Origin of the sequence: Uliginosibacterium flavum, assembly GCF_040566545.1 — a bacterium.
GTDB lineage: Bacteria > Pseudomonadota > Gammaproteobacteria > Burkholderiales > Rhodocyclaceae > Uliginosibacterium > Uliginosibacterium flavum.
Window position 1 is genome coordinate 57672 of the sequence record NZ_JBEWZI010000002.1, and the last position, 57671, is coordinate 115342.

Here is a 57671-nt window from a genome sequence, read left to right on the forward strand (position 1 = left end):
ATCACCGTAAAAGGCATGAAACGCGAGGAAATCATCCCGGTCGCCGAAGAGCTGCTGCGCAAGGTTGGCCTGTTTCCCAAGCGCGACAGCTATCCGGCGCGCCTGTCCGGCGGGCAGAAGCAGCGCGTGGCTATTGCCCGCGCTCTGGCCATGGAGCCGGACATCATGCTCTTCGACGAACCCACCTCGGCCCTGGACCCCGAACTCACCGGCGAGGTGCTGCGTGCCATGCGCCAACTGGCCGACGAGCACATGACAATGCTGGTTGTGACCCATGAAATGGGCTTTGCACGCGAGGTCGCCGGCAAGGTTCTGTTCATGGATCACGGCGAAATCATCGAAGCCCGTCCTGCAGCCGAACTGTTTGCCAACCCGGAGCATCCCCGCACCCGGGCATTTCTCGATAACATGCTCTAAATCCGCTGCCGGGCAGCCTTTACCCTCATCGACACCGTGGTTACTAGCGACAAGATTCCTGCACTCAAGCCCCGCTCCCTGCAACTTGCACTTGAGCCGGTCGACAACGCCCGGCTGGCCAATCTATGCGGTGCGCTTGACGCCAACCTGCGCCAGATCGAAGCAGCCTATGACATCTCGATTGCCCGGCGCGGCGAGCGCCTGACCCTGCGCGGCGAGGCCGCCCAGTTGCAGATTGCCCGCACCGCGCTGCAGGAATTCTACAAACGCGCCGGACAACACCTCACGGTGGAAGACATCCAGCTCGGCCTGATCGAGCTGAGCAAGCACCACGACGACAACCTTACCGCTCCCGTCCTGCTCACCCGCCGAACCGACCTGCACGGCCGCACCCCGCGTCAGGTCGAATACCTGCGCGCAATTCAGTCACATGACATCACTTTCGGCCTCGGCCCGGCCGGCACCGGCAAGACCTATCTGGCCGTGGCTTGTGCCGTCGATGCCTTCGAACGCGAGCAGGTCCAGCGCATCATCCTGACCCGCCCTGCAGTGGAAGCAGGCGAGCGTCTCGGCTTCCTGCCCGGAGATCTGGCCCAAAAGGTCGACCCCTATCTGCGCCCGCTCTACGACGCGCTCCACGACCTGATGGGTTTTGATCGTGTCGCCAAGATGTTCGAACGCCAGTGCATCGAAATCGCCCCGCTCGCCTTCATGCGCGGGCGCACCTTGAGCAATGCTTTCATCATTCTCGATGAAGCACAGAACACGACGCCCGAGCAGATGAAAATGTTCCTCACGCGCATCGGCATCGGCTCACGCGCGGTCGTCACCGGCGACCTGACCCAGATCGATCTGCCGCGCGGCCACAAGAGCGGCCTGCTCGACGCCGTGCGCACCCTCAGCGATGTGCGCGGCCTGGCCTACACCCGTTTCACCAAGGAAGACGTGGTGCGCCACCCATTGGTAGCGCGGATTGTCGAAGCCTATGAGCGCGCCACAGCCAATGCTGGCGGCGGCAACGAAGAGGTCTGAAACATGAAAGCCATGATCCTCGCAGCCGGCCGTGGCGAACGCATGCGCCCGCTCACCGACATCTGCCCAAAGCCGCTGCTCAGCGTCGGCGGCAAGCCGCTGATCGTGTGGCACATCGAACGTCTGGCGCGCGCCGGCATCCACGATATCGTCATCAATCACGCCTATCTCGGCCACACCATCGAGGAAACCCTTGGCCGGGGCCAGCTGTGGGGCGTGCAGATCGACTACTCGCATGAAGACGAGGCCCTGGAAACTGCCGGCGGCATCGCCAACGCACTTCCCCTGCTCGGCAACGGCCCATTCCTCGTAGTCAATGGCGATGTCTATTGTGATCTGGATTACGGCACCTTTTGTGCCCGCGCCCTGACCCGCATCGCGCAAGGCAATCACGCCCATCTGGCGATGGTGAACAACCCGGCACAGCACCCGCAAGGCGATTTCGTCCTCGACGCCAGCGGCCGCATCTCGCGCGATGGCGGCTCGCTGCTCACCTTCTCCGGCATCGGCGCCTATCGTCCGGAATTGTTCAGCAGCATTGAACCCGGCAGCAAAGCCAGGCTCGCTCCGCTACTGTTCACCGCCATGGATCAGGGGCGCGTCAGCGGCCAGCACTTCCAGGGACGATGGGAGGACGTGGGCACGCCGGAGCGTCTGCGCATGCTGGATGAAGAGCTGAAGCTCAGAACAGAGCAATGAGTGCTGAGGACTGAGGACTGAGTGCAAGACCAGGCGCCTGGTGGGCGCAATTAAAACAACCACAAGAAAATCGCCCCGATGACCTTCGACCCCAGCCCCTTCGCCGCCCGCCGCACCCGCCTCGCCGAATACATCCGCAACGCAGGCGGTGGCATTGCCCTCATTCCCTCGGCACCGGAACGCACGCGCAATCGTGACAGCGATCATCCCTATCGCCACGACAGCTACTTCTACTACCTCACCGGCTTCACCGAGCCGGAGTCGACGCTTGTGCTGATTGCCACCGACAGCGAAACACGCGCCGTGCTGTTCTGCCGCGCCAAGCATGAAGAACGCGAAATCTGGGACGGCTTCCGCTTCGGCCCAGCCGCCGCCTGCGAACGTCTCGGCTGCAACGAAGCGTTTGCCAACGAGGAACTCGCCGAACGCCTGCCCGCCCTGCTCGGCAACCAGAGCGCGCTGTGGTACTCGCTGGGTCACGACACAGCTTGGGACGCACGCATCATGGAAGCCCTGAACGCCGTTCGCGCCAGTGTGCGCAATGGCGTTGCGGCCCCCGCCGACATCCGCGATGTGCGCGGGCCACTGGACGAGATGCGCATCTTCAAAGACAAGAGCGAGATCGCCACCATGCGCCGCGCCGCCGAAATTTCATCCGGTGCGCACCGCCGCGCCATGCGCGCCTGCCGCCCCGGCATGATGGAGTATGAGATCGAAGCCGAACTGCTGCACGAGTTCCGCCGCCACGGCAGCCAACACCCGGCCTACACCTCCATCGTGGCGGGCGGAGCAAACGCCTGTGTGCTGCACTACGTCGGCAATGATCAGCCGCTCAAGGATGGCGAGCTGCTGTTGATTGATGCCGGTTGCGAACTCGATAGCTACGCCGCCGACATCACCCGGACCTTCCCGGTGAACGGCCGTTTCGAAGGCGCCGCGCGCGACGTGTATGCCCTCGTGCTCGCGTCGCAAAAAGCTGCCATCAACGAATGTCGCATCAGCCGCAATTTCAACTCGCCACACGATGTCGCGGTCCAGATCCTCGCCCAGGGCATGCTCGACCTGAAACTACTGACGGGCAGCCTGGATGAAGTCATCGAGACCGCCTCATACAAGCGCTTCTACATGCACCGTACCAGCCATTGGCTGGGGCTCGACGTACACGACGCCGGTGAATACAAACGCATGGGCCGCTGGCGCGATCTGGAACCGGGCATGGTGCTGACCATTGAGCCGGGCTGCTATATCCGCCCCGCCGATGATGTGCCCGAAGCCTTCTGGAACATCGGTGTGCGCATCGAAGACGACGTGCTGATCACCGCCGTCAGCCCGGATGTGCTGACCAGCGCCACCCCGAAATGCATCAAGGATATCGAGGCCTGCATGGCAGAAGGACGGGCATGACTGAAAAGCCCATGACATTCCGCATCCGCTTTGACGGCGAAACCATGCCCGGCGTCACGCGCGAGACCGCACTGCAGAACACCATTGAGCAACTGGCCATGGCGCCCGCGCAGGCCGAAGCGCTGTTTTCCGGGCGCAGCTTCGTACTGAAACGTGGTCTGGATGCCGAACAGATGTCGCGCTACATGGAGCGTCTGGTCAAAGCCGGCTTGCGCATTCGCAGCGAACCGGAATTCGACGAACCGGCCGCAATGCCTCCTGCAGCCTCATCCGCAGCAGCAACGCTGACGCTGGCCCCGATCGCTCCACCGGCGCAAGCCCCTGCCAACCCGCCGCCACTGACACTCGCCGCGTCGCTCGCCATCGCACCGCCGCCCCCGGAAGCCGAAGAAATCGTCTGCCCGCGCTGTCAGGAGAAACAGCCCAAACGCACCCTGTGCCGCAGTTGCTCGGCCGACATCCCGCGCTTGCTGGTCGCCCAGCAAGAGGCCGAAACTGAACGCCGCGAAGAAGCCCGGGCAGCACGCGAAGCCGCCAAAAATCCGCGTGGCCAACGGCCACGTCCCAGCCACAGCGGCAACGAGGGCGATTCGCAGCCCGCCCTGCTCGGTTTCTCCTTCAACGGTCGTCTGCGCCGGCGCGCCTTTTTTCTCGCTGGCTGCCTGCAACTCATCGTGATGATTGCGCTGCTGAATTTCGCATTGCGCGGCTTCAGCCTCGGCACGGCCGGCGCGCTCCTCATGATCTCCTCGCTGCTTCTCATGTACTGGAACCTGCGCACTGCGGCCTTGCGTTGCCACGACATCGGCTGGAGCGGCTGGCTTTCGCTGCTGCTGTTCGTGCCCGTGGCGAACTTCATCCTGACACTGATCCTGCTCTTCATGCCGGGTCAGGAGGATGACAATGAGTTTGGCGAGATGCCCTATCCAACGCCCTGGCTCAAGGTCATTGGCGCCGTGGTCCTGCTGTTCATCGGTTTTGCGACCACCGCCTCGACACTTGCACAAAAGCTGCCGGAAATGGCGATGGTCGCCAAGGGCCAGAATCCTTCGGGCGCAAGCGCCCGCCAAGCCTATTCATACAACTCCGCAAAGAATGAAGTCGTAATGTACTCACTGACGACCTGCGGCTATTGCGTGGAAAAACGCCAGCAACTCAATGCCGAAGGCATCCAGTTCACCGAAGTCTTTCTGGATCAGGATCAGAACGCCGCCAACCAATTGCATAGCCGACTGCGCAGCACCGGCTACAACGGCGGCATCGGCACCCCGTCCTTTGAAATCAACGGCGAATTCCTGCTAAACAATCCCGACATGTCAGAGATTCACGCCAGGCTGCGCAGCTGAACATGGTCCACGACGCCAGCCACGACATCGCGATCATCGGCGCCGGCCCGCTGGGCCTGAGCATCGCCTTGGCCTTGGCCCGGCGTGGCCACTCGCCGCGCCTGTTCGATGCGCGCCCGGCGGAAGCGGTGAATACGGACAACCGCATCCTCGCCCTGTCGCAGGGCAGCCGCGAGCTGCTCGAACTCCTCGGCGCCTGGCCCGCCGCCCACGCCACGCCGATCCGCCGTATCCAGATCAGCCAGCAAGGCCACTTCGGCCAGACCCACATCGACGCCACCGAGCAAGGCCTGCCCGCGCTGGGCTACGTGCTGCCCGCCCGGCAACTGGCGGCCGCCCTGCTCGCCCGCGTGCACGCAGCTGGCATTCCGCTTGAATACGATTCAAACATCACCGACACCCACGCGGACGCGGATGGCGCCACCCTAGCCATCCGCAATGCCGCAGGCGCACAGCGCAGCGCTGACGCCCGCCTGATCGTCTGCTGCGAAGGCCGGATTCCGGATGCACAGGCCACCCTCAGCCGCGACTACGACCAGCACGCCCTGCTCTGCCGCGTCACCCCGGCCGCACCGCATGCCAATCTGGCGCATGAGCGCTTCACCACCGACGGCCCCATCGCCCTGCTGCCCTTCGGCAGCGATTACGCCGTGGTGTGGACCGTGCCCAGCACCCGTGCCGACGCCTTGATGACCGCGCCAGATGCCGAATGGATAGATGCTTTGCAAGCCGCCATCGGCCCGCAAATCATTCTCGGCAACATTCAGGATCGCGCGCGCCACGCGCTGGGCCTGCGCATGCGCCGCGAGGCCACTGGCCCCCGCTGCGTGTGGTTGGGCAATGCCGCGCAAACCCTGCACCCCGTCGCCGGCCAGGGTTTCAATCTGGCGCTCCGCGATGTCTGGGAACTGGCCGACACCTTGACCGGCGCGCCCGATCCCGGCACGCCCGAACTGCTCGCCGCCTATGCGCGCAGCCGCCAACTGGATCGCCGCAGCGCCGCCCGCTTCACCGATCTGCTGGTGCGCGGCTTCTCGAATGATCAGCCGCTGCTAGCCGGACTGCGCGGCCTCGGCCTGCTCGCCCTTGAAACCCTGCCACCCTTGCGCCAGTTCGTGGCGAAGCGGATGATTTACGGGGCGCGGGCGTGGCCTTGATGGCGGGGACTGGGAACTGGGTACTCGGAACTGGATAAAACCCGTCCCGCCACGTCGCCAAGCCCCGAGTTCCCAGTCCCCAGTCCCGAATCCCCAGTTCCCAAAAAATGAACCTCCACCTCCTCCGCATCTTCGCCGCCGTCGTCGAACAGAAAAGCTTCTCGCGCGCTGCCGAGGTGCAAGGCGTGAGCCAGCCGGCGGTTTCCAAGGCTGTGCGCGAGCTGGAGGATCAGCTGGAAGTCGTGCTGTTGGAGCGTGGCGGGCGCAGCTTCCGCCCCTCCGAAGCCGGCCAGATGCTTTACAAATACGCACGCGGCATCTTCGCGATGGAGCGTGCGGCCATCGAAGCGGTGCAGGCTTACTCCGAACTGGAGCGTGGCAGCCTGACCATCGGCGCCAGCACCACCATCGCGGCCTACTGGCTGCCGCGTTACATCGCCGAGTTCTCGACCAAACATCCCGGCGTGGCCGTGCGCCTGCTCTCAGGCAATACCAAGCAGGTCGCGCAATGGCTGCTCGACTGCGATGTGGACGTGGCGCTGGTCGAAGGCTCGATTGACGACGAGCGTCTGGAAATCCGCCCCTGGCGCCGCGAGCGCATGGTCATCGTGGCCGCTGCCAAAGCCTTCCCGGCCGGGCGTAAACAGCGCGCAGCCGATCTCTCCGCCCAGCTATGGCTGCTGCGCGAGCCAGGCTCGGGTAGCCGCACCGTGGTTGAACGCGAAATGACGCGGCTGGAGATCAAGCCGACCCGCACGCTGGAAGCCGGCAGCAACGAAATCATCGTGCAGATGGCCGCCGCCGGGCTGGGCCTCGGCCTCGTCCCCGAAGTCGCCGCCGCCGACGCCATCGCGCTGGGCCGGGTGCAGATCATCGAACTCGCGGAGGGCGAAATCAGCCGAGAACTCTTCCGCCTGCGCCTGCCGCGCCGGCCGATCAGCCAGGGCGCGCTGGCCTTTGAGGCGATGATTGGGTAGAAAACTCATCCGCTTGTTGACCACAAACCCTATTCACGGACTCAGACTGCCGCTCAAAGCCTTTCCGGGCCATGACCATTTTTTTCTACACATCCTCTTTAGGACTCTAACAATGCACATCTCGCGAATTTCGAACGGCGCATGGGATGGCTTAAAGGTTTCTGTCCTCGGACTGCTGATTGGTGGCTTAGCGGTTACCGCATACTCATTCAGCCTGCTAAGTAATGGCGCATTTGGTTTTTTGTTTATGTTGGGCTGGGCAACACTGATGGTCGGTTTTGTTATTCATGTCCGTCACATGGCTCGCAGAAAAAATAAAGAGCCACGTCAGCAACCTAAATACGCTCCATTTCGTAGGTTGGAAAAGCCGTAGGCGCCTTCCGACGTTCCGGCTTGGCGTGATGTGTGACCTTTCGAAAAGCCCAATCGTCGGAAGGCGCCTACGGCTTTTCCATTGACCTACGAAAACACGCAGTTTGAAGACCCGCACCCCGCTTGTCTTTCCAGCCACCCTTGCCGGTGAGCGCCGCTGCGCGCGGCTCTTCAGACAGCTTCATGTTTCTTTACATTCCAGAGAAACGCGGGCAATCCGTGGCGCCTAAAGTTCGTCATGCCAACCCGGCAAGACCAAGGAAGCCATCATGGACAAGAACACCGACTCACCAGAATCCTCGAAATCCTGTTGCAACAGCGACAAGTCGCGTTGCGGCGGCAAACGCTGCTGCGTGGGTAAGGCGCTGGGCGCGCTCGTCGTCCTCGGACTGGTCGCCGGCATCGCCTACTGCGCTGGCACCCGCCAGGCCCCGTCCAGCGTCGGCAAGCTGCCCGGCGCTGCGCTGGCAGCCCAAGCGAGTCAAGACAACATCCCGACGCTGAAACCCTGATGACGCCATTGTCGATCTTCGGGCAACATGCTCTCCTTCGGCATCCACACACGCGAAATGAAGGCATGAGCGAACGCATCCTGATGATCGACGACGACAGCGCGCTGGCAGCGATGCTGGCGGAATATCTGGGCCAGCGCGGTCTGACGGTCAGCGTGGCCGGCAGCCTGGCGCAGGGCGAAGCGCTGCTCGCTGCGCAAAGCTTTGACGCGCTGATTCTGGACGGCATGCTGCCCGATGGCGACGGGCTCGACCTGTGTCGCAGCCTGCGTCAGCGCAGCCAGTTGCCGATCCTGATGCTGACGGCGCGCGGCGAGGAAATCGACCGCATCGTCGGGCTGGAACTCGGCGCCGACGATTACCTGCCCAAACCTTTCAACCCACGCGAGCTGCTGGCGCGCCTGCGCTCGCTGCTGCGGCGCGCGCAGATGGGCGCGGCGCCGGCCGGGGAGAGCCTGCGCTTCGGGCGCCTGGAACTGGATCGGGGCGCAGTCGAAGTACGCCTCGACGGGCGGCCACTGAACCTGACCGCGCACCAGTTTTCGCTGCTGTGGACCCTGGCCAGCCATGCCGGGCGGGTACTCAGTCGCGAGACCTTGCTGGAACTGGCGCGCGGCGATGCGCTGGAAAATTTCGACCGTTCCATCGACGTGCATATCTCGCGCATCCGTGCCGAAATTGAAGACGATCCGCGCGAGCCACGCCGCATCCTCACCGTGCGCGGTGCGGGCTATGTCTTCGCCCTGCGTCAGGATGAGGACGCATGAAGAAACCCTGGCACTGGCTGCGCAAACACTGCAACGAAAATGACACGCAGAGCCCTTGTGACTGGCGGGCACGTCATCGCGAATGGCACGAACACCGCCGGCAGCATCGCCATTACGTGCATAACCGCCTGTATCGGCAGATCTATCTGAGTTTCATGGCGGTGGTGCTGCTGGTCGGCCTGCTCGCCGCTGCAGCCGGCTGGATGGCCGGTGATCGCGGTTCGCGGCCGCTGGACCAGAACACCCGCGCCCTGCTGATCCGCCTGCTGCCCGCCGATGCTGCCCAACAGACGCTGACCGCCACGCTGGGCGAAATCGCCAGCATCATGCATGGCGCGGTCGGGCTCTACACGCCTGCCGGCGAGGCCATAGCGCGTGCTGGTGAGGGCCTGCCACAGCAGCTTGAGGCCGCACAACTTGCCACGCCCGACCTCACACTGCCTGACGGACGCCTGCTACTGCTGGAATGGGGCCAGCGCGCCCACATCCTTTTCATTGTCTGGCTGGTGGCGTGTTCGCTGCTGATCGCGCTGGCGACCTGGCCCGTGGCGCGCCGCCTCACCCGACGCATCGAACACCTGCAGCAGCAGGCAGACGTATGGGGCGAAGGCCGCCTGTCCACCCGCATGCAGATCGATGGCTGCGACGAGATTGCCGAACTGGCGATCCGCTTCAACCAGGCGGCCGAGCGCATCGAGGCGCTGGTGGACGGGCAACGCGCCATGCTGGCATCGGCCTCACACGAGTTGCGCTCGCCGCTGGCGCGGATCCGCATGGCGACCAGTCTGCTCGGCGACGAACGCCCGGATCTGCAGGATCAGATTGCCCGTGACATTGCCGAACTGGACGCCCTGATCGGCGATCTGCTGCTGGCCAGCCGCCTGTCCTGCGAGGCGCCGAGCCTGACGCGTGAATGTGTCGACCTGCTCGGCATGGCGGCCGAAGAAGCCAGCCGTGTCGGCGCCGAACTCTCCGGCGAAGCAGTCACCCTGCAGGCGGATGCCCGCCTGCTACGTCACCTGCTGCGAAATCTGCTGGAAAACGCGCGCCGGCACGGGCGTGGCTCGGCCATCCGTATCGAGCTACGCCCCGCTGCCGATCAGCTCATCCTGCGCGTCTGCGACCGTGGCCCCGGCATCCCGGAGAGCGAGCGCGAACGCGTATTCGAGCCCTTCTACCGCCTGCCCGGCAGCGCCGAGAGCGGCGAAGGCAGCGGCTACGGCCTTGCTCTGGTACGCCGCATTGCCCGCCTGCATGGCGGCGAGGTAGTGTGTCTGGCGCATGAGGGTGGCGGCGCCTGTTTCGAGACGCGGCTGCCGCTGTTGGGTGGGTCCTGAGCGCAGCGACAACCCTCCGCTGGCGTACCTAGCAAAAGATGGAGGGTTGCTGCGCGAACCGCCCTACGCAAACCCGCGCCCAGCCTGCCTCTACAGCCACCCTTGGTGATGAATGCCGCTGCACGCGGCTCTTCAGCATGCCTCCCGCTGAGCGGCTTACCCACAAGCCTGTTCGGGCAGGCTATGGTTTTCCCGCAATCGACCGTTAAGCCTGTGAGGCCTATGCTCCTGCGCAGGCCTGCAGGCCCTGCGCATCCAGAAACAAGGAGGAAACGATGGCGTTCTCGAAGAAACCGGTGGCTTACCTGACGCGCGAGCTGGCGGGCGGCAATACACCGGAGCTGATGTTCGAGGGCATCCAGGAGGCTACGCACAAACAGGGCCAGAATCTGGTCGTGTTCCGTGGCGGCCAGCTGGGCAAAGACCACGGTGCGGCCATCTACGAACTGATCAACGACAGCTATCACGGGGTGATCACCTGGGCCTCGTCGGACAATGATGATTTCACCAATCAATATTACAAACGCTACGCGCCCGTTCCCGTCGTCACCCTGACCCTGCAGATCCCGCCCTTCCCGGTGGTCACGACCGACAGCTATGCCGGCATGCGTTCGCTCGTCGAACACATGATCCAGGTCCACCACAAGAAGAAGATCGCCTTCGTGCGCGGCCCGGAGGCCCATGTACTGGCCCGGGAACGTTACCAGGCATACCTGGATGTACTGAAGGAAAACGGCCTGCCCGCCGATGATCTGCTGATCTCGCCCTGCTGCACCTGGGACAAGACCAAGGGCGGCGAGATGGTCACGCTCTTTCTGGAGGAGCGCAAACTCGTCCCCGGCAAGGACATCGACGCGCTGATCTGCGTGAACGACAACATCGCCATCGGCGCGCTGGAGGCGCTACAGAAACGCGGCCTGCGCGTGCCGGAAGATCTGGCCGTCACTGGCTGCAACGACAGCATCGACGCCAAGGCCACGATGCCGCCGATCACCACCATCGGCTTCCCCAACGACGAGCAGATTGCCACGGCGCTGGATCTGATCAATCAGACCGGCACCGGTCAAAGGCCGGTGGAGCTGACCAAACTGTCCGGCCGCATCGTCATCGGCCAGTCCTGCGGCTGCCCCTCCCACCGTGTCGGCTTGGCCGCTTCAGGCCTGAGCTCGATCGGCCAGAAAGCCAGCCTGTCGACGCGTCTCAGACAATTGCTGCGGACCTTCCTGCCGGCCAGCAGCAAGAGCATCGCCACGGCCATGAAGGCGGCGATCCTCGAACATCTGGACGCCTCCCGGCTGCGCGAAAATGAACTGCTGGCAATCGCCGAAAAAATGCTCAAGGCCTTCCGCGAGGAGCTGGGCTGGGGCAGTCATCACGGCGCCTTCAAAGCCGCGATAAGCGAGGCTGTAAAAGCCTTCAGCACGGAAAGAGTACCGATTGACTTTCTGCATGACTACATCTCGATCATGCGCCGGCGCAGCCTGCCCTCGCTGTGGCGGCGCGGCCGCCTGCTCAAGGCCGAAGATATCTGGGCGCAGGGCCGCGTCATGCTGAGTGAAGAGGCCAGCCGGCTGAGGCTGGCGGCCAACCTGAAATCCGCCGCTCAGGAGCGGGCCGTCGGCCAGCTCGGCGCCAAGCTCGTCACCACCCAAGGCACCAGCGCCATCCTGAAAATCCTCCAGCAGGATCTGCCCAAACTGGGCATTCCGCTGTTCTATCTGGCGCTGTATGAATACGAGAAGGGCGGAGATCGCAAGAAGATCTCGCCGCGCATCAAAGTGCTTACCGCCTACGACTCGACCGGCGAAATCAAGCTGGAAGGCAAGCAGGCCCTGCTTGAGGCCAGTGCCCTGATCCCGTCCATCGTATCGAAAAGTACGAGCTGTCCGTCTTTGGTAGTACAGCCCCTGCACTCCAACGAGACGCAACTGGGTTTCGCCGTCTTTGGCATAGGCCCGGCTGACGGCGCTGTGTATGACTCAATCAAGATCCAGCTGTCGAGCGCACTGTACGGCGCCTTGCTGCGCCAGACCCTGCGCAACACCCTGTCGATCATGGAAGAGAAAATCACCGAAGTCTCGGTCAATTCCGAAGAAATCAATCTGAGCGTGCAAGGCGGCTCAACCGCCATGGAAGGCATCGCCATCAGCATTCGCGAAATTTCGCACAACATCAAGGAAGTGCTGGAGGTCGTCAGCAATGCCGTCAAGCTGACGACCGAAGCCAACAGCGAGATTGCCATCCTGAACAATCAGGCCCACGAGATCAGCAAGATCCTAGGCCTGATCGGCAATATCGCCAAACGCACCAATCTGCTGGCGCTGAATGCCTCAATCGAAGCGGCCCGTGCCGGGGACGCGGGGCGCGGCTTTGCGGTAGTGGCCGACGAGGTCAAATCACTGGCGCTGACCACGGCCCAGTCCTCGGAAAGCATTCGCAGCATGATCGGCAATGTGCAGCAGAACACCAGCCTGGTGTCCTCGTCGATGGCTGGCATCAACGACATCATGAAGAACATCTCGGTGCTGTCAGAACGCATTTCGGTAGCGGTCAACGAACAGGAGGACTCGACCAACGACGTCTCCCACACCCTGATCGAATCGGCGCGTGGCACAAGCATGATCAGCGATGTGCTGGCCGAGCTGGACATGATCGGCAAGAGCGCGGCTAACATTTAAGGCCATAGCCCGCAAAGCCGCACGGGGCTTTACTCTGCAGGCATGCAGCCGCAAGAAGTCCGCTGCACGCGGCTCTCAGAGCAGGTCTCCGTGGACTTTAAGTCGTTCCCACGCTCTGCGTGGGAACGACTCCAAACGGCCTCCCCCTTTGCAAAAGGGTGATGAGGGGGGATTGGGTTTGCTGCCGCCAGTGAGGCTTCACGCGGGCTCCAGCCAATTCAAACCAATCCTCCCTCGCCCTCCTTTTGCAAAGGAGGGAATGTTCGGGCCGCATTCTTGAGGTCGGGAATTTATTACGGACAGCAGTGCGCATTCGCGGGAATGACGGAAATGTAGCCTGAATGCAGCAAAGCGGAATCCGGGGATTTTCCGCTCTGCCACGTCCTCCCCCGGATTCCGCTGCGCTGCATGCCGGGCTACGTTCGTGGGCTTACGCGCCAAAGTTCAGGCTGTCGCGCGCCTCCTTCCCGGTACAATCCGGGCATGACAAAACGCTTTCTCCGCCTCGCCCTCCCCGCACTCACCAGCCTGTCCCTCAACGCCCACGCCGCCCTGCCCGAGCCCATCGCTCGCGTCGCGCGCGAGGCTGGCCTGCCACAAGATTCAGTCAGCCTCTGGATCGCGCCCGCTGCGGGCGGCGAGCCCACGCTGCAACACAACGCCAGCCAGTCCATGAACCCGGCTTCGGTGATGAAGCTGCTCACCACTTACGCCGCGCTCGATCAGCTCGGCCCGGCCTACACCTGGAAGACCAATGCCACGCTGCGCGGCCCGCTGGTCGATGGCGTGCTCGACGGCGATCTGGCGATTGTCGGCAGCGGCGATCCTTCGCTGACCTGGGATCGGCTCGGCCAGTGGCTGCGCGACTGGCGCTCGCGCGGCCTGCGCCAGATTCGCGGCAACATCGTCATCGATCCGAGCCTCTTCGCCCAGGCGCCCGCCAACGCGCCCTTCGACGAAGCCCAGCACCGCGCCTACAACGCCCAGCCGGATGCCTTCCTCGTCAATTTCGGCGCGCTGAGCCTGCGCCTGACGCCCGGCTCCGTGAATGGCCCGGTCGAAGTCCAGCCACTCAACCCGGCCTCCCCGCTGCGCATCCTCAATCGGCTGAAGACCAGCAACGGCACCTGTGCCGACTGGCGCAACAAGCTGCGTGGAAGCTTCGTGCCCGAAAATCGCGGCATGGTTTTGACGCTCGAAGGCAGCGTCTCTGCCAGCTGCGGCGAGCGCCAGCTCAACCTCAAAGTGGACGACAGCCTGCGCTGGGCCAGCCTCGTCATCCGCGCGCAGTGGCAGGAAATGGGCGGCAGCTGGATGGGCGAAGCCGTGCGTGGCAGCGTGCCGACCGGCCTCACGCCCTTCTCCATCTGGGAATCGCAGCCCCTGCCCGAGGTGCTGCGCGATATGAACAAGTGGTCCAACAACGTCATGGCGCGACAAATTTTCCTGACGCTGGGCGCCGATGGCGGCCCGCTGTCCACCGAGAAAAGCATCGCCCGTCTGCAAGCCTGGATGCCTGCGCAGGGGCTGGACGCCACGCAATGGTTCTTCGAAAACGGCAGCGGCCTGTCGCGCAATGAGCGCACCACCGCCGCCCAGCTCGGCACGCTATTGCGCAGCGCCTGGCGCAGCCCGCGAATGCCCGAATATGTCATGGGCCTGCCGGTGATCGGCAAGGACGGCACCATGCGCTCGCGCCTGATCGACACCCCACTGGCCGGGCGTGGCTACGTCAAGACCGGCACCCTGGATGGCGTAAAAAGCGCCGCCGGCTATGTGCTGGATGCCAAAGGCAACTGGCAAGCCTTCGCCTTGATCCTGAATCATCCGAAAGCGCCGGGGGCGGAGGCGATGGTGGAAGCGGTGTTGCGCGGGATTTACGGGATGTAGGTTTCCGTCAAAAAATCACACATTTCACACATTTCACACACTGTTAAATATTTTCAGGGCAAACCCAATGCACGCTTTCCGCTCACTACTCTTCGCATTCACGCTCATGCTCCCTGTTGCGTCCTTTGGGGCCACACAAACACCAGAAGATGCCTGCCGCACCTATTACACAGCACTGCAAGAGCAGGGGCTTGGCGTCGTCCCGGAGTACATGCACCCGGACGAACTTGCCAGATTCAAATCAATGCTAATGCCTATCTTCCAGACCAAACCCAACAGCAAGGACAAAGAATTCATGGCGGCGGTTTTTGGCGCCTCAGCTACACCGACAACCGTTGCAGCACTCCCACCCGTAGAACTGATGCGTGCTGTGATGCGACTTGTGTCGAAAAAAATGGATGCCGTCAACATCAGTTTCGATTCGGTAACGATCCTGGGCTCAGTCACAGAGGGAGATCTCGCTCATGTAGTCGTCCGATCAAAGATTGGTAGTGGCGACTTCAGCATGACGAAGATGGAGGTTGTCAGCTTCAAACCAGACAATAGCGATTGGAAACTCATGCTGACGGGCGATATGGAAGGCTTGGCAAAGGCGATTCAAGCCGCGGGCAAGTAGTCGCAATTAGGTCGCGCTTATTGGGCTCGGCGCGCCAGGCTGCTGAAAGGCGCAATCAAGCCCATGAATGTAGGGCGCACTGAGCGCAGCGAACTGCGCCGAATGAAAACGGGAGGTGGCGGTGGCATGCGGTGCAATGCGCTTCGCTTCGATTGCACCCTACGAAACCTTCAACGCGTGACGCCGTCCGGCCCGCGCCATGCAATGCGCCAGCCGGTTTCGCCTTCGGCGGCACGCGCACTCGCGGCGCCACCAACGCCGCCAATCCACAGCACTTCCTCGCCACGCCAGAGCAGCGGCAATTGTGCACGCCAGGCAGCGGGAATTCCGCTTTCCTGACAGAGCTGCTTGAAGAGCCGCGTGGGGCGGCCCTCTTCGAGGCGCATGCTCACCGAGCCGCTTCGTGCCTTGATCTGCAAGACATCTGCCGCTGGATCAAGGCGCAGTGCGCCTCTTGCGGTAGAGGGTGTAAACAGCAGTTCGCCTGCGCCCCAAGGCAAGGCGGCCTCGCCACGCCACACTTGCGCTTCGGGCTGCGGCGCCTCGGCAGCTTCGCACCACAGCATTTCACGCCAGGCACAGAAGGCGTGGCCGGCGTGAACCCAGCGCACAGCGCCTTCGCCACGCACGGCCTGCAACAATTCATCCAGCCGTGCTGCATCCGGCGCCTGCGCGCCGCTCTGGGCAATCCAGTAGCGCAACAAATTACGCGCACGCGGCGCAGATAGCGCGCGCAAGCGACTGCGCGCACCGGCCTCGCCAAAGCGCACGCGTGCGGCATCTTCGGCGGCCAGTTCCTGCAACAGGTCTTCAGCTTCAGCGAAATGCCGGGTGGCGCGCAGCAGGTTGGCGGGTGCGGACGGAAAACGCGTCTTCAGCGGAGCAAGGATCTGGTGGCGCAGGAAGTTGCGGGTCAGGCGCTCGTCGGTGTTGCTGTCGTCCTCCACCCAGCGCAAGCCCTCGGCCTGCGCCCAGGCCTGCAGGGTCTGACGAGTCTCGGCAAGCAAGGGGCGCCACAGGCGGCGCTCTGCATCGCGCTCGCGCATGGCTGCCGCACCGGCCACCCCGCAGCCGCGCAGGAGTCGATGCAAGAGCGTTTCAGCCTGATCGTCAGCATGCTGAGCGAGGACGATCCAGTCGGCCGTCGTCTGCGCCAGTACGGCATGGCGGGCCGTACGCGCCGCCGCCTCCAGCCCGTGACCCTCACGCTTCACCGCCACCCGGCACACCTGTAGCGGCACGCCCAGTGCGGCGCAAATCTGCGCGCAATGCGCCGCCCAGGCGTCGGCGTGGGCGCTCAGACCGTGATGAACATGGATCGCAGAAAGCACAAAGCCCGCCTCGGGAGCGAGACGGGCCAGCAGATGAAGCAGGACGGTGGAATCAAGGCCGCCACTGTAGGCGACGGTCAGGTGACCTGGCGTTGCGGCAGGCAGGCGCGCGAATCGTTCGCGCACCCGCAGCAAAACATCAGACAGATTGCTCCTTGAACTTTCCATAGCTCAGCAAGCGCGTAAAGCGCTGATCGGTGAGTTCCTGGGGAGACAGGTCGGTGAGCTGGCGCAAGGAATCCTGCAGCGCGCGCTTGAGCGAGACGGCCATCGCGCGGTAATCGCGGTGGGCGCCGCCAATCGGCTCATTCACAACCTTGTCGATCAAGCCGAGCGACTTCAGGCGCGAGGCGGTGATGCCCATGATCTCGGCGGCTTCTGAGGCCTTGTCGGCGCTCTTCCACAGAATCGAGGCACAACCTTCGGGCGAAATCACCGAGTAGGTCGAGAATTGCAGCATGTGCACCTGATCGGCCACGGCAATTGCCAGTGCGCCGCCGGAGCCGCCTTCACCGATGATCGTGGTGATGATGGGCACGCGCAGCTCGGCCATGGCATACAGGTTGTGGCCAATGGCTTCTGACTGTCCGCGCTCTTCGGCATCGATGCCGGGATAGGCGCCGGGGGTATCCACGAAGGTGAACAGTGGAATGCCGAATTTCTCGGCCAGCTTCATCATGCGCAAGGCTTTGCGGTAACCCTCGGGGCGCGGCATGCCGAAGTTGCGGATGATTTTTTCCTTGGTGTCGCGACCCTTCTGATGGCCGATCACCATGCAGCTCTGACCATTGAAGCGGGCCAGCCCCCCCACAATGGCTTTGTCATCAGCGAAGGAACGGTCACCGTGCAGTTCTTCGAAATCCGTGAACATGTGTTCAATGTAGTCGAAGGTATAAGGCCGCTGCGGATGACGCGCCACCTGGGCGATCTGCCAGGGTGTGAGCTTGGCGTAGATGTCTTTGGTCAGCGTCTGACGCTTGACCTCGAGGCGCGAGATCTCCTCGGAGATGTCGACAGCGGAATCATCCTGCACAAAGCGGAGTTCCTCAATTTTGTTTTCCAGATCGGCGATCGGCTGCTCGAAGTCGAGAAATGTAGTCTTCACAGGAGTTCGGCTGAGTCAAAAAGGTTGAGCATTGTAACCGATCAGCAGGCGGCCGCAGCCGATGAAATAAGCCTTGCAGATCAATCGCTTGAGTTACAACACGAAATAAATGGGTGCTGAACGGGCTTCAGGCAGCCGCCAGCAGATAAGTGCGGATCTCGTGATCCACACCAAATTCGCGACCCGGCAGAGGGATCAGCTTGAGCGCCTTGTGCTGGTCAAGCAGATACAAAGGGCGTTCGCTGCGCTGCGCCGACAAAGGCAGGATCAGCCGCACCGGCGCGCCGCGCTTGATGGGATCGAGCAGCATGACGTGAATCCGGTTGGCACCGTCATCGGCCAGGGCGCTCACCGCATCGCCCAGCATCTCGATGCCGATCTGGCTCAGACCCTTACTGGAACGCCACAGGCGGCGCACTGCGCCGATGCGCCAGCGATCACCATCCGCAGAATGCATGCCGACCAGACTGCCGATCTCGACGCCATCAATATCGCCACTCGGCGCATCCACACCGATCCCCTGCAGGCTGGCATCGCGCACCGCCCAGTCACGCGGCAGCGGGGCGGAATCACCGCCACTCAGACGTGCCAACATGCGCTCCATGCCGTCCACCACGAGCAAACGCCCCGGCATGGGATGACGGCGATGACGGCGCACTGGCGCCTCGTTCGACCACAGGCGAATCATGTGCGAGAGCACGCTGACCAGATTGCTGCCATCCGCGTCGTGCTGCAGTGCAAAGCCTGGCGGCAAACTGCCCACCGAGGCCAGCTCCAGCAACTCCTGCAAGGCATTCGCCGCCACAACCCCGCCAAAGAAACGTGCCTGCGCGGCATGCCTGGGAATCTGCACCAGTCGCGCAGGTGGCAGGGAATGGGCAGAATCGATCCAGTACAAGGTTGTGGTGCTGGGTGCCGTGCTTAATTCGAGCTTGGGCAACACGTAATGCACCAGGCGAGAAGCCAACTCCAGGCGCTCGGCATCCAGTTGATCCAGACCCACGCTGTGCAGTGCAATCGCGCGCACGTATTCGCGCTCTACCGTCGAAGTCACCTCACGATCCCGGCGCAGACGAATCGGCAATTGCGCTACACCGGCCCGCGAAGCCAGACGATAGGCCTGATTCAGGCGGGTCCACACCAACTCATCAATCGGACCGTGACGGAAAGCATCCCATTTGGCGCGATTGGACGCTGCGCGCATGGCGCGCACGGCCAGTTGTGCCACCAGGCCACTATCGGAAATTTCTGGCTCAGCCGCCTGAATGGCCAGCAATTCACCATACGCATCCAGCACCATCGCCCAGTAACCATGCGTGATCGACCACAAACGACGACGCGCGGCAGGCGAATCGGTGCAGGCGCTCAGGTACAGATCAACGCAATGGCGGGCGGGCCGCTGGGAGGCTTCATCAAGAGCGAAGAGCAAACGGGCGCGCTCGGTAAAATCCAGTTCACCATTGCCGATCAATGAATCGATCCACGGCGCGATCTCGCCGATAGCCTCTTCGGGGGCGCGTCGTGCGAGATCCACAAGCACTCTTTCCAGTGCGTGTTTTGCCAGCAAGGGATGATTCTGAGCCAGTTGGGGTCGCATTTTTGCGCCTCGCGAATTTGCCATATATCTCGAATTTTAATGAATTAATCAAAAAAACCAATTGCTCAGCGACAAACGGATGCGTTCGCTTCGCATCCGAAAGCACACGAAATTCGCTATAAACCGCTAGAATTCGCCCTCCAAACAAAGGGAATGCCATGCGCCAATACCTGGATCTGATGCGTCACGTGCTTGAGCACGGGCATGACAAGACCGACCGCACCGGCACCGGCACCCGCTCGGTTTTCGGCTGGCAGATGCGCTTCAATCTGGCCGACGGCTTCCCGATGCTGACGACCAAGAAACTGCACCAGAAATCGATCATTCACGAGCTGCTGTGGTTTCTGCAGGGCTCGACGAACATCCGCTATCTTCAGGAAAACGGCGTGCGCATCTGGGACGAATGGGCGGATGAGAACGGCGATTTGGGCCCGGTCTATGGCAAACAGTGGCGCCGCTGGGAGGCTTACGTCCCGCCGCAAGAGCCGGGCGGGGAGCCGACGGTCCGCATCGTCGACCAGATCAGCCAACTGGTCGAAGGCCTGAAGAAGAACCCTGATTCGCGCCGCCATCTGGTCTGCGCCTGGAATCCCGGCGAAGTCGACAAGATGGCCTTACCGCCTTGTCACGCGCTGTTCCAGTTCTACGTGGCCGGCGGCAAGCTGTCCTGTCAGCTCTACCAGCGCAGCGCCGACATCTTCCTTGGTGTGCCCTTCAACATCGCCAGCTATGCCCTGCTGACCCTGATGCTGGCGCAGGTCTGCGGCTACGAGCCTGGCGACTTCGTGCATACCCTGGGCGACGCGCACCTGTATTCCAACCACCTCGATCAGGCGCGCCTGCAGCTTACGCGCGAGCCGCGCGCGCTGCCCACCCTGAAGATCAATCCGGCAGTGACGGATCTGTTCGCCTTCCGCTTCGAGGATTTCAGCCTCGAAGGCTACGATCCGGATCCGCATATCGCGGCCAAGGTGTCGGTGTGATGCGCAAGCCGGAAGTCGCCATCATCGTCGCCCGCGCCCGCAATGGTGTGATCGGGCGCGAAAACACCCTGCCCTGGCGTCTGCGTGAGGACCTGCAGCTGTTCAAGCAGCGCACTCTGGGATGCCCGGTGATCATGGGTCGCAAGACCTGGGAATCGCTCGGCCGACCGCTGCCGGGTCGCCTGAATATCGTGGTGAGTCGTCAGGCGGACTACCTCGCCACCGGCGCCAGCGTGGTGGCCTCGCTACCGGACGCAATTAACACCTGCGGTAACGCAGAGAAGGTTTTCATCCTTGGCGGCGCGCAGATCTATGCGCAGGCACTGGATCAGGATTTGGCGGATGTCTTGTGGATCACCGAAGTGGATGCCGATGTCGAAGGCGACACGCGCTTTCCGGACTTTGATCCGGTCTGGTTCGGTGAAATCAGCCGCGAGCACTTTGCCGCCAGCGAGCACAACCAGTTCGCATTCGACGTCGTCGAATACCGCCGCAGGACATGAAAAAGGGACGCTGCGGCGTCCCTTTTTTGAACAGCCCGGACGGAAGTTTTAAACCTCCGGGTGCCCCACTTCTTTCATGACCTCATTCACCCCGATGTGCCGTACATCGCGGCCACGCACCTGAAAGATGGTGTACTCGGAGATGTTTTTGGCATGATCACCAATGCGCTCCAGCGCCTTGGCGGCGAACACGATATCGATGCTGCGCGTAATGGTGCGCGGATCTTCAATCATGTAAGTGATCAGTTGACGCATCACGGCCTTGAACTCGTCATCCAGTTCGCGATCTTCCTTCACCACCTCGGCCGCCGCATCGATATCCAGGCGGGCAAAACCATCCAGCGCCTTGCGCAATTGCTCCACAGCCAATGAACCGATGTGCTTCATCTGCGTACGCGGGCGTCCGCCGCCATCGTCGCGGTGCAGCGCGCGTGCCACCTTGGCAATTTTCTTGGCTTCGTCACCGATCCGCTCCAGATCCGTCACGGTCTTGGAAACGCTGATGATCGCGCGTAGATCCCTTGCCGTCGGCTGACGTCGCGCGATGATCTGGGCACAAGCCTCATCCAGCTCGATTTCCAGCTCATTCACGTGCTTGTCGTTTTCAATGACGCGCTCGATCAGATTCTGGTCACCTTCCAGCAGACCCTCCATGGCCTTGACGACCTGCTGTTCGACGTAGCCGCCCATCTGCAGCACACGGGTACGTATATTCTCAAGTTCAACGTCATACTGGCGAACGGTATGGTCAGTCATCTCAACTCTCCGGATTCAGGCTGCAACAACAGGGCATTATCAGCCAAACAGATGACAGAAATATTTCAGTCACGTTCGAAGACCTGCACACCCTCAGGCGTACCCAGCAACAATACCTCGGCCGGGCGTACGGCAAACAGACCATTGGTCACCACGCCAACAATCTGATTGATCTCGGCCTCCAGCCTTGCCGGCTCGGCAATCGCCAGACCATGCACATCCAGAATGATGTTGCCGTTGTCGGTCACCACGCCTTCGCGCCACACCGGACGTCCCCCCAGCGCAGTCAAGGCTCGCGCTACATGGGCACGCGCCAGCGGAATCACCTCGACCGGCAGGGGAAATTTACCGAGTACAGGCACTTTTTTGGACGCATCCGCAATGCACACGAAGCGCCTGGCTACGCTCGATACGATCTTCTCACGCGTCAGCGCCGCGCCGCCGCCCTTGATCATGCAGAAGCCTGCGTCGATTTCATCGGCACCGTCCACATAAACCGGCATGGACTCCACCTCGTTCAGATCGAACAAGGGAATTCCATGTGCCGCGAGGCGTTTGGCGCTGGCTTCCGAACTGGCGACAGCACCGCGAATGCGATCACGCATGCCGGCCAGACCATCAATGAAGAAATTGGCCGTGGAACCGGTGCCCACGCCGATGATCTCGCCCTCGGGTACGTACACAAGGGCGGCGAGGGCAACGGCTTGCTTCAATTCGTCTTGATTCATGATTCAGTCAACATTGATGGCTATGCTGCGCATTGTAGTGGAGCCAGCCTGAAATCAGACTACTCGCTCCCCCAAAATCAACACGGAGAAACATCATGGGACTTTTCGATCAACTGGCCGGCCAGGCGCTCGGCTCACTCAACTCCGGTTCAAATCAGAACGCTGACAACCCCTTGCTGCAGATCGCTGGATCGCTGTTGCAAAGTCAGGGCGGGCTCGAAGGCCTGCTCGCAAAATTCCAGCAATCAGGCCTCGGCGAACAAGCGGCTTCCTGGGTCAGCACGGGTGACAATCTGCCCATCGATGGCGCACAGATCAGCCAGGCGCTTGGCAACAACACCGTGGCCGATCTGGCCAGCAAATTCGGTTTATCGGGAGATCAAGTCTCCAACGGCCTGTCCGCGATCCTGCCGCAACTGATCGACAAGATGACGCCACAAGGCACAACTGACAACGCGACCGATCTGGCCGGGCTGGACTTGTCGTCAATTCTGGGCGGCTGCCTGAGCAAGGCCTGAGCGTCACCCGAAAAGCAAAAAGCGCGGAACCTGTCCGCGCTTTTTTGTTTGCCTGAAAAACGGCATCTAGCGCTCTACCGACAAGGCCACGCCCATCCCGCCGCCGATACACAGCGTTGCCAGACCCTTCTTGGCATCGCGCTTTTGCATCTCATGCAGCAAGGTCACCAGAATGCGGCAGCCGGACGCGCCGATCGGGTGGCCAATGGCGATTGCCCCACCATTCACGTTGATCTTGCTGGCGTCCCAGCCCAGCTCCTTATTGACGGCCAAAGCTTGCGCCGCGAATGCTTCGTTACCTTCAACCAGATCCAGATCCTCAGCTGTCCAGCCAGCCTTTTTCAAGGCCAAGCGGGTTGCCGGCGCCGGGCCGATACCCATGATTGCAGGATCGACTGCGGCCGAGGCGAAGGATTTGATCTTTGCCAGAATCGGCAAGCCCAGCGCCTTGGCCTTGGACTCGCTCATCAGCATCACCGCTGCGGCGCCGTCATTAATGCCTGAAGCATTACCCGCCGTCACCGTGCCAGCCTTGTCGAAGGCCGGACGCAATGCCGTCATCGCCTCCAGCGTGGCGCCGGCCTTGATGAATTCATCCGTATCAAAAACGGTATCGCCCTTCTTGCCGGGGATTACCACCGGCACGATCTCGTCCTTGAAACGTCCACTCATCTGCGCAGCTTCGGCCTTGTTCTGCGATGCCACGGAAAACGCATCCTGCTCTTCGCGCGAAATTTCGTATTTCTTGGCGACGTTTTCCGCGGTCACACCCATGTGGTAGTTGTTATAAATGTCCCACAAGCCATCGTTGATCATCGTATCAACGAGCTTCGCATCGCCCATGCGGAAACCATCGCGCGAGCCATTCAGCACATGTGGGCTGGCCGACATGTTTTCCTGACCACCAGCAATCACGATTTCCGCGTCGCCACACTGGATCGCCTGAGCACCCAGCATCACAGCCTTCAAGCCGGAACCACAGACCTTGTTAATCGTCATGGCCGGAACAGTCTCAGGCAAACCCGCACGAATCACAGCCTGACGCGCCGGGTTCTGACCGACCCCCGCCGTCAGAACCTGGCCTAGAATCACATCGCTGATCTGGTCCGGCGCCACGCCGGTCTTGGCCATCAAGGCACGAATCACGACAGCACCGAGCTCTGCAGCCGGCACCTTGGCCAGCGCACCACCGAACTTGCCTACAGCCGTGCGTACCGCCGCCACGATCACTACGTTTTCCATTTGACTCTCCTTGTGATTCGCTCAATGTATTTTGGAGTTGGCAGCATGCAGCCGCCTGAAATCTGACCGTTCCGATGTTAGCCCCGATTGAAGGCAAACAAACCTCCCCATTCGGGCACCCACAAGGCTATCAGCGCCACTTTCAGCACGCAACGAGCACCGATAATCTCGCCAAAAACAGGGCAATTCGACCTGTTCGCGCACAAGCCTGTACAGCCGCTCCGACCCTTGCTCTACGGAATGCACACCTGAAGACGTCCGACAGGAGCGGCTCTCCAGCCATCCATCCGCACAGGTCAAATCTTCATCGAGATCCCTCTGCACAGACACGGAAGGAGGCACACACGGCGGCCGTTTCAGTACAGATGACATGTCACGGTACTGCAACAAAGCGGCGACAGAATGCGTGCCATGCCCAGCGTACGTACCCTCTTCCTCTCCGACATCCACCTCGGCACGAAAGCCTGCCAGGCGGATCATCTTCTCGAATTCCTGCGTGAATACACGGCCGAAAATGTATTCCTGATCGGGGATATCATCGATTTCTGGGCAATGAGCCGCTCGGTCAACTGGAGCCCCTCCCAGAACACCGTCGTCCAGAAGATGCTGCGCCGCGCACGCCACGGCGAGAAGATCATCTTCATCCCCGGCAACCACGACGAAGCCTTGCGCGCCTACAGCGGCACGAGCTTTGGCGACATCCGCATCGAGAATGAATGGATCCACGAAACAGCAGACGGCAAGCGTCTGCTGCTGGTGCACGGCGACGAGTTTGACGAGGTGACGCGCTACCACAAATGGGTCGCGGTGCTCGGCGACATAGCCTACAACCTGCTGGTACGCATGAACATCTGGCTGTCTTTCGTGCGGCGCTGTCTGGGCGTATCCGGCTACTGGTCTCTCGCCGGCTATGCCAAGCGCAAGGTCAAGAGTGCGCTGGAATTCATTTTCGATTTCGAACAGAGCGTCATCCACGCGGCCCGTGCGCGCGGGCTGGATGGCGTGGTCTGCGGGCACATTCACTGGGCTGCGATCCGCGAAGTCGAGGGGCTCACCTACGTCAATTGTGGCGACTGGGTCGATAGCTGCACCGCCATCGTCGAACACCACGATGGCCGCCTTGAACTGATCAACTGGGCCAGTACCGCGGCGAAAGCCCCTGCCAGCGCCTCCGACCTCATTCCCCAAGAAAGCTGATCCCGTGCGCGCCTTGATGCTCTCCGATGTCTATTTTCCGCGTGTGAATGGCGTCTCCACAGCCATCCAGACTTACCGGCAACAGCTGCCCGCCCAAGGCATTTCCAGCACCTTGCTGGCGCCCCGCTACGGCACCGAGGAGAACGACGAAGACATCCTGCGCCTGCCCGCCTGGACCGTACCAATGGACAAGGAGGATCGCATCGTGCGCCCCGGCTTGTTCCGCCAAGAAGCGATTCGCGCCGCCGCGCAATGCCAGGTCGTGCATATCCAGACGCCCTTCGCCGCCCATGGCGCGGGCGTAGCGGCTGCACGCAAACACGGCCTGCCGGTGGTGACGAGCTATCACACCCTGTTTGAAGAATACCTGCAGCATTACGCGCCCTTCGTTCCAGCCGCCTGGCTGAAAGGCTTGGCCCGGCGCATTTCGCGCCAGCAGTGCAACGAGATGGATGCGGTCATCGTGCCCTCCCTGCCGATGCAGGAGCGCCTGCTCGAATACGGCATCACCGCGCCGATGCACATTCTGCCCACCGGCATTCCACTGGCCCGCTTCGCGAGCGGCAGTCGTGACTGCTTCCGGCAGAAATACCAGATCGAAGCAGACCGGCCGGTGGCGCTATACGTCGGCCGCGCCGCCCACGAAAAGAACATCGACTTCCTGATCGACGCCACGCGCATCGCCCTGCGCACACACCCGCGCCTGCTGTTGATGGTCGCCGGCGAAGGCCCGGCCCTGCAACGCCTGCAGGCCCAAGTCCAGAACCAGGGGCTGGACGATTCGGTGCGTTTCGTCGGATATCTGGATCGAGCGCGCGAGCTGCCGGACTGCTACGCCGCCGCCGACCTTTTTGTATTTGCCTCGCATACCGAAACGCAAGGCCTGGTACTCCTCGAAGCCATGGCCGCTGGCTTGCCGGTGGTCGCACTGGCCAAGATGGGCACTTGCGACATCCTGGTCGAAGCCTCTGGCGCGCTCGCCCCGCCCGCCGAACTGGACGCCTTCGCGGCCGCCATGGTGCAGGTCGTCGGCAATCCCGAGTTCGCCCGAGGCATGGCCGAAAAAGGCCGCATCTGGGCCGCCACCTGGTCAGACGAAACCCTGACCGCCCGCCTGGCCGACCTGTACCGCCAGCTTGCAACCCGCACCTCACCTGCAGAGATCCCATGGAAAGCCCATTCAAAGGCAAGACCGGCCTGACCCGCCTGTGGAACGCCCTCCACTATTCGCTTACCGGCCTCGCCGACGCCTACCGCCTTGAAGACGCGTTCCGCCAGGAAGTGCTGCTGGCGCTGATCCTGCTGCCCGTATCGTTTGCTCTGCGGATCTGGCTGCATCTGTCGGGCGCCGAGCACGCGTTGCTGATCGCCAGCGTACTGCTGGTGCTGATCGTCGAACTGCTCAACTCGGCCGTCGAAGCCACCGTCGACCGGGTCGGGCTGGAACTGCACAAGCTGTCCAAACGCGCCAAGGACATCGGCAGTGCCGCCGTCCTCATCACGCTGCTCAACGTCCTTGCCGTGTGGGCCTGCATCCTCATCGGGAAACTGCCATGAACCGGAAACTGCGCGTCACCCTGGTCAGCGAAACCTGGCCCCCGGAGGTCAATGGCGTGGCCATGACCATGGCGCGTCTGGCCAATGGCCTGCGCGAGCGCGGCCACACGGTGCATATCGTGCGGCCCCGACAAAAAATCGAGGCCCCTGAATCCTCACAGGAAACCCTGGTGCGCGGCCTTCCCCTGCCCGGTTACAAAGGCCTGCAATTCGGCCTGCCTGCGGACGGACTGCTGCGCAAGTTGTGGGCGAAAGAACGGCCGGATGTCGTTCATGCCGTCACCGAAGGCCCGCTCGGTTGGTCAGCGCTGAGTGCAGCCAAATCACTCAGCATACCGCTGACCTCCAGTTACCACACCCATTTCGACGGCTACAGCAAGCACTACGGTGCGAGCTTCATCGGCCCGCTGATCAGCGCCTGGCTGCGCCGCTTCCACCGCCGCACCCTGGCCACGATGGCGCCCACCACCACGCTAGTCAACAGCCTGACCGCCGCCCATGTCCAAGGCGCGCGTCTGCTCGGGCGAGGCGTCGATACCGAACTGTTCACCCCACAGCGCCGCAGCGATGCGCTGCGTGCCGAATGGGGCGCCGGCCCGGACGATCTGGTCGTGATGAATGTCGGGCGCCTTGCCCCCGAGAAAAATCTGAAACTCGCCGCCAGCGCCTTTGAAGCCATGGCCGCCACGAATCCAAGCGCACGCATGGTCTGGGTGGGTGACGGCCCGACACGGGCCGGGCTGGAAAAGAAATTCCCGCAGCACGCGTTCACCGGCTCACGCCACGGCGAAGATCTGGCCCGCTGCTACGCCAGCGCCGATATCTTCCTGTTCCCCAGCCTCACCGAAACCTATGGCAACGTCGTGCCGGAAGCCATGGCCAGCGGTCTGGCTGTCGTCGCCTACCACGACGCCGCTGCGGCCGAATTGATCACGTCCGGCAAGAACGGCCTCACCGCCGAGGCCGGCGTCGCCCAAGCCTTCATCGCCGCCGCCTGCCGCATGGCCAACAATCCCGAGCTGCGTCAGCACTGCCGCGACAATGCCCGCCAGCGCGTCACCCCGATCAGCTGGGATTCGGTCATCGGCGAATTCGAATCGGTGCTGCGAGCGGCGTCGAACGGCTCGCTGCAATAGGGCTGCCTGAAGAGCCGCCCAGGGCGGATTTCTCCAGCCATACCACCTGAACAGCGCCGCCCAGAAAGGCTCTTCAGGCGACCTGCTTTCATAAACGCCATTCATGGCTTGAGATTGACGTGGCCTTGCGTGTCTCTCCACGTTCCGAAGGGCTGCTTTCGGGTGAGATGGTGAATGCGTACAATCGGCCATCAACGGACGCTCACCACCTCCACGAACTCGCCATTCGGATGACAGCTTCGCTCATATATCCGACGCTTGCGACGCTACTACCGCTGTTTTTATTGGGCCAATTTATTATTGAAGCGCAGGGAAAAACTGGTCCGCAATATGCAACAAAGCGGACGTGGGTTTTATGATCAAAAATTCTTCTTAACGTCATCAGGAAGCTGGTGCTCTGTTTTTCAGTAACCAGCCTCCCGCGTCAATAGTTTGAACTCGTGGTCACTCAGGTGCAGTCCGTACCCGGCTTTTCAAGAACCGATCGGCGTGCGGTCACAGCATCAATACACCTCACGGGTGGCGACACCGGGGCGCGCGAGCATTCGTGCGATGTCGTAAGCCACTTTGCGGCTCAACTCAGTCAAGTTATGGCAACGATTCATGTAGCCGCCCATTAGCCATCCAGACCCACGTCCAAGGTCCACCGCGACGCCGCCATCAAGCAGCTCGGCATGGATATTGAGCCACTTGGGGCCGGTAAAAGAGCTACCGCCTATTACGTGGCTTGCAACAAGCGTCAGTTTTAGCGTACGTCCGTTTGGATTTTCAAAGGGCTCCGTGCGTATCTCGATCTCTGGGGCGGGCCTTTCGAGCTCCCTCAACTCCCTCTTATACGCATCCAGGATCATGGGGCGCATGTAGTCTTGCCAGCCGCACTCAGCAAGCATCTCCGGATCCGCTGATTTTCCATCCTGCATCTGGATAGGAAACGCCACCAGAATGGGTGTCTCTGGGTGCAAGCCAGTACAGCCCTCCGTGCAGGGACGCAATTCGACGTCTTGCGTCCAGCTATCCAGACTTTTGCTGATGGAGATCGCAAGAGCGCGCATGGCCGGACAAGGCGTCTGATTCGGTTTGAAATATTCGTAAGTCTTGAAATCACGGGTCGCTACAAGCTTGCCCATGTATCGGATTTCCCCGCGCACATGCGCAGCAAACCGTGAATTACGTCCTTAGCCTTCAAACTCTGCACTGAGAAAATCAATACTCAGCGTGTAAGGCGTTGCGCGCGGATCACTTGCGGGTATTACAACTTCGCCATGCTCAGCCAAGGTAAGGAAGTGCGGAAACATTAGCTTGATCCAGTCACAGCTACTCCCTTTTTGATCAATCTGAATGCTCGGGGAGAATCCGATCATTTCAGGTGCGCGAATGAGGTAGTCCTCATCAGCAAACACTGCTTGCAATGGCAGCACACAAAATAAAAACAAAATAAACCGAGAAAAATATTTCATTAGAAAATTTCTATTGTTATTAACTTGATAGCCAAATATCCGCCAACAGGCGATTGCATCAAGGCCGATTTGATGATGACGGCTTGGGTTTTTATGAAGTCGAAAAAGAGGCGTCGTATGACGCCTCTCTGTTTTTCTACCGAAACCACAAAACCCCTGCTGGCTTGGCGATCAGTTGATCGTCAGCGTGGCCTTCGTGCCAGCGATAATTGCTGTGAGCCCGGAGGGGGTGAAGACGAATGTGCCAGGCGTGGACGGCGTTAGCGTGATTGTATTTGTGCACGTTGCCCCGACAGGCATGCTGAGCCCCGTTAGCGCAAAACCTGAAGTGCCAACGCTGAAGCCCGTTGAGGTGCAAGGCGAGCCAACCGCAAAGGCCGACGTGCTTTTTGTGCCGGCAGGCAAGGGAATCGTGAGGGTTCCGCCGGAGACTGCGACACCGCCTTCATTAGTGAGCGTGACCGTCAAGACGACCGAACCTGCTGGCGAGGTAACGGATGAGGTGCTCAGCGAGGTCGATACACTGGCAACGCCCATCGCCGCTGGCGGTGTTGACGTACTGCTGCTTTCGCCGCCACCACCTCCGCCACCGCAGGCGCTCAGTGCAACTACCGCGCTTGCCATCATCAGGGGTTGAAGTGTCTTGAACATGTGAATCCTTTCGGGGTGATTACAAGGAAGCCGTGAAGGGCTTCGGGGTCTAAAAACAATTCGAGGTGTGGGCTTGAGAGCGGCTACTGGTAAGGCTTTCAGGGCCGCACGCCCGCTTGGATAGGCGGGGTGCGGGTTTCATGGATGGTGTTGAAATTCGTGCTTTGCCAAGAACCACTCTGGTTCTACCAGTGGATTTTTCAGTGCCACGCAGGCTCGCATCCATTCGGCACATTCAGTTTCCAAACCTTGCGCCCGCAAAGCCGATCCAACATGAAACAAAGCCACGCAGAGTTGACGCCGGCTCAGGATACTGTCCGCCACCGCCTGCGAAGCTGCTGCGATGTGAGAGTGTCCACACGCCTCATTCAACAATGTCCCCGCATCTAATTGGCCAAGCAAATGTAGTGCAACAGGCCCAGGCCAATGTTTGATCCGACTTTTTTTGCTCAACCTTCGCAGATACGCCAAGGCATAGTCAGCCGCTTCCGAGTCATGGGTTGTGATGCCCATGAAATACAGCAACGCGCCTTGCTGCACGCCGCCAGCCAGATCGGCGAACTGGATCGTGCGATCCAGTATCCCATCCACCAACCCTCGCATCAGTTGCTTGGCCTCCTCGCGCCGCCCCAAACACCATTGCACGCAAGCCATGTCCGCCTTGCGGCCAGCGCTGCCCGGCGTACGCTGTCGCTCGTATTCATCAACGCGCTCGAACAGCGGCAAAGCTGCCTCGTAGTCGCCGCTTGCTTGCAAGACGCGAGCCAAACCAGCGAATGACGCCCAATCATCTGGCGTCTCTTGTAGGTTTATCCTATAGGCATTAATCGCCTCTTCGTAGCGGTGCGCTTCCAGCAGTTCAAGTGCGTCCATACTCAGTTCCCCCGATACAGATTGCCCTTGCTGTCGTAGTAGATGGGCTTGACGGTCTTGGGGTCCAAGCCCCAATTGCTGACCTGTGTTTCATAGGCCTTGATGCCCGAGGGTGACAAGGGTTTGATCTCCGCGTGCTCAAAACCGACTCTTTTCGCATATTCCACAGGCACCGAAACATCCACACCTGTCTGCCCCGGCGCAACACGGAAGGTAAAAGGCACGTCCGGATACTGGCTCTGCAGCAGCTTGGCGGCTTGGACGTGTGCATTGTCGCCAAACAATGTCGTGCCAGGAAGTAGGTTTGTGGGGGGCGTAAATTGTCCAATCGGCTGCGGTCCTGTCAAAGGCGGGCTGGCAAGCTGACCGCCCGGAGTCAAAATTTTGACCTCTCCTGTCGCCAGTTCGACAACTGGCTTCGACCCCGCAGGCAACTGTGCGCCCGTCCATTCTATAGTCCGATAGCCTGCGGGAATCGAAGAATCCAACGCACCCTTTGCCCCTCCCTCAACAATCCGGACTTCAGACACAACCCCAACAGCGGCCTTGCCTTCACCGGCTTTCAACACCCCCGAAACCGTTGCCTTTACCGCTCCGGCCGCACTCTTGATCAAAGGGCCTGCGCCAATCAGATTGCACTCTGGGCAGACCTGCTCCGCGCCACCGCTGCGGCCGCGATAGTAATCCAGCAGATTCTGCTCAGTCGTGCCTACCGTAGCCTGATCAATCGCAGTGGCTGCACCTGATTGCCGCGCTTGGGCATTTCGGGCCTTGGCCAAACTATCAAACTGGGCACGGTAATCTATCTGAGGATCTGTAACGCGTTCGGGCGCAAATGCAAAAAGGGTACTGTCATTGTACTGTCGCGTTGTAGCCTGGAAGGTTTTCAGCTCGCTGCCATCGGCAATGATGGGTTTGTTATCCAGACCAAGAATGGTCTCTCCCGCCATGGACTGCACAATGCTGCGGGCGTAGTTTGCGTTATCCAGATAGTTGCCAGCGCTGTAACCGCCATTGAGCAGGGATTGGTCCGTCGCCGCAATTTGCTGGAGATAGCTATTTCTAAGCTTCAGATTTGTCGGATCAACCAGCGCACTGGCTTCTGATTCAAGCTGTGCGTACCAATAATTCTCGGCGGCCAGACGTGTTGATTCGGTAACCTGAGAGGCAGCGTCCTTGGATATTTCGGACAATTTGCTGGCAACAATATCCTGAGCCTTCTTACGCAGCCGCGCACGCTCCGATACGTGCAACTGCCGATTAAACCGCTCGCCATCCAGTGAGGTCGTCGCGCCTGATCCTGCCCCTGCCAACGTGCTGCCGCCGGTGGCTTGCGCGGTTAGCCCACCCACGGCTGCGCCGGAGATGATCGCGACCACTTGCTGGATAGCCTTGCGATCCACTTCGCTGAGCTGCTCTTTCGTAAAGTTGGCGCTGAGGTATTGCTCCACCAGGGTGCCGGTTACTTCGGTGACGCCTGCACTGAGCCCGCCTGCGGCGGCATTGCCGCCACCGGCGTTTGCCACCACTGCACCGATGGCGCCGTGCAAGGCCGTGCTATACAGGCCACCATCGCTCCAACGGGTAAGGCTTTGCGTGGCACTGGCGAGGTGCTGGTCGGCAGCGCCAAGTTGTTGATGGGCAGAATCGACCCGCTCTTGTGCGGCTTGCCGGTCCGCTTGGCTACCGTTAGGGTCAGCGTCGATTCGCGCCTGCGAGGCTTGCGCGGCGCTCAGCTCGGCGTTGGCGTTGATTTTTTCTACATTGGCGGTGGTCTGTTCGCGCTCGGCAGATTTTTGCATCTGCAACTTCAATTCGCCGACGGCAGTAAAGGCTACCTGGCTGAGCTTTTGTGAGTACTCCGCCTTGCGCCTGATCTCACCCTGGTCGAAGATCGGATCGATCTTGCCGTTGGCATTCGCGGTGTCGCGCGAGATGTCCGTGCTCTGGCCGGAGCGAATCTCCAGCCTGCCCTCAGAGATAGCGCTGGTGGTGGTGCCTTCGACGGATTTGGATTGCGGCAAGGACAGGCCGGCGCTGCTGCTGTTTTTGGTTGTGGTGGTAGTGGTCGTGGCGCTGCCTGTTTTGCCACTGCCCGTGCTGTTACCGCTGCTCGTGCTGCTGTCACTCGTGCCTGTCGTGCTGCCCGTATTAGCACTGCTGCCGGTCGGGCTGCTGCCTGCGCCGCCGCTCTGGGTTGTGTTTTCTTTCCTTTCGTAGCTGCTGGAGAAGCTGAGCGAGGCGCCGTAGGCAAGGTACTTGGCTTTGTTGTCGATATCGCTGTGGGTCAGCGTTTCGGTGGACAGGCGGTTCTTGTCGGATGTGGCGCTGCTGGCAATCACTGCGCCTTTGAGGTCGGTGTTCTTGCCGACATAAATGTCGTAGCCGCCCTTGCCGGCATAGAAACCGGTTTGTTCCAGCACGCTCTTGTACTGGCTATCGAGGTGATTGAAGCTGGCACTGCCAGTGACGCCACCCTGGCCGGCACCAAAGGTTCCGGCGATGCTGCCGGCGTAGTCGTTGGATTTGTAGTCGTCGCGATCTTGCTGGCTGGCCAGATTCAGATTGCGGCCCACGTCGACTTTGATGGTTTCACCGACAGCCTTGGCGCCGATCAGGGTGGTGTCCTGGCCGCTCTTGAGGGTGAGTTTGTTCTGGGCGGTGAGCTCGGTTTCGACCTGGTTCTCTTCAGTGCCCCGACCATGGCCGAGGCTGCGCGATCCACCGGCGGTGATGTACCAGCCGGCGCCATAGCCGACGCCGACGTAGCCGCTGTGGCTGCTGCGCCGCTCGCTGAGAATGTCGCTCTCAGTCAGGCCGACAAGGTTGATGTCTTTGGCCGCCGTGATGCTGATGTTCTGCCCATCGAGCTTGCTGGCGGTGAGGGTAGCATCGCCCTTGGTGGCATTCAGGTCGATGTCACCACCGGCCTGGAGGGTGTTGGGGCTGATGGTCTGACGATCATGCACGTTGACCACGGTGTTGCGCTGGTTGCCTAGGGTGACTTCGACGCCGAAGGTGGTGGCGCTTTTGCCATTGCCGTTGGCAGCGGAGTAGGCCTTGTAGGCATCGAGTGCGGTCTGCGCGCCTTGCAGCGCGGCCATGCGGCGTTCGTGCTGGGCGTTGGCGCTATTGTCGGCGGCCTGATAACGCTCCACCGCGTCCAGCGCCATGTTGGCCAGATCAATGAAGGTGCTCTTGGCCGCGACTTTGACGCCACCATCGCGGGCGCTGGCGCTCTCAGTCAGCACGTCTTGCCCGGGCATGGCGAGGATGTCTATCGTGCCAGCCTTGCCGGTGATGTTGCGGCCCGCAACAAGATCGCTGGCTTGAACAACGAGGGCGTCATCGGCTTCCATCGTGATGTCGCGCCCGGCGACCAGAGTGGCACCCTGGGGCAGGACGGTCACCCGTTCGTTGCTCTGTGGGGTCTGCTTGGAGCCGATGGTGGCGCTGGTACGCCCGGATTTGTAGATGCCCCGGGTGCCATCGACGCGGCGGGCGTCCTGTTCGACGATCTCGGCAGCGGCGAGCAGATCAACGCGTTTGCCGGCCTTCAGCGTAAGGTCTTCCTCGGCAGTGGCCAGCAGTGCAGTGGCGCTCAGATTGTTACCGGCGGACACCGTGACGTTCTTGCCGGCAAGCTCAGTGCCGACCGGGCTTTCGATGGTGGTGTGGCTGACTTCGGTGATGACGTGGTTGTTGGGTAGCGTGGCGCGACGGTCGCGGACATGCGATTCGCTGGCCTCGCGGCTAGTGGCAACGTCGAGATTGATGTCGTTTGTGGCAATCAGGCTGAGATTGCCATTCGTGCTGCTGATGCGCGCGCCCTGGGCCGTGATGTTGTCAGCGCTGATCAGGGTGTCACCGCTGCTGGTGAGCTGGGTGACGCGGGCCGTTGAGGTGGTGATTTCGCTGATCTCGTCTTGCTGGGTGCGACTGTAGTGGCGCTCGACGCCTTCAGTGATGGCGGCGTTGTTCTTCTGGATGACGCCGTTGTCGCGGGCGAAGGTGCGGCCGACGACCTTGCCAAGACGATTTTGTGTGGCGGAATCGTCCGGCTTACCGTCCTTGTCATGCATCTTCTTGGGAATGATGCTGTCTTTGACAATCCCCTTGCGATCCTTGGCATTCAGAGCCATGAGCTCCATGCCGGTGGCGTTCTTGATGGCGAAGGTGGATTTGGCAAGCTCGCCCATGGCGCGCAGCTGGCCGGCCAATTCGCGGCCCGGGTTGTTGATGACCATGTTGCGGCCACCAACTTCACTCCAGGTGCGGGTGTGTTCTTCATCGTTGGCTGCTTCGAGGCGAACGTCTTTGGCGAGGATTGTGAGTTTTCCGCCTGCCGTATCGATGCTGGAGGTGCTGACAGCGCTCTCGGTATGGTCCGTCTGTTTGGCTTCGCCGATTGCCGAGAGATTTTGTGCGCTCCCTGTATTGCCGCCCGCGCTGGCAGTGGTGGCGCGCAATACGATTGCATCATTGGCGAGCAGGGTCAGATTGCCGCCTGCACTCAGATCGCTGCCGACGACGAGTTTGCCCTCGTAGGTTTCGCCGGCATTCAGGCGTGAGCTGCTGTAACCGACCGAGCCTTGACGGACGTTGACGCTGATGCCCTTGGAACTGCTGGTGACGCGATGGTCTTCCTGTACGAGATTGCGGGCTTCCTCAGAACGGATCGTGCCGCCCGCGCTGGCGAGGATGTCCTGGTCTGCGGCGATCTGGGCGCCGCGCAGGGTGATGTCTTGTCCGGCTCGGAGTTCGACGTTTTTGCCGATGACGGTGCTGGTGACGGCCAGGTCGCGTTTGCTCAGATCGTAGGTGCTGGAGCTGCTGCTGGAGAAGAGGCCTTTTTTGCTACTAGAGGTAGCCTCTTCGCTTTCGTGGCGCTCGCGGGCTTCGGTGATGCTGATGTTGCCAGTGGCGCCTACGGCGATACTGCCATTGGTGCTGATCAGGGTGGCGCCCTGCATGGATAGGTTGTTGCCTGGCGTGGTGCTGGCAGCGGGGGCTTGCTGCGCTCCTGCCGTGCTGACCGCTTGTGCTTGGGAGCCCGAAGAAGTTGCGCCCGCCTGAATGTAAATATCGCTGCCCGCGAGAATGCTAGTGCCGGTGGTGGTTTCATCAAGTTTGCGATCGCTGACCTTGTTGCCGCTATAGCGCGAGCTTTGTTGCGCGGTTGCGGCAGTGAGTTCGATATCGCCCTTGGCAATGACGGCCACGCTGCCATCGGCACTCAGCTTGGCGGCGGCAAGCTTGAGCGTGTCACCGGCTTCGAGTCGCAGGTCGGTGCCGGCGGCAATCTGGCTGGTGAGCTGGGCGGTCTGGCTGAGTTCGCCGGTGGCGTTGGTCATGCGCTCGGTGGCGGTCTGATGTTCGACAGTGAGATTGCGTGCAGCAGCGAGGCTGACACTGCCTTCAGACTTGAGCTTGCTGGCGGCAAGCGTCAGGTCGCGACCAGCGTAAATATCCAGCGAATCCTTGGCGGAAATATCGGAGGCCGCGAAGACGCGGGTGGTGGAGACACTGCCCAATTGCACGGCCGTGGGGGCAATGCGTTCGATGCGCAGATCGCGCCCGGCGGAGAGCTGCACGGTATTGCCGCTGATTTTGGCGGAACGGTTGATGAGGTCTTCTTTGGCATCAACCAGCGTGAGGCCCTTGCTGGTGATGATGCCGCCTTCATTCGTGACGGAATTGCCGAGCAGAGCGGTACGCACGTTGCCACTGATCGTGCCGCTGTTGGTGATGGAGCCACTGGCCCGAATGACAACATCCTCGGCCGCGATCAGGGCACCACTGGGGCGCAAGTCATCGGCGTGCAGGCGGGTCAGGTAGACGACCGGAACAAGGACGATTTCTGTTTTGCTGCCGACGGTGACTTCGCGCTCTTCGAGCCAGACGATGTCGCTGGTGAGGCTGGCGATCTGCTCACCCGTCAGCGTGACGCCGACGGTGATGCCGAAAGCGGTGGCCGAGGCGATACCGGAGTCCATCAGGGCCTTGAACTGGTCTTCGGCGGAGGCGAACTGGCCGAGGTAACGGCGACCGCTCAGTTGCAGGATCTGGTCGAGAACCGTTTGCTGTTCGTAAAAGCCATCGCCGAAGCGTTTCTGCGCGCCTTCCGGGTTGATGCCCAAACGGCTGAGCATGTAGTCGCTGCTGATAAAATTTGAGTAACTGGCAAAGCGTGGGTCGGTTTCGACGAGATAGCGCTGGCCGGGCTCGGTACGCACGGTGTACAGGGCGCTGCCGGGTGCGGTGAAGCCGGGAATGCTTTGCGGGGCGGGGGTGACGGGCGTGGCGCCGGGGCCTGTTGCGCGCGCCGGGTTGCCGGACTGGGTGGCGCCAAGGGTGCTGGAATTCAGGCCGGGGGTGTTGCCTGCGCCAACGGTTTCAATGGTGACCTTCGTCGCGTCGATGTTGATGGCGCCGTTGGACGTGATGGTTGCGGCGAGGGTACCGACTTGATAGCTACGCGTGTTTTCGAATGCGTAGGCGTAGTTGTCCCAGCGGTAAAAATCGGTACAGCCGCCGAAAGTCGAACAGGAACGGTGGTCCCAGACCTCCTTCCAATTATCAATCTGGCCACTCTGGATTTCCTTTTCCTGTAACGATCGTGAAGTCTGTTTGAGGATTTGATCCAGTTGCTCTTGGGATGCTTGCTTCAGCAAAAGATCGCCAAGCCAGAGATCTCCACCGGCAGCAATATTGCTGTATGCATTGGTCACAGACCCCATCAGCCACATATTTCCGCCAGATAACAATCTGGCCGCCGGAGTAGTGCCAGACTGCACCTGTTCAGTCTTGTAAAACGTGGTATAGCGGGTACAGTTGGTATGACTCCCCTGTCCACATTGCGCGGGTGATGGAAGAACAACACTTTCTCCAGTTCGCTTTTCGCTTTCCTCAACGATAACCATCGTGCGTTCATTGACGGTCTCGTTTGCCGCAATCAGCAGATTGCCACCAGCCTGAATGGTCGCGGAGCTGTTGAGAACTTCACGGCTGTTGTTGATCAGCAAGCCATCCACATCTGTTTTGCCATCGGCCGAGATCATCAACGTCTTGGCGCTGTAAAGATTGGCGCCGTCAGTATTGCTGAGCTTGCCGGTGACTTGCAGGTCCATCTGTTCGAAGGCGGCCATCTCGGCAGCCGACCCCTGATTGACCAGATCTGTTGTGCGTGCAGTGAGGTAGCGGCCGGTAATCAGGCTGGTGTTGCTGAGCTGATTGGCGCCAAGATCGACAAACTCTCCCTGAATGCGCCCGGCATTATCGAGGCGGCCGCTGATGTTGGTCTGGATTTGCTGCGCGAGGATCTTGCCGCTCGCGCGGTTATCCAGCGAAGCGGCGGTAATAGTGGCCTTTTGAACAGCGCTGAGTTCGCCTTCGTTGGTGATGCTGCCACCCGCTTGCAATGTCAGGTCGCGATTGGCTTTGACGACATTGCCGGCACTGTTGGCAAGGCTGCCAGTGGTGGTAATCAGCAAGTCTTGTCCGGCATTGATCTGGCCGAGGTTGTTGATACTGGCGGCGCTGAGCTTGATATCTGCGTCGGTTTCAATCTTGCCGGCGGCGTTATCAAACGAGGCAGCGTTGAGATCAAGGGTATTCGCGAGAATCTGGGCATTGTTCTGTGCCGCGCCGCTCAACTGCACGCGGAGTGCGTCACTGGCAACCAGTTGCCCATTCTGGGTATTGCTCAGCGAGGCGGCGGTGAGGCTGGCTTTCCCCTGTCCGCCGATGATGCCTTTGCCTGCCACGCCTGAGGCATTGCTGTTTGTGATCGAGGTTTGGCTGCTGATGTTGGCATCGCCCTGCCCGAGGTTAACGATGCGGCCGTCAGCATTGTCGATGGAGGCTGCCGCGAGCGTAAGGCTGGATGCGTCGCCACGGGCTTCGATGGTGCCGGCCTGGTTGGACACGGCGCCTTGTGCTTGCAGATCAAGATCGGTGTAGCTGGCAAGCGTGCCGCTCTGGTTATTCAGTGCGCCGGTGAGCTTGATTTCAGTCTTGGCCGAGGAAGCGACGAGACCATTCTGATTGCCAAGCGTCGCGGCTTGCAGATTCAGGTGGCCGTTACCGGCAATTTCAGCTTGGGAATTGTTGATGTCGCTGGCGCTGATGCGCAGCACTCCGGTGCCGGTGTGCTGAATACTGCCTTGTGCATTATTCAGCTTGGCGGCACTGATTGTCAGATCGCTACTGGCGGCGCTGATGCTGCCGCTGCTGTTTTCGAGATCACCACTCAGGGTGATCTGGCTGGCACCAGTGATGCCGGTGGCTTTGATGCTGCCTTGGCGATTGTCGAGTGAAGCGGCTGCGATGTCGGTGCGCGCCGCATTGATACCGCCCTGGGTGTTGATCAGTGCAGCGCTTGCCCGCACGCTGGCTGTGCCACCGGCGTCAGTACTGGCGGCGCTGAGATCAATCTGGCCGGCAGTGGCTGTGAGGGAGAGATCGCCATTGGCTGAGCTTCGACTGCCGGCCATACGTAGTTCGCTGGCGCTCACTTGCAGCTTGCCCGCCGCAAGTTGCTGGCCACTCAGTGTGGCAATGCCTTGGCTGGTAAGAGTGAGATCGCCTGTCGTTGCGGTGGAATTGTCGGGACGCAAACCGGCCATCAGCACGCCTGCGGAGTCGACCGAGCCGGCATCGATAGTGAGATTGCCTTGGGCGGCGATCAGACCGGCAGCCGTGTTGCTGAGCTTGTCGCCACTGCGCAGGCTGGCGTTTTGCTGGCTATAGAGGCTGCCGCGATTGACGATAGCCTGGGCTGCATTGATCTCCAGATTGCCGGTCGAGGCGACCGAGCCGCTGAGGATGACATTGCTGCGACTGGTGATCGTCAGATCGCCGGGCGTGGTGGCGGCGTCGGTGATGCCATCCGCCTTGAGGCCGGAGGAGATTTCGCCGGCACTTTCAACACTGGCGGCTTGAATCGCCAGACTGCCACGTGCGCCCACCAGACCTGTCGAAGCGTTGGTGAAAGCGCCATCGGCTGCAATGGTAGTTTGCTGCTGAGCGTAAAGCGTGCCGCTGTTGATAACGTCCTGGCTGCTGGTGATGCGTGCATCGCCTGTGGCACTGGCCTTGCCGGTAATGGTGATGTGTCCCTTGGCGTCGATTTCCAGATTACCGTCGAGAGCGGAGATGTTGCCGGCGTTGGTGACGCCGAGGCCTGCCTCGGTGCCGACCAGCTTGATCTTGTTGGCGTACATGCCGCCCAGTGAACCGACGTCGATCGCTACGCTTGGCTGAGCGCCATCGCCAGCAATGGTCTGAGTGGACAGGTCGGAATGTTTGACCAGGTTACTGCCCGCAATCAGGTTGAGGCGGGTGCTCCAGATGTCGGCATTGATCGACAGGCTGCGGGCAATCAGGTCGACCTGATCGATGTTGCTGGCGTTGAGTCCAGCGCCGCTGACCAGAATGCTGCCACCCGTGACGCGATAGGCTTCGAGACTGCCGTCGCCGCCAAATTGCGGCACGCCCGTCGTCAGCACGCCGCGCGTGGTGTTGATGAAGCCACAGCCATCGCAAGTGATGCCGTTCGGATTGGCAATGATGGCTTCGGCGCGACTGCCGGCTACCTCGGTATGCCCGCGCAGGAAACTTGGATGGCTGGAGGTGACTTCGTTGAGGATGACACGGGCGCTGCCGCCAGAGAGATTGCGGTTGCCCTCGATCCAGCCGGCTTGCTGAGTCTGGACATTGGTGGTGCTGTTGTTGAGGATCAGCCCTTGCGGCCCGACGTTGAACTGTTGGTACTGGTTACGCGACACTCCGCCAGCCGAGGGCGCAGTGATCTGCACGACCGGGACACCATTGGCTGCGGCATCGATCTGCGGCCGGCGTGCGCCGGCGTTCGGATCCGCCACGAGCTGCGCCGTAGCGAGGCCGGGCTGCGCGATGAAGAACACGGCAGTGACGAGCGCGGTTGCCCTGCGCCAGAGCTGTTGCGGCTCAGCTGCGGAGGTGGTGGTTTGCAGCGCGGACGATGTATGTGTGTTCATGGCTATGGATCGCAATAAGGTCAAAACAGGCAACCGCCTGACATGCAAAATCAATACTGATAACTGGCCTGAAAGCCGACAGTGGGCTGGGGCGTGCGGAAACTCTTGGGACGTTCCACGGGCCAGCCGGCAAAAACCTCGTAGCTGGCGCCTTGCCACGTCCCCCTGAGGCCGACTGCGACACCGCCCAGCGTTTTGCCAGCCAGGTGTGCAGCGCTGGGGCCGGCGACTTCGCCGTGATCGTAGGCAAGGAAGATGTTCTGTCCGCTGGCAGCGATGGGCAGCTCCATCTCGTTGCGCCAGTACCAGCCGCGCTCGGCCGCCAGTGTGGTTTCGCCATCAAACCCGCGCACGGTATAGCGCCCGCCGATGGAGAACATTTCATTGGCGTACAGACGGGAGCCGGTTGATTGAGCCCGGAGTGCGCTGATCCAGCGCAGAGGCAGCTCCCCTACAGCGAAGGGCACGCTGGCGCTGATGTCAGCAAACTCCAAGTGGTAATCAAAGCTGGGCGCTTCGGCAGGCAGGTCAGCGGGATCGTTCTGGCCGCCAAACCAGGAATTCCCTTCCTTGTAGCCGAGCGTGAAATCCATTTGCGCACGGCCCAGGTATTGCCGGCGGTTCAAGGCGAGTTCCAGCGCAGTGGTGTTGCGGCGCTGGACTTCAATTTCGGTGTCATCGATGAAGCTGTGGCTCTTGCGCTTGATCAGACGCGCGTACGCACTGGTTTTGCTGGTCTGGTCCCGATGCAGCGTCCGCAGGATTTTGAGATCGGTCTGCTCGCTTTTGCCGCTCGAAACAAAATCCTGATTTGCGCCCGCAATGGTCTGGTGAAAGCGCGAACGACTCACCCCTGTAGAGATCAGCCAGTAGCCGAAGGGAATGCTGTAGCTGGCAGAGTTGCCGCGTGAACCGAGTTCGTCGCGATCCCGTTGCGCATCGCTATTGGTGGTCACGCTGAGAAGATCATTCAGCCCGAGTGGATTATCCAGACTGAGAGACAGCGAAGCCTGATATTTTCCGGTCGCCTTGCTGCCAGCGTCGTCGGCCGACACAGCCACTCGCCAGGGTTTGCTACGCTGGGCTTTGATGACGATATCGCTCTCGCCGGCATGCTCGCCGGGCTGAATCTCGAAGTCGACGTCTTGCGAAGGCACGCGTTTGAGTTGCTCAAGGCCTTGCTCCAGATCGCGCAAGTTCAGTAAATCGCCGGGCCTGATCGGAAATGCCGTGCGCCAGGAGACATCCGGACTGCCGTCTGCCATGCGAACCTTGCCGACCGTGCCGGGAATCAGCAGCAAAGACAATTCACCCTTTGAAAGATCCTGCTCGGGGATGCCGATTCGTGTGGTGATGTAGCCGCGATCAATCAAGGATGCTGTGAGCTTCTTGACGATACGGCTCAGGCCTTCCTTGCCCACGCATCGGCCGGTGGCGTACTCGAACTGCTCATTCAACCAGAAGAATCGGTCCAGCTGCTTGCCTTCAAGCTTGATGCGGGTAATCCGGAAGCAAGGCTTTTCGTCGGGCAACTCGAAGCTCTTGGGGTCCGCAGCCGCTGGGCGTTCAAGCTCAACGCGCGGAGCATTCAGGCGGTTCTGTCGATCCTCTTCCTCCTGCTGCGCACGGCGGCGCTGCTCCTGCGTATCGGCAGGAGTTTGCGCATGGGCCCAAGCCGCCACAAAGAGCAAGACACAGGCAAAGCCAAGCGCGATCAAAGATCGCACACGCAACAAGTACAGATTCGTCATTTCAGGATCAGTCGCTAAATACCGCACGCCTTGCGCGGCATGCACCCTCGATCCGAATTCTGCGTGCTGCCTGAACATTTACAGGGCAACACACAGCAAGGACGAAGCACTTCAAATGCCCTACGGGTTTACCCAAGAGCGGAAGTTGGCTATTTAACTATGAGACGGAAAAGATGAGTGTGAAATATGTCACGCTTTTTAAAAATAAGTCATATTAAACAAACACTTACAAACAACAAATACAACTATTTCATCAAATTCAACAATACCCACGTTTGAAAGCTGGCTAATTTGTCAAATTCACAAACTATCGACAAAATGACTTCCGTCCTCATCTTGATGGCAACCGCACCTCGCCAACCTTGGATTTGGCTTTAGTGCAGACGTCATCGTGACTCATAGCTAGGGCCAAACCTTAAGGCCGGTGACAAGTGAATAGCGGACGGAGCTCACAGAATCCGCGAACGCCTTTTAGCCTGACGATTTACCCTGGGGATTGCTGGGACGAAAGGCAGCTCAGCTTTGGAAGCTGCCGTTCATGGAACTTGGGACCGAATGGCTGTTGTGGGTCGTCTGCACACATTCACGGCATCAATAACGGACATCCCCTAAAAACCCCACCAGCCGGGCCTCTCCAGCCACTCTGATTGCTCAACGCCGCCCCGCGCGGCTCTTCAGCCACCTCGCCCCACAAACGAAAAGGGCTGCCAAATCTGGCAGCCCTTTTCGTTTTCAGCAGCAGTACTGCTTACTTTTTCTTCATCGGCGGAATGTCGGTACAGGTACCTTCAAACACTTCGGCCGCCATGCCGATGGATTCGCCCAGGGTCGGGTGCGGGTGGATGGTCTTGCCGATATCCACGGCATCGCAGCCCATTTCAATCGCCAGAGTGATTTCACCGATCATGTCGCCCGCGTTCGGGCCGACGATCCCGCCACCGATGATGCGATGGGTTTCCGAATCGAAAATCAGCTTGGTGAAGCCGTAGTCGCAGCCGTTGGCAATCGCGCGGCCCGAGGCGGCCCACGGGAACTTGCCGACACCGATCTTGCGGCCGGTGGCCTTGGCTTCGATTTCGGTCACACCAACCCAGGCCACTTCTGGCTCGGTGTAGGCCACGCCCGGAATCACTGAGGCGTCGAAGTAGGACTTCTGACCCGCCGCGACTTCAGCGGCCACATGCGCCTCATGCACGCCCTTGTGCGCCAGCATGGGCTGACCCACGATGTCGCCGATGGCGAAGATGTGCGGCACGTTGGTGCGCTGCTGCTTGTCGACCTGGATGAAGCCACGATCGCTGACCAGCACGCCGGCCTTCTCGGCGGAGAGCTTCTTGCCGTTCGGGCTGCGGCCCACAGCCACGAGGACCATGTCGTATTTCTGCTCGTCGGCCGGCGCCTGTTCGCCATCGAACTTGACCAGCAGACCGTCCGGACGGCAGGTAACGCCGACGGTGCGGGTCTTGAGCATGATCTTGTCGAAGCGGTGCAGGTTCTGCTTCTCCCAGACCTTGACCAGATCGCGATCCGCGCCGGGCATCAGGCCATCGCCCATTTCCACGCAGTCAATGCGCGCACCGAGGGCGGAATAGACGGTGGCCATTTCCAGACCGATGATGCCGCCGCCGATGACCAGCATGCGCTTCGGGATGCTACGCAACTCCAGCGCGCCGGTCGAATCGACGATGCGCGGATCTTCGGGCACGAAAGGCAGCTTCACCACGGATGAACCAGCGGCGATGATGCACTTCTCGAAACGGATGACCTTTTTCTCGCCGGTGGCGGTCTGGCCTTCACCCGAGGTCACGGACACTTCAACGTGATGCGCATCAATGAAATTGCCATAGCCACGCACGGTCTCGACCTTGCGCGCCTTGGCCATGCCAGCCAGCCCGCCGGTGAGCTTGCTGATGACTTTTTCCTTGTGCGCACGCAGGCGATTCAGGTCGACCTTGGTCTCGCCGAAGGAGACGCCCACGTCCGAGAAATGGGAGGCTTCTTCGAGCACCGAAGCGACGTGCAGCAGCGCCTTGGACGGGATGCAACCGACATTCAGACACACGCCGCCCAGCGTCGCATAACGCTCCACCAGCACGGTCTGCATGCCCAGATCGGCCGCGCGGAAGGCGGCCGAATAGCCGCCAGGGCCAGCGCCAAGCACCAGCATCTGGCATTCCATGTCGACCTTGCCGGTATAGCTGCCACCGGCAATCGGCGCCGCTGCTGGCGCGGCAGCCGGCGCCGACTCCGCCGGTTTGGGCGCAGCAGCGGCAGCAGCGCCGGAAATGGCTTCCATCATCAGCAGCACGCTGCCTTCGGAGACGCGATCACCGACCTTGACCTGCACGGACTTGACCACCCCGGCAGCCGGCGAAGGCACATCCAGCGTCGCCTTGTCGGATTCCAGCGTGGCGATGCTGTCATCCACGCTCAGCGTATCGCCGGGTTTGACGAACAGTTCGATGATCGGGATGTCCTTGAAGTCCCCGACATCGGGGACCTTCACTTCAATCAATTGGCTCATGGTTCAGTCCTCGCCTCAGAGCAGCACACGGCGAAAGTCTTGCAGCACGCCGGCGAAGTAAGCATTGAAACGGGCGGCAGAAGCGCCGTCGATGACGCGATGATCCCAGGACAGTGACAGCGGCAGCATCAGGCGCGGTGCGAATTGCTTGCCGTCCCACACCGGACGGATCTGCGATTTGCAGACGCCCATGATCGCCACTTCCGGCGCATTGATGATCGGCGTGAAATACACGCCGCCAATGCCGCCCAGCGAGCTGATCGTGAAACAGCCACCCTGCATCTGGTCGGGCTTGAGCTTGCCTTCACGGGCCAGCTTGGCCAGATCGCCCATTTCCTTGGCAATCTCGATCACACCCTTCTTGTCGGCATCCTTGATGACCGGCACGACCAGGCCATTTGGCGTGTCCGCAGCGAAGCCGATGTGAAAGTACTTCTTCAGGACCAGATTGTCGCCGTCCAGAGAAGCATTGAACTCGGGGAACTTCTGCAGCGCCGCCACGGCCGCCTTGATCATGAAGGCCAGCATGGTGAGCTTGGAGCCGCTCTTTTCCAGCTCCTTGTTCATGCTCACGCGGAAGGCTTCCAGATCCGTGATGTCCGCATCGTCATGATTGGTAACGTGCGGAATGACCACCCAGTTGCGATGCAGATTGGCACCGGAAATCTTCTTGATGCGCGACAGCGGCTGCGATTCGACCGCACCGAACTTCGCGAAGTCGACCTTCGGCCAGGCCAGCAGATTGAGGCCACCCACGCCGCCACCGGCGGACGCAGAACCGGCCGGAGCTAGCGCGCCCGAAGAGACCTGAGCGAGGATGCCCTTGACGAAGTTCTGCACGTCATCCTGCAGGATACGGCCCTTCGGCCCGCTCGCAACGACCTTGGTGATATCCACACCCAGTTCGCGCGCAAAGCGGCGCACGCCGGGGCTGGCATGCGACATGGCGGCGGAGGCCGTCGCCACAGGGCCTGCAGCCAGGGCGCCAGTAGAGGCAGACGCAGCGGGCGTCTGCGCGGCAGCTGCCTGCACAGCGGCCACGGGTGCGGCTGTCGGAGCAGCGACCGGTGTGGCTCCTGCTGCGGCAACACCTTCCAGTACGGCCAGCACGGCGCCAACCGCGACACGATCGCCGACCTTGACCAGTACTTGCTTGACCACGCCGGCAGCCGAGCTCGGCACTTCCATGGTGGCCTTGTCGGATTCGAGCGTCGCCACCGGGGCATCGACCGCAATCACGTCGCCCACCTTGATGAACACCTCGATGACCGGTACATCCTTGAAATCGCCGATATCCGGCACGGTCAGTTCAATCTTGCCTGCGGCGGCAGGCGCCGCAACGGGGGCAGCCGCAGGCACGGCCGCGACAGGCGCCGCGGCCGGAGTCGGGGCAGCTGCGGGGGCGGCGGCTACTCCAGCAGCTTCCAGCACCACAACCACCGCGCCTTCGCCAGCGCGATCGCCAACCTTGACGCGCACTTCCTTGACCACACCGGCGGCCGAAGACGGCACTTCCATGGTGGCTTTGTCAGACTCCAGGGTCAGCAGCGGATCGTCGAGTTTGACCGTGTCGCCAACTTTGACGAACACTTCGATGACCGGCACATCCTTGAAATCACCAATATCGGGGACTTTTACTTCGATGAGTTGGCTCATTGTTTTTTCCTAGTGAGGAGTGAGGAGTAAGGAGCAAGGGGCGGAGATCAGCGATAAAAAGACCTGCTGTAGTCTCGCCCCTCATGCCTCACGCCTTACGCATACATCGGGTTCGGCTTGTTGGCATCGATGCCGTACTTGAGGATTGCCGCGGCAACCTTCTCGCGGCCAATCGTGCCTTCGTCGGCCAGCGCCGATAGCGCAGCGATCACCACCCAGCGACGATCCACTTCAAAGTGGTCACGCAGTGCTTCACGCGTATCCGAACGGCCGAAACCATCCGTACCCAGCACCACATACTTGTTCGGCACAAAGGGACGAATCTGCTCGGCATACAGGCGGATGTAGTCGGTGGCCGCAATCAGCGGACCAACCGAGCCCTTGAGCTTGGCTTCAACATGCGAGAGCTTCCTTTCATCCATCGGGTGCAGCATGTTCCAGCGTGCCGTGGCGTTGCCTTCGCGGGTCAGCTCATTCAGGCTAGGCGCGCCCCAGATGTCGGACTCGACCCCCCAGTCGGCCTGCAGCATGTCAGCCGCGGCAATCACTTCACGGAAGATCGTGCCGGAGCCCATCAATTGCACGCGCGGAGCTTTGCTCTTGGCGCCGTTACGGAACTTGTACAAGCCCTTGATGATGTCGGCCTCGGAGCCTTCCGGAAGCGCCGGGTGCTCGTAGTTCTCGTTCATGACGGTGATGTAGTAGTACACATCTTCCTGCTCGCCAAACATGCGGCGCAGACCATCCTGGAAGATCACAGCCAACTCGAAGGAGAAGGTCGGGTCGTAGCTGATGCAGTTCGGGATGGTGCCGGCCAGAATATGGCTATGGCCATCTTCGTGCTGCAGACCTTCGCCGTTCAGCGTGGTGCGGCCAGCCGTTGCGCCAATCAGGAAGCCGCGAGCACGCGAGTCGCCTGCCGCCCAGCACAAGTCCATGGTGCGCTGCATGCCGAACATCGAATAGAAGATGTAGAACGGAATCATCTGCACGCCATGCGTGGAGTAAGCCGTTGCGGCAGCAATCCAGTCCGCCATGGCGCCGGCTTCGTTAATGCCGTCCTGCATGACTTGACCGTCTTTGCTCTCCTTGTAGAACATGAGCTGGTCATGATCCTGCGGCAGATACTTCTGGCCTTCCTGATTCCAGATGCCGTACTGGCGGAACATGCCTTCCATACCAAAAGTGCGCGACTCATCCACCACGATTGGCACCACATTCTTGCCGATCTGCTTGTCCTTGAGGATGGTGTTGAACATGCGCACGATGGCCATCGTGGTCGAGAACTCGCGACCTTCGCCCGACGCCTTCAACTGCGCATCGAAGGCTGCCAGTGCGGGCACATCCAGCTTGGCGGCGGTGCGGCGACGGCTGGGCAGATAGCCCCCCAGATCCATGCGGCGCAGACGCATGTAACTCAGCTCCGGCGAGCCTTCCTCGAACTTGATGAAAGGCATCGACTCGAGTTGGTCGTCAGCCACCGGAATATGGAAACGATCGCGGAAAGCTTTCAGCGAATCCAGCGTCATTTTCTTCGTCTGGTGGCTGGTGTTCTGTGCTTCACCGGACTCACCCATGCCGAAGCCTTTGACGGTATGCGCCAGGATCAGCGTCGGCTGGCCCTTGGTGTCGACCGCGGCCTTGTAAGCGGCGAAGACCTTGAACATGTCATGGCCGCCACGATTGAGCTTCCAGATGTCGTCGTCAGTCCAATCGGCAACCAGCTCCTTGAGTTCAGGCGTGCTGAAGAAGTGCTCGCGCACCCACGCACCGTTCTTCGACTTGTAGGTCTGGAACTCACCATCCACCACCTCGAGCATGCGTTTTTTCAGCAAGCCCTTGGTATCACGGGTGAACAGAGCATCCCAGTTCGAGCCCCACATCAGCTTGACCACATTCCAGCCAGCGCCACGGAATTCGGCTTCCAGCTCCTGAATGATCTTGCCATTCCCGCGCACCGGACCATCCAGACGTTGCAGATTACAGTTGATCACAAAGACCAGATTGTCGAGCTTCTCGCGACAGGCCAGGCCAAGCGCACCGCGCGACTCGACTTCGTCCATCTCGCCGTCGCCCATGAAAGCCCAGACCTTGCGGCCAGACGTATCCTGAATGCCACGATCGCTCAGATAGCGCAGGAAGCGCGCCTGATAAATTGCCTGCAACGGGCCCAGGCCCATCGACACGGTCGGGAATTGCCAGAAATCCGGCATCAGCCAAGGGTGCGGGTAGGACGAGAGACCCTTGCCCGAGGTTTCCTGACGGAAATTATCGAGTTGCTCTTCAGTCAGGCGGCCGAGCAGGAATGCGCGGGCGTAAATCCCCGGGATGGAGTGACCCTGAAAATAAATCAGGTCACCTTCCTGCTGTTCGGTCGGCGCCTTCCAGAACCAGTTAAAACCCACGTCATACAGGGTGGCGCTGGAGGCGTAAGAGGCAAGATGGCCGCCCACATTGGTGTGCTTGTTAGCACGCACCACCATAGCAATGGCATTCCAGCGCAGATATGCCTGAATCCGCAATTCCAGCTCGGGGTCGCCCGGATAGTTGGGCTGATCGGCGGTAGAGACAGTATTCAGGTAAGGCGTGTTGGCGCTGTAAGGCACCACTAATCCGCCATCGCGCAGATCTTCGATCAGGCGCTCAATCAGATAACGGGCGCGTTCGGGACTCTCATGCGCCGAAACTGCACTCAGCGCTTCCAACCATTCTTGGGTCTCTTGCTGATCCGTATCGGTCTGCAACAGGACGTGGGGCACTACCGCCATCATTACTCTCCTCACCAGGGGTTCATGGACCCGCTCCAGTCGGAGGAACCGGAGTGGTTTGCTTTTTTATTCGACTTGCTCGCGCGCTAATGCTGACCCGGCCAAACCGGAGCGAGAGCAAGCCTGCGGGACACTCGTCACCCGCGGGCGCGAAATCCTTCGATCTCACAATATAAAAGAACGACCCTCCCTATGCAATGACAAGCCTCCATCAAATTTCGTGACCGCTCCATAAAAAACCTTGAACAATCATAATGTTGCGGCGCAACATTATGACGATTTGCTAGCACGTCCCGCACTCTGAATTCGACGAGTCTGCCCGTAAGTCTCTAAGTCGCCTTGCGCCTAGGGGAAGCCCTGATGCAGCAAGCCTCGCGCTATCCGGACAATCAGTCACGCGATCGGCATCGAAGGCCCGCAAGGCAGCATCGATCAAGCGATAATCTCTCACCCCCAGCACACAGCACCACCCTGGATGAAACCCCGCGACAATAACGAACATCCGCCCCCCTCACCCCGGAGCCCTCTGTCATCTGCCCTGTCGATCCTGATGCTGGCGGCAGTGCTTGGGCTGGTCTGGTTTGCCGCGCTGCCCGCCGAAGCATTCAAGGGAGGTACGGACCCACTGCGCTTTACCCTGATCATCATCATCGCGCTGGTCGCGGTCGCCACCTGGGGCGTGCTGCTGGCCAAAGCGCAAAACCAGCGCGCAGGACAGATCGAGGAAGAACGCGATCTGTTCTTTCGCCTGTCACTGGATATTTTCGGGGTCCTCAGTCTCAGCGGTCATTTCGAGCGCCTCAACCCTGCGCTGGTGAATATCCTCGGACTGAAACCAGAAAATATTGTCGGCATGTCCTTGCTTGATATCGTTCATGCCGAAGACCTCGGCATTGCCCGGAAAGGCCTGACCGCCCTGGCCAACGGTCGCCCAAGCCAATTCGAGCTTCGCTGCCGCTGCGGCGATGGCAGCTACCGCTGGCTGAACTGGAGCGCGAACCCACTGCTTGAAGAATCGCGAATCTACGCCGTCGCCCACGACGTAACCGGCCGCAAGGCCAGCGAAGACGCGCTGCGCACGGAGTCCACTTTCCGCAAGGCCATGGAGGACTCAGTATTAACGGGGCTGCGCGCAATCGACCGCGAAGGCCGCATCATTTACGTCAATCACGCCTTCTGTGAACTGGTGGGCTACAGCGCCGAAGAGTTGATCGGCCAGAAGCCGCCCTTTCCCTACTGGCCGGACAAGGAGCACGCACAGAACTGGTACAAGCTCCATCTTTGCCTGGCGGGGGAAGCGCCCACTCAAGGCATGGAGCTGCGCGTTCGCCGACGCAACGGAAAGCTGCTCGACGTACGCCTGCACATATCCCCGCTGATAGATGCTCACGGCATTCAGACCGGCTGGATGACGGCGATGACCGACATCACCGAACAAGGCCGCGCCCGCGCCGAGCTGCAAGCCGCCAATGATCGCATCACCACCGTTCTCGAAGGGCTGGACGCCGCCGTATATGTGGCCGAAGCCAGCAGCGGCACCCTGCTCTACACCAATCGCGCCTACGAAGCACAGGCCCGCTTTGCCGGCGAAACCAGCCACATTGGGCTACCGCAACCCGAGCTGGGCGACTACCCGGTAGATCCGCGCAAACTCAACGCTCGCGATGTACCCCGCGAACTTTTCGATGGCGAGCTGCAGCACCCGGCCACGGGCCAGTGGTTTCACCTGCGCGAGCGCGCCTTGCGCTGGGTTGATGGCCGTGTCGTGCGCCTCGCAGTCGCCACTGACGTCTCGGCACTGAAACGTGCTGAAGAACTCAATCGTGCCCAGGAGGAACGCCTCGCCCGTACCTCACGCCTGATCACCATGGGTGAAATGGCCTCCACTCTGGCCCACGAACTGAACCAGCCGCTCTCGGCAATCTCCAACTACAGCATGGGCTGCGTCAATCGGCTGAAGAGTGGCAATTACAAGCACGAAGACATTCTCGGCGCGATGGAAAAGGCCAGCGCCCAGGCCGCGCGGGCCGGCAACATCGTACGCCGAGTGCGTGATTTCGTACGCAAGAGTGAGCCACGCCGGGCACTGGTGAATATCGGTCAGATCGCCGAAGAGGCGCTGGGCATTGCCGGCATCGAGGCCCGCCGACTGGGCGCTCGGGTCAGCACCAATATCCCCGGCGATTTACCACTGGTCATGGCCGATCGCATCATGGTCGAACAGGTGCTGATGAACCTGATCAAGAACGCCGCTGAAGCCATGCAGGATCTGCCGCTGGATGAACGCCAGATTCACCTGAGGGCCCGCCTCACCGCCGACGCCATCGAAGTCAGCGTCAGCGACCACGGTTGTGGCGTCAGCCCGGAGCACCTGGAAAACCTGTTTTCACCCTTCTTTACGACCAAGCAGGATGGCATGGGCATGGGCCTGAACATCTGCCGTTCGATCATCGAATTCCACAAAGGTCGGCTGTGGGTTGACGCGAACCCGGCCGGAGGGAGTATCTTCACCTTTACATTGCCGCAGGAGAAAAATCTTGGTTCAGAACATGACACATAACATTCACCCATCCGAACAGCTCGTCTACATCGTTGACGACGACGAAGCCCTGCGCGACTCACTGATCTGGCTGCTCGAATCGACCGGCCTCAAGTCCCTAGCCTTCGAATCAGCCGAGGCCTTTCTGGCTGCCTACAGCGCGAAGATGAATGGCTGCCTGGTTCTGGATATCCGCATGCCCGGCATGAGCGGCCTGGAATTACATGAAAAACTCAATGCCATGCACGCCACCCTGCCGGTGATCTTCATCACTGGTCACGGCGATGTACCAATGGCCGTTTCCGCGCTCAAAAAAGGGGCTGTGGATTTCATCGAAAAGCCCTTCAACGACCAGGAAATGGTCAGCCTGATCCGCGGTGCCCTGGCCGAAGATCTCAAACACCACGGCGCCCGCCTGCAGGAAGCGGACGCCCAGCGCCGCATCGACGGCCTGACCCCGCGCGAGCGTGAAGTTCTGGAACTGATCGTTGCCGGCCGCCTGAACAAGCAGATCGCCGACGACCTGGGCATCAGCATCAAGACGGTGGAAGTGCACCGTGCGCGGGTGATGGAAAAAATGGGCGTGAATTCACTGGCCGAACTGGTGCAGCATGTGATGATCTCGGCGCCGAAACACGAGTAAGCAGCCGCAGAAAATGATTCTGGCGTTGTTGCGCCTCCTTGCCGTACCAAAGTACTGCCTGCGTCGGCGCGGCTAGCCAGAATCGCTACGTTTCACTTCGCTTCATTTTGCTGCGATTTCTTCGCCCCAACTTTATTACGAAGAAAACAAAAGGCCCGATCCATGGATCGGGCCTTTTGCTTTTGAATCGCACGGCTTAGGCAAACAGCCGCGCCAGCTCGACGCCCGGCTCATCCGCGCGCATGAAAGCCTCACCGACGAGAAAAGCATGCACGCCATGGGCACGCATGCTGGCCACATCCTGCGGACCGAAGATGCCGCTCTCGGTCACCACGATGCGGCCTGCTGGGATACGCGCGAGCTGCGACAGCGTCACCTCCAGCGAGACCTCGAAAGTACGCAGGTTGCGGTTGTTGATACCCAGCAGGGGCGTCGTCAATTGCACGGCCAGACCCAGCTCCTCAGCACTGTGCACCTCGACCAGCACGGCCATGCCCAGATCATGTGCCAGCTGCTCAAGCTCCAGCATATGACTGACGGCAGAACGGCTTGTCGAGGCATTCACCGTGCCGTCCGGCGGCAGAAAGGCGGCCACGATCAGCAGGATCGCATCCGCGCCCATCGCGCGCGCCTCGAAGACCTGATAGGCGTCGATGATGAAATCCTTGCGCAGTACCGGCAAGCTGCAGGCTTCGCGCGCCGCCTGCAGGTATTCGGGCGAGCCCTGAAAGTAATCGCGATCGGTCAACACCGACAGACAGGCTGCGCCGCCTTTTTCATACGAGGCCGCAATCTCGGCAGGCCGGAAATCGGCGCGAATCACGCCTTTCGAGGGGCTGGCTTTTTTGACCTCGGCAATCACGCCCGCGCCGCCGGCAGCAATTTTCGCGCGGATTGCGCCAACAAAATCACGCACAGGAGCCCCGTCGCGAGCAGCTTCAACAATGGCTTCACGCGAGACTTCGCGCTCGGCGGCTTCAATTTCCACCCGTTTGGTGGCGAGGATTTTTTGCAGAATGTCGGACATGGCGGCTGGCTTCAGGGATTCAAGGGGATGCCCGCGCTGCGGGGATCTCGTCAGACCTTATGGTACCGGCAAACCCCAAACAACGGGCTGCTGACAGCCCCCCCCCAGGCAGGCAGCCCAAGACGCGCACCGGACGGACATCTCCAGCCTGTCATGCCGCACAAGCCCGGCCCGAAAGGGTCTACAGCACCCCATGTTCGACAGGCAAGCGCCGTGCGGCTCTCCAGCACCTGCCCGACAGGCTGCCAGACCCGTACAATGCCGGCCATGAACTCAAAACCTTTCGCGCGCCGCCCCGGCGCACGCCCCTCGTCGGGCCATGCCGCCCCCTCTTCCTCCTCTTCCCGTTCCGATCAAGCTCGCCGCCCGCCGCCGCGTGCCTTGCCCGCGCTGCCCACCGGCTCGCTGAGTGAATCCCTGCTGGTTGCCAGCGATGGCTTGGCGGCCGTGCTGAAAGGCTACGCCCTCAACGATGGCCTGCTGGGCCTGTGGCGCGCTTATCCGGAACTGACCGCCGCCTCGCGCGGTGCGGTGCAGGATCTGCTTTACAGCACGCTGCGCGATCACGGCCGTGGCAGCTCCATCCTGCAAACCCTGCTGTCCAAACCGCTGGAAGAGCCGCGCATCGAAGCGCTGCTGCTGATCGCCCTGCACCGACTGGAAACGCGCCCGGAAACTGCCCACACTGTGGTGGATCAGGCCGTGGAAGCGGCGGCACATCTGGCCGAAGGCCGCCTCAAGGCGCTCGTCAATGGCGTGCTGCGCAATGCGCTGCGCCAGTGGCCGGCGCTGATCGCCGGGCTGGCCGACAAGCCCGAGGCGCATTGGCGGCATCCCGCCTGGTGGATCGAAAAAGTGCAGCACCAGCATCCCGAGCACTGGCAGGCGCTGTTGGCGGGCAATAACACTCACCCACCAATGAGCCTGCGCATTAATCCTCGCCGCAGCTCGCTGACGGACTATAGGCGCGAGCTGGAGGCGGCCGACATTTCCTGCGTGGAACTGGGGCCGCTGGCCCTACGCCTGAATACGCCACGTCCGGTGGCTGCGTTGCCGGGCTTCGCCGAGGGCCGCGTGTCGGTTCAGGATTGGGGGGCTCAGCAGGCGGCAACGCTACTGGATCTGCAGGACGGACAACGCGTGCTCGACGCCTGCGCCGCGCCGGGCGGCAAAACCGCCCACTTGCTGGAGCTGGCCGACATTCAGCTGCTGGCCATCGAACTGGAAGAGTCGCGCTGCCAGCGCGTGCGCGACAACCTGAGCCGCCTGGGCTTGACGGCCGAGTTGCAAACCGCCGATTGCAGCCACACCCGCGACTGGTGGGACGGCCAGGCTTTCGACAGGATTCTGGCCGATGTGCCGTGCTCGGCCTCGGGCGTGGCGCGTCGTCATCCGGACATCAAATGGCTGCGCCGCGCGGAGGATGTTGCGGGTTTCGCAACGGTTCAGGCCGAAATCCTCGATGCACTGTGGCTAGTGCTGGCGCCGGGCGGGAAAATGCTTTATCTCACTTGTTCCGTCTTCGCTGAAGAGAATGGACAGCAGGTCGCGCGTTTCGCGGCCCGCCACGCCAACTGCCGCCGCGCGGCCTTTGCAGACGGAACAACCGAGAAACAATGGCTGCCCGACGCCCAACATGACGGCTTCTACTTCGCACTGCTGGAAAAAACTCTCTGAGCCTTCGCGGCATCGGGCGGTCAGCGGCCGTCCGTATCCGGCATTGTTCGCCCTGATCCTGCTGTGCCTGACACTGCTGCAGATGCCCGGCGCACAGGCCGCCGGCAATGGCATGGAGTTCCGCTATCACGAGGTGGTGCCGGTTGACCTGCTCTACATCGTGAACGCCTCGGTGGAGTTGCAGCCCAGCCCACGTCTGCAGGAGATGGTGGAAAGCGGCCTGTCCGTGCCCTTTCAGGCCGAGTTCGTGCTGACACGCCCGCGCTGGTACTGGCTGGATGAAACCATCGTGGCGCGAACCATGAATTTCCGCCTCGCCTATCATGCCCTGACTCGCCAGTATCGTCTGTCGATCGGCAGCATTCACCGCAGCTTCGCCAGTTTCGACGAGGCTTTGCGGGCGATGCTCACCCTGCGCAACTGGATGGTGCTGGATCGCAGCCGCCTGAGCGATGGTGAGCCCTACGAAGCCGCCCTGCGCATGCGTCTGGATATTGGCCAACTACCCAAGCCCTTCCAGGTCGCAGCGCTGGGCAACCGCGAGCTGGATCTGACAACAGGCTGGGCGCGCTGGAATTTCGTCGCCTCGGCGATGGACACGCGATGAAACGACTGATTCTCGTCGTTTCGGCCATCGGCACGATCCTGCTGTTTCTGCTTGCCTCGGCCGGCGCGAACACCTCGCTGTTTTCGCACAACTACCCGCTCCTGCTAGGTCTGAACGTGCTGCTGGCGCTGGGTCTGGCGGTGCTGGTAGGCATTCAGCTGCACACCCTGTGGCGCGAATACCGTCAGCGCAAATTCGGCTCACGCCTCAAACTCAAACTGATCGGCATGTTCATGCTGCTGGCCGTACTGCCCGGCACGCTGATCTATGCAGTGTCGGTGCAATTCGCCGTGCGCTCCATCGAGTCCTGGTACAACGTGCGCGTGGACTCCGCGCTGGAATCGGGACTGGATCTGGGCCGCAGCGCTCTGGATGCCCTCCTCAATCAGCTCGGTGAACGCAGCCGCAGTATCGCACTGGAGCTCGGAGACAATGGCCAGCCGGGGCTCGGGGCGCTGGTGCGCATTCGCGAACAACTGGATGCCGACGAGGTTTCAGTGCTCTCGACCAGTGGACGCATCATCGCCACGACCGGCGACATGCGCAACGGCTTGGCCCCGGATGTACTGCCCTCTACCCAGCTGCGTCAGGCACGGCAAGGGCGCGGGTTTCGGGCCGTTGAAGGTGACGGAGACAGACTGGTAATGCGCGTGGTGGTGCCGATTGCCAGCCGCCTGTTTCAGGCGGATCCGCTGCTGATGCAAGTGCGCGTACCCGTGCCGGAAGCGCTGGCCCAAAGCGCCGAGCGCATCCAGGAACTGCATCAGAACTATCAGGAGTTGCGCCTCGCACGCCAGGGCCTCAAACAGATCTACCTGATCACACTGACTCTGGCACTGCTGCTGAGCATGTTTGCCGCCGTCGGCATCGCCTTCATGTTTGCTCGATCCTTGTCGGCGCCACTGGCGATACTGGCCGAAGGCACCCAGGCGGTAGCGGCGGGTGACTTCTCGCCGCGTCAGTCACTTCCCGCGCGTGACGAACTGGGCGTGCTGACACAATCCTTCAACCGCATGACCCGCCAGTTGCTGGATGCCCGCGCCCAGGCTGAAAAAAATCGTGCCGCCGTGGATGCAGCCCGCGCCTATCTGGAAAGCGTGCTCGCCAATCTTTCGGCTGGCGTGCTGGCGTTCTCGGCCAAGGGTGAATTACGTGCAGCCAACCAGGGGGCGCTGACCATCCTGCAGGATGATCTGGGTGGTTATGAAGCCCTGACGCTCAATGACTGGACGGGACACACCCGTTTTCGCGACAGCATCCTGGCCGGCTTTGCCGACAACGAAAATTACTGGCACAAACAAATTGAAATCGACCACGGCGAGGGCGTGATCCAGACCCTGCTACTGCATGGATCGCAATTGCCGCAGGGCTCGGAAGGCGGTTTCGTAGTGGTCTTCGATGACATCTCCGAACTCATTTCTGCGCAACGCAATGCAGCCTGGGCGGAAGTCGCGCGGCGCCTGGCGCACGAGATCAAGAACCCGCTCACCCCCATCCAGCTCTCGGCCGAACGCCTGCAGCACAAGCTGCTGGATCACCTCAACGAGGCGGATCAGGCCATGCTGACCCGCGCCACGCAAACAATCGTTAACCAGGTCGAGGCGATGAAGAATCTGGTGAAT

42 protein-coding genes (2 of these 42 cut by a window edge) are annotated in these 57671 nt (G+C 61.1%); 27 read left to right on the plus strand and 15 right to left on the minus strand.

Annotated elements, in window-relative coordinates; all coding sequences use genetic code 11:
• From ABXR19_RS01995 to ABXR19_RS02060, 14 genes are all read left to right on the plus strand, one after another.
• Positions 1-417: the 3' portion of an amino acid ABC transporter ATP-binding protein gene (locus tag ABXR19_RS01995; protein ID WP_354599659.1), read on the plus strand. It extends 336 nt beyond the left edge of the window; only the last 417 of its 753 coding nucleotides appear in the window; its start codon lies off the left edge, out of view; the stop codon is at positions 415-417.
• A gap of 36 nt (positions 418-453) precedes the next feature.
• A complete protein-coding gene (locus tag ABXR19_RS02000) occupies positions 454-1449 on the plus strand; it encodes a PhoH family protein (RefSeq protein ID WP_354599407.1) in 996 nt (331 codons plus the stop codon).
• A gap of 12 nt (positions 1450-1461) precedes the next feature.
• Entirely contained in the window at positions 1462-2148 is a 687-nt protein-coding gene (murU, locus tag ABXR19_RS02005) for an N-acetylmuramate alpha-1-phosphate uridylyltransferase MurU (protein WP_354599660.1), read from the plus strand.
• A gap of 78 nt (positions 2149-2226) precedes the next feature.
• Entirely contained in the window at positions 2227-3552 is a 1326-nt protein-coding gene (gene pepP / locus ABXR19_RS02010) for a Xaa-Pro aminopeptidase (RefSeq protein ID WP_354599408.1), read from the plus strand.
• The gene (locus tag ABXR19_RS02015; protein WP_354599409.1) at positions 3549-4898 is read left to right on the plus strand and encodes a DUF805 domain-containing protein; all 1350 of its coding nucleotides are present in this window, start codon (positions 3549-3551) and stop codon (positions 4896-4898) included. Before pepP ends, ABXR19_RS02015 begins: the two co-directional genes overlap by 4 nt.
• Before the next feature lie 2 nt (positions 4899-4900).
• Positions 4901-6055 carry an FAD-dependent monooxygenase gene (locus ABXR19_RS02020; protein WP_354599410.1) on the plus strand — a complete coding sequence of 385 codons (1155 nt, stop codon included), beginning with the start codon at positions 4901-4903 and terminating at the stop codon, positions 6053-6055.
• A 107-nt stretch (positions 6056-6162) separates the two neighbouring features.
• Positions 6163-7032 (plus strand): LysR family transcriptional regulator, encoded by an 870-nt coding sequence (locus ABXR19_RS02025; protein ID WP_354599411.1) that lies wholly within the window; start codon positions 6163-6165, stop codon positions 7030-7032.
• A 112-nt stretch (positions 7033-7144) separates the two neighbouring features.
• Complete coding sequence (locus ABXR19_RS02030; protein ID WP_354599412.1) at positions 7145-7405, plus strand: hypothetical protein; 261 nt, start codon at positions 7145-7147, stop codon at positions 7403-7405.
• Positions 7406-7673: 268 nt separating this feature from the next.
• On the plus strand, positions 7674-7916 hold the full coding sequence (locus ABXR19_RS02035) for a hypothetical protein (RefSeq protein ID WP_354599413.1): 243 nt from the start codon (positions 7674-7676) through the stop codon (positions 7914-7916).
• A 65-nt stretch (positions 7917-7981) separates the two neighbouring features.
• Positions 7982-8683 (plus strand): response regulator, encoded by a 702-nt coding sequence (locus ABXR19_RS02040; RefSeq protein WP_354599414.1) that lies wholly within the window; start codon positions 7982-7984, stop codon positions 8681-8683.
• Positions 8680-10020, plus strand: coding sequence for a sensor histidine kinase (locus tag ABXR19_RS02045; protein WP_354599415.1), 1341 nt, complete (start codon positions 8680-8682; stop codon positions 10018-10020). Before ABXR19_RS02040 ends, ABXR19_RS02045 begins: the two co-directional genes overlap by 4 nt.
• A 275-nt stretch (positions 10021-10295) precedes the next feature.
• A complete protein-coding gene (locus ABXR19_RS02050) occupies positions 10296-12698 on the plus strand; it encodes a methyl-accepting chemotaxis protein (protein ID WP_354599416.1) in 2403 nt (800 codons plus the stop codon).
• A 483-nt stretch (positions 12699-13181) separates the two neighbouring features.
• Positions 13182-14588 carry a D-alanyl-D-alanine carboxypeptidase/D-alanyl-D-alanine endopeptidase gene (dacB, locus tag ABXR19_RS02055; RefSeq protein ID WP_354599417.1) on the plus strand — a complete coding sequence of 469 codons (1407 nt, stop codon included), beginning with the start codon at positions 13182-13184 and terminating at the stop codon, positions 14586-14588.
• 67 nt (positions 14589-14655) lie between these two features.
• The gene (locus tag ABXR19_RS02060; protein WP_354599418.1) at positions 14656-15204 is read left to right on the plus strand and encodes a hypothetical protein; all 549 of its coding nucleotides are present in this window, start codon (positions 14656-14658) and stop codon (positions 15202-15204) included.
• Between the two features lie 170 nt (positions 15205-15374).
• Here the strand turns inward: ABXR19_RS02060 and tilS are convergent, their stop codons facing one another.
• The 3 genes from tilS to ABXR19_RS02075 form a co-directional block, all read right to left on the minus strand.
• Entirely contained in the window at positions 15375-16703 is a 1329-nt protein-coding gene (tilS, locus tag ABXR19_RS02065; protein ID WP_354599419.1) for a tRNA lysidine(34) synthetase TilS, read from the minus strand.
• Complete coding sequence (locus ABXR19_RS02070) at positions 16675-17640, minus strand: acetyl-CoA carboxylase carboxyltransferase subunit alpha (RefSeq protein WP_354599420.1); 966 nt, start codon at positions 17638-17640, stop codon at positions 16675-16677. Before ABXR19_RS02070 ends, tilS begins: the two co-directional genes overlap by 29 nt.
• Before the next feature lie 127 nt (positions 17641-17767).
• Positions 17768-19237, minus strand: coding sequence for a cyclic-di-GMP receptor FimW-related protein (locus ABXR19_RS02075; protein ID WP_354599421.1), 1470 nt, complete (start codon positions 19235-19237; stop codon positions 17768-17770).
• 158 nt (positions 19238-19395) lie between these two features.
• Here ABXR19_RS02075 and ABXR19_RS02080 point away from each other — a divergent pair, with 158 nt between their 5' ends.
• Complete coding sequence (locus ABXR19_RS02080) at positions 19396-20220, plus strand: thymidylate synthase (RefSeq protein ID WP_354599422.1); 825 nt, start codon at positions 19396-19398, stop codon at positions 20218-20220.
• Positions 20220-20723 carry a dihydrofolate reductase gene (locus tag ABXR19_RS02085; RefSeq protein WP_354599423.1) on the plus strand — a complete coding sequence of 168 codons (504 nt, stop codon included), beginning with the start codon at positions 20220-20222 and terminating at the stop codon, positions 20721-20723. The genes ABXR19_RS02080 and ABXR19_RS02085 overlap by 1 nt, the downstream gene beginning before the upstream one ends.
• Before the next feature lie 48 nt (positions 20724-20771).
• Here ABXR19_RS02085 and phoU read toward each other — a convergent pair whose 3' ends face one another.
• Both phoU and rpiA read right to left on the minus strand, forming a co-directional pair.
• A complete protein-coding gene (gene phoU, locus ABXR19_RS02090) occupies positions 20772-21479 on the minus strand; it encodes a phosphate signaling complex protein PhoU (RefSeq protein ID WP_354599424.1) in 708 nt (235 codons plus the stop codon).
• A gap of 65 nt (positions 21480-21544) precedes the next feature.
• On the minus strand, positions 21545-22207 hold the full coding sequence (gene rpiA, locus ABXR19_RS02095) for a ribose-5-phosphate isomerase RpiA (RefSeq protein ID WP_354599425.1): 663 nt from the start codon (positions 22205-22207) through the stop codon (positions 21545-21547).
• A gap of 95 nt (positions 22208-22302) precedes the next feature.
• Between rpiA and ABXR19_RS02100 the strand changes: the two genes are divergently transcribed.
• The gene (locus tag ABXR19_RS02100) at positions 22303-22725 is read left to right on the plus strand and encodes a YidB family protein (RefSeq protein WP_354599426.1); all 423 of its coding nucleotides are present in this window, start codon (positions 22303-22305) and stop codon (positions 22723-22725) included.
• Positions 22726-22791: 66 nt separating this feature from the next.
• Here ABXR19_RS02100 and ABXR19_RS02105 read toward each other — a convergent pair whose 3' ends face one another.
• A complete protein-coding gene (locus ABXR19_RS02105; protein WP_354599427.1) occupies positions 22792-23967 on the minus strand; it encodes an acetyl-CoA C-acetyltransferase in 1176 nt (391 codons plus the stop codon).
• Positions 23968-24378: 411 nt separating this feature from the next.
• On the opposite strand from ABXR19_RS02105, the gene ABXR19_RS02110 reads away from it, so the two are divergent.
• The 4 genes from ABXR19_RS02110 to ABXR19_RS02125 are packed head-to-tail and all read left to right on the plus strand — an operon-like array spanning position 24379 to position 27857.
• Positions 24379-25164 (plus strand): UDP-2,3-diacylglucosamine diphosphatase, encoded by a 786-nt coding sequence (locus ABXR19_RS02110; RefSeq protein WP_354599428.1) that lies wholly within the window; start codon positions 24379-24381, stop codon positions 25162-25164.
• A gap of 4 nt (positions 25165-25168) precedes the next feature.
• Positions 25169-26365 (plus strand): glycosyltransferase, encoded by a 1197-nt coding sequence (locus ABXR19_RS02115; protein ID WP_354599429.1) that lies wholly within the window; start codon positions 25169-25171, stop codon positions 26363-26365.
• The gene (locus ABXR19_RS02120; RefSeq protein WP_354599430.1) at positions 26332-26721 is read left to right on the plus strand and encodes a diacylglycerol kinase; all 390 of its coding nucleotides are present in this window, start codon (positions 26332-26334) and stop codon (positions 26719-26721) included. Before ABXR19_RS02115 ends, ABXR19_RS02120 begins: the two co-directional genes overlap by 34 nt.
• Entirely contained in the window at positions 26718-27857 is a 1140-nt protein-coding gene (locus tag ABXR19_RS02125) for a glycosyltransferase family 4 protein (protein ID WP_354599431.1), read from the plus strand. The genes ABXR19_RS02120 and ABXR19_RS02125 overlap by 4 nt, the downstream gene beginning before the upstream one ends.
• Before the next feature lie 503 nt (positions 27858-28360).
• On the opposite strand, the gene ABXR19_RS02130 is transcribed toward ABXR19_RS02125, so the two are convergent.
• Both ABXR19_RS02130 and ABXR19_RS02135 read right to left on the minus strand, forming a co-directional pair.
• A complete protein-coding gene (locus ABXR19_RS02130) occupies positions 28361-28984 on the minus strand; it encodes a hypothetical protein (protein WP_354599432.1) in 624 nt (207 codons plus the stop codon).
• Between the two features lie 48 nt (positions 28985-29032).
• Entirely contained in the window at positions 29033-29314 is a 282-nt protein-coding gene (locus tag ABXR19_RS02135) for a hypothetical protein (RefSeq protein ID WP_354599433.1), read from the minus strand.
• Between the two features lie 175 nt (positions 29315-29489).
• On the opposite strand from ABXR19_RS02135, the gene ABXR19_RS02140 reads away from it, so the two are divergent.
• On the plus strand, positions 29490-29951 hold the full coding sequence (locus tag ABXR19_RS02140) for a hypothetical protein (RefSeq protein WP_354599434.1): 462 nt from the start codon (positions 29490-29492) through the stop codon (positions 29949-29951).
• Between the two features lie 152 nt (positions 29952-30103).
• On the opposite strand, the gene ABXR19_RS02145 is transcribed toward ABXR19_RS02140, so the two are convergent.
• The 6 genes from ABXR19_RS02145 to aceE all read right to left on the minus strand — a co-directional run bounded on the left by ABXR19_RS02145 (position 30104) and on the right by aceE (position 49556).
• Entirely contained in the window at positions 30104-30838 is a 735-nt protein-coding gene (locus tag ABXR19_RS02145; protein ID WP_354599435.1) for a tetratricopeptide repeat protein, read from the minus strand.
• Between the two features lie 2 nt (positions 30839-30840).
• Positions 30841-40857, minus strand: coding sequence for a two-partner secretion domain-containing protein (locus tag ABXR19_RS02150; protein ID WP_354599436.1), 10017 nt, complete (start codon positions 40855-40857; stop codon positions 30841-30843).
• 50 nt (positions 40858-40907) lie between these two features.
• Entirely contained in the window at positions 40908-42608 is a 1701-nt protein-coding gene (locus ABXR19_RS02155; protein ID WP_354599437.1) for a ShlB/FhaC/HecB family hemolysin secretion/activation protein, read from the minus strand.
• A gap of 748 nt (positions 42609-43356) precedes the next feature.
• On the minus strand, positions 43357-45132 hold the full coding sequence (gene lpdA / locus ABXR19_RS02160; protein WP_354599438.1) for a dihydrolipoyl dehydrogenase: 1776 nt from the start codon (positions 45130-45132) through the stop codon (positions 43357-43359).
• A gap of 15 nt (positions 45133-45147) precedes the next feature.
• The gene (aceF, locus tag ABXR19_RS02165) at positions 45148-46788 is read right to left on the minus strand and encodes a dihydrolipoyllysine-residue acetyltransferase (protein ID WP_354599439.1); all 1641 of its coding nucleotides are present in this window, start codon (positions 46786-46788) and stop codon (positions 45148-45150) included.
• Between the two features lie 95 nt (positions 46789-46883).
• A complete protein-coding gene (gene aceE / locus ABXR19_RS02170) occupies positions 46884-49556 on the minus strand; it encodes a pyruvate dehydrogenase (acetyl-transferring), homodimeric type (RefSeq protein ID WP_354599661.1) in 2673 nt (890 codons plus the stop codon).
• 475 nt (positions 49557-50031) lie between these two features.
• Here aceE and ABXR19_RS02175 point away from each other — a divergent pair, with 475 nt between their 5' ends.
• Positions 50032-52116 (plus strand): PAS domain-containing sensor histidine kinase, encoded by a 2085-nt coding sequence (locus ABXR19_RS02175; RefSeq protein ID WP_354599440.1) that lies wholly within the window; start codon positions 50032-50034, stop codon positions 52114-52116.
• A complete protein-coding gene (locus ABXR19_RS02180) occupies positions 52106-52738 on the plus strand; it encodes a response regulator transcription factor (RefSeq protein ID WP_354599441.1) in 633 nt (210 codons plus the stop codon). The genes ABXR19_RS02175 and ABXR19_RS02180 overlap by 11 nt, the downstream gene beginning before the upstream one ends.
• A gap of 196 nt (positions 52739-52934) precedes the next feature.
• On the opposite strand, the gene trpC is transcribed toward ABXR19_RS02180, so the two are convergent.
• The gene (trpC, locus tag ABXR19_RS02185; RefSeq protein ID WP_354599442.1) at positions 52935-53765 is read right to left on the minus strand and encodes an indole-3-glycerol phosphate synthase TrpC; all 831 of its coding nucleotides are present in this window, start codon (positions 53763-53765) and stop codon (positions 52935-52937) included.
• Between the two features lie 267 nt (positions 53766-54032).
• Between trpC and rsmB the strand changes: the two genes are divergently transcribed.
• The 3 genes in view from rsmB to ABXR19_RS02200 are tightly spaced (each overlapping or abutting the next) and all read left to right on the plus strand, a layout consistent with a single transcriptional unit that may run on beyond the window.
• Positions 54033-55442, plus strand: a complete 1410-nt coding sequence (gene rsmB / locus ABXR19_RS02190; protein WP_354599443.1) for a 16S rRNA (cytosine(967)-C(5))-methyltransferase RsmB — start codon at positions 54033-54035, stop codon at positions 55440-55442.
• Positions 55402-56049 (plus strand): DUF4390 domain-containing protein, encoded by a 648-nt coding sequence (locus ABXR19_RS02195; protein ID WP_354599444.1) that lies wholly within the window; start codon positions 55402-55404, stop codon positions 56047-56049. Before rsmB ends, ABXR19_RS02195 begins: the two co-directional genes overlap by 41 nt.
• Positions 56046-57671 carry the 5' portion of a sensor histidine kinase gene (locus ABXR19_RS02200; protein WP_354599445.1) on the plus strand. 492 nt of this gene lie beyond the right edge of the window, so only the first 1626 of its 2118 coding nucleotides appear in the window; it begins with the start codon at positions 56046-56048; its stop codon lies off the right edge, out of view. The genes ABXR19_RS02195 and ABXR19_RS02200 overlap by 4 nt, the downstream gene beginning before the upstream one ends.

Coding starts and splice junctions, on each gene's coding strand:
- ABXR19_RS02060 (WP_354599418.1), top strand. CDS start 14,656: ATGCACGCTTTCCGCTCACTACTCTTCGCATTCACGCTCATGCTCCCT.
- ABXR19_RS02130 (WP_354599432.1), bottom strand. CDS start 28,984: ATGGGCAAGCTTGTAGCGACCCGTGATTTCAAGACTTACGAATATTTC.
- ABXR19_RS02015 (WP_354599409.1), top strand. CDS start 3,549: ATGACTGAAAAGCCCATGACATTCCGCATCCGCTTTGACGGCGAAACC.
- ABXR19_RS02030 (WP_354599412.1), top strand. CDS start 7,145: ATGCACATCTCGCGAATTTCGAACGGCGCATGGGATGGCTTAAAGGTT.
- ABXR19_RS02135 (WP_354599433.1), bottom strand. CDS start 29,314: ATGAAATATTTTTCTCGGTTTATTTTGTTTTTATTTTGTGTGCTGCCA.
- pepP (WP_354599408.1), top strand. CDS start 2,227: ATGACCTTCGACCCCAGCCCCTTCGCCGCCCGCCGCACCCGCCTCGCC.
- ABXR19_RS02155 (WP_354599437.1), bottom strand. CDS start 42,608: ATGACGAATCTGTACTTGTTGCGTGTGCGATCTTTGATCGCGCTTGGC.
- trpC (WP_354599442.1), bottom strand. CDS start 53,765: ATGTCCGACATTCTGCAAAAAATCCTCGCCACCAAACGGGTGGAAATT.
- tilS (WP_354599419.1), bottom strand. CDS start 16,703: ATGGAAAGTTCAAGGAGCAATCTGTCTGATGTTTTGCTGCGGGTGCGC.
- aceF (WP_354599439.1), bottom strand. CDS start 46,788: ATGAGCCAACTCATCGAAGTAAAAGTCCCCGATATTGGTGATTTCAAG.
- ABXR19_RS02025 (WP_354599411.1), top strand. CDS start 6,163: ATGAACCTCCACCTCCTCCGCATCTTCGCCGCCGTCGTCGAACAGAAA.
- lpdA (WP_354599438.1), bottom strand. CDS start 45,132: ATGAGCCAATTGATTGAAGTGAAGGTCCCCGATGTCGGGGACTTCAAG.
- ABXR19_RS02110 (WP_354599428.1), top strand. CDS start 24,379: ATGCCCAGCGTACGTACCCTCTTCCTCTCCGACATCCACCTCGGCACG.
- ABXR19_RS02105 (WP_354599427.1), bottom strand. CDS start 23,967: ATGGAAAACGTAGTGATCGTGGCGGCGGTACGCACGGCTGTAGGCAAG.
- ABXR19_RS02150 (WP_354599436.1), bottom strand. CDS start 40,857: ATGAACACACATACATCGTCCGCGCTGCAAACCACCACCTCCGCAGCT.
- ABXR19_RS02145 (WP_354599435.1), bottom strand. CDS start 30,838: ATGGACGCACTTGAACTGCTGGAAGCGCACCGCTACGAAGAGGCGATT.
- ABXR19_RS02175 (WP_354599440.1), top strand. CDS start 50,032: ATGAAACCCCGCGACAATAACGAACATCCGCCCCCCTCACCCCGGAGC.
- ABXR19_RS02050 (WP_354599416.1), top strand. CDS start 10,296: ATGGCGTTCTCGAAGAAACCGGTGGCTTACCTGACGCGCGAGCTGGCG.
- murU (WP_354599660.1), top strand. CDS start 1,462: ATGATCCTCGCAGCCGGCCGTGGCGAACGCATGCGCCCGCTCACCGAC.
- ABXR19_RS02035 (WP_354599413.1), top strand. CDS start 7,674: ATGGACAAGAACACCGACTCACCAGAATCCTCGAAATCCTGTTGCAAC.
- ABXR19_RS02120 (WP_354599430.1), top strand. CDS start 26,332: ATGGAAAGCCCATTCAAAGGCAAGACCGGCCTGACCCGCCTGTGGAAC.
- ABXR19_RS02020 (WP_354599410.1), top strand. CDS start 4,901: ATGGTCCACGACGCCAGCCACGACATCGCGATCATCGGCGCCGGCCCG.
- ABXR19_RS02040 (WP_354599414.1), top strand. CDS start 7,982: ATGAGCGAACGCATCCTGATGATCGACGACGACAGCGCGCTGGCAGCG.
- rsmB (WP_354599443.1), top strand. CDS start 54,033: ATGAACTCAAAACCTTTCGCGCGCCGCCCCGGCGCACGCCCCTCGTCG.
- ABXR19_RS02180 (WP_354599441.1), top strand. CDS start 52,106: ATGACACATAACATTCACCCATCCGAACAGCTCGTCTACATCGTTGAC.
- phoU (WP_354599424.1), bottom strand. CDS start 21,479: ATGACTGACCATACCGTTCGCCAGTATGACGTTGAACTTGAGAATATA.
- ABXR19_RS02080 (WP_354599422.1), top strand. CDS start 19,396: ATGCGCCAATACCTGGATCTGATGCGTCACGTGCTTGAGCACGGGCAT.
- ABXR19_RS02125 (WP_354599431.1), top strand. CDS start 26,718: ATGAACCGGAAACTGCGCGTCACCCTGGTCAGCGAAACCTGGCCCCCG.
- ABXR19_RS02045 (WP_354599415.1), top strand. CDS start 8,680: ATGAAGAAACCCTGGCACTGGCTGCGCAAACACTGCAACGAAAATGAC.
- ABXR19_RS02085 (WP_354599423.1), top strand. CDS start 20,220: ATGCGCAAGCCGGAAGTCGCCATCATCGTCGCCCGCGCCCGCAATGGT.
- ABXR19_RS02100 (WP_354599426.1), top strand. CDS start 22,303: ATGGGACTTTTCGATCAACTGGCCGGCCAGGCGCTCGGCTCACTCAAC.
- dacB (WP_354599417.1), top strand. CDS start 13,182: ATGACAAAACGCTTTCTCCGCCTCGCCCTCCCCGCACTCACCAGCCTG.
- aceE (WP_354599661.1), bottom strand. CDS start 49,556: ATGGCGGTAGTGCCCCACGTCCTGTTGCAGACCGATACGGATCAGCAA.
- ABXR19_RS02075 (WP_354599421.1), bottom strand. CDS start 19,237: ATGCGACCCCAACTGGCTCAGAATCATCCCTTGCTGGCAAAACACGCA.
- ABXR19_RS02195 (WP_354599444.1), top strand. CDS start 55,402: ATGACGGCTTCTACTTCGCACTGCTGGAAAAAACTCTCTGAGCCTTCG.
- rpiA (WP_354599425.1), bottom strand. CDS start 22,207: ATGAATCAAGACGAATTGAAGCAAGCCGTTGCCCTCGCCGCCCTTGTG.